Source organism: Chryseobacterium sp. BIGb0232, from assembly GCF_024810195.1.
Lineage (GTDB): Bacteria > Bacteroidota > Bacteroidia > Flavobacteriales > Weeksellaceae > Chryseobacterium > Chryseobacterium pennae.
Genome location: NZ_JANUEH010000017.1, coordinates 57,672 through 106,836, shown reverse-complemented (window position 1 = coordinate 106,836; position 49,165 = coordinate 57,672). Strand labels below are relative to the sequence as shown.

The following is a 49,165-nucleotide window of genomic DNA, read 5'->3' as shown; positions in this document are numbered from 1 at the left end:
ATAGGTTTTGGTCTGTATGTAATTCTCCGTATTAGGGAGCGGGGTAAGCTGGGCATGCACTGAATGGGTAATCAGCAGCATGCTTATGGGGATTAATATTTTTTTCATCAGTATTAGTTTTTATAGTTGTATTTCATTTCCTTTAGGATCTTTCCGTTGGTATCAACTACTTTTTCAAGTCTATTGGCAGAATCATAAAGGTAAGTTTCTCTTATTCCGGATGGTGGGGTAATGCTTCTTACTCCAATTAATGGATCATAGCTGTAAGTCGTCACCTGATGCCCGGGCAAATTGGCTCTGAAAGTTTGAAAGGCATTAAGTAGGTTATTCTCATCATTATTTGCTCCGGCTGCAGCATCCAGATCGGAGGCATTCACGATACTGTCTATAAAAGATTGCTGGATATCAGTTAACCGTATATTTTCAATCTTGGCAATAGGCTGAGTTTTATTATATCCCCAGATGATAACTGTTATACCTCCATCTCTAGTGGTATACTGCAAAAGATTTCCTTTAGAATCATACTTATCATAAGTAACATCAGTTGATGTAACATTTTGCAAATCAGTTGAAAGTACAGCATATGGCAATACTAAGCCTGATGTTTTGATATCCGCTTCCGATTGGTTAGATGGATATAATGTTTCTGTTTTGGCCAGCATTTTACTGTTAACTCCCATAGTCTTACTTGTTTTGACTTCTAAAGGAACTCTAATCATATTCTTTGAGATCATCAATTGATTCCCTTTTTCATGGGCATATTGATATTTGGATTGAATAACGCTACCATCAGGATCTGTGGTGGTACTTGAGAGAAGCAGATGTGGGAATTCTTTAGAATTTTGGAACTCTTTATTTTCTTTTGTAAGGACTGGTTTTCCGTTCAAAATTTTATAATTCCGGGATTCTGCAAGAAACTTTAGCCCCGAATCTAGACCATAGAAACTAAGGCTTTCAAGAAGAGCTTGATATCCTCTTATTGTTATAAAACCATTTCCAATCATTTCACTGGAATTAACGGAGGGAAAAACTCCTTTACTCATTGCATATCCTATATATTTTCCATATGCATCGGCAGACAATTCGTTTTTTGCTCTGTAAATTTTGTAAAAATATTCATTGTATTCTAAGAGTTGATTTTTCGAATCATATACTTGTGTCTTATAGGTGTGATTCTTCCAATCATCTACCAATCCATAAGAAAATGAATTTTTTAATGAACTAAAATTGAATTTACTATCAATATAATTAAAAGATTTAATTTTCCCGTTATTTTTATTTCCATCAGACAGAAACTCGTCTACCTGAGTATATGATACGGATGAATTAGAATTTAAAGAATGGTTGAAATCCGCATCTGAAGAGATCAGATATTGTAGTTTATATTCATATTCCGTCCCTACTTTCTGTTGTATCACCCGTTCGTTAATAAAATTGGGAAGTCCCATCATGATACTTGACGTATACCCAAGAGTATCTGATACATATCGATACTGTTTTTGTTTTGCCAATTTTGAATCATGATCAAAATAATTTAAGGTTTTCAATCTTAATCCTCCTGCGGGAAATACTCCCATTTCAGTCTTTTTCTGTAGATATTCTGCATTTATAAAACATTTTTTGTCTCCAAAATTGTTTAAAGTAAACCTATATTCACCATCTAAAGATAAAATTTTAGGAAAAGATCCGTTATCTGAAAAATTCCCTATCAATTTATAATTTCCTTGGTTCTCTTTCATCCAGACTTTTCCTATACAAATTCCATTTTCAAATCCACCAGGAGAATTATCATAATCTGTTGTAAAATAAACAACCCTTTTAATATCCTGCGGCCCTAATGTAAAAACAACTGATGGATTATCAGAATCTATTCCTATACTTTGATTTAAAAAAGTGTTTTTCTCTCCATAATAATCATTATTCTCATAAATAATTTCGAGTGTCCCTTTTGTTGGGTATTTGATCTTTTTAAGACTCATTATCCTTGTAAAAAATCCTGTTGGATCGGGTTCTCTATTGACTCCATCTGTATTTACCGATCCTTTAAAGTATATTATAGGAATTCTTGTTGCTCCTGCTGTTCCTCTGTGATATCCCCAATAATCCACTGAATTGACATTAATGGCTGGGATTGAAGAATCTTCATAATATTCAAATTCATGGATTTCATTATCCATCTTTAATGAAGTTAACTTTAATCGTTTGTTTAAATATGTATTACTATTACTTAAAAAAGATGAGCTTGTAAAATAATTATAAGAAAAGAGAACTCTCTTGATTATCCGGTTATTTTTATCATAAATGGTAATTTCATCAAGACTTTTAGAAGGAGTGTTAATCGGCTCCATATCGCTTCGAATAGTTTTGTATTGGAATTGTATTCTTCCCTGGTCAAATAAAATTTCAGTGATTAAGTTATGATGCTCCTCTCTGATTGGTTGGCAAGAAATTGAAAACGGTTGAGAGCTAAACTCTAACGAGGGGCCTTCTATTTTAAAATTTTTCATTTCATATAAACCCCGAATTACATAGTTCTCACTTTGATCATATTTAAAGAAAATATTGGTTTTATTCTTAGTGGTGATATTGGAAATCTTATAATTATTATATCCACTGAAATCCCCACCAGCATTAAAATTTGAGCAACGGTCTTTAGTCAGAAAATTAAGTGTTGAATTAAATTCGTATAGATTTCCTTCAAAATCATTAATTTTCATAGGAGAAACAGAACTTATCTGAATAGGCTGATAAGGAATAAGTTGAGGTTTTCTTTGGGTGTCTAGAAAAAACTTTCCGGAGTACGCCCCCAATTTATAATGATACATATCCGGTTGAATATCATAAATACTGTTTTCATCAAATATATCGATGAGCATAGCATTTGGAATTTCAATAGCAGCATAATTAAACGAAGGAAGCATCTCAGGATAGCTTGAGGGATGATAATATTTTTTATCGGGTAGTTTGAGTCTTCTATTGTCATCATCAAACCCATGAATTTGCTTAGTTATATCATATGGAATATTCAATGCCCAGCCTAAGCCAACAGAACCCGATCTTTCGTCTACTTTTATTCCCCCGGTATTGTAAGATAAACTAATAGGAATTGTTACTCCATCCTGAACAATTTCAAAAATGGGAATTGAAAAGTTGGCAGTTCCACTCATCTTATCAAGTTCCAAATCTCTGACTTTATACAAGCTGTAAGCATTGGGGGATGGAGGTAAAATATTGGATATATTTTGAGCTTCGATGATACTGCACAAAAATAATAAGGCTACTGAAAATATATTTTTTCTTTTCATTTTTTCTCGTGTTTATTTCTTAATCAGCTTTGCATTCGCTGTTTTATTAGTATCAGTTTTTATGGTAACCAGATAAGCTCCCTGCACCAAAGCCTGGGTATTAATCTTAGTCACTCTGTTCTTTGTTTTCAAATTTTGAAGCTGTCTTCCGCTCATATCATACAGCATAATATCAGCTTCTTTAAAGTCAAAGCCAATTTCTACATACGCATAATCGGATACCGGATTCGGATAGATCTTGATATCATATTTTTCAATCAGGTCATTCACCTGTTTATCGCCAAGCTTTACAATCTTCCAGTTTTCTTTCCCTAATTCTTTGGCACTGGTTCCTGCCAGAATAATAGAACCGTCTCTGTTGAGTTTCAAATCTGAAAGTCTTTCTTCTTTCTGTCTGGATTCTCCTGTTACATGTTTTCGCCACTGTTCATTTCCATTACCATCCAGGTAGATCATCCAGAAGGTCTCATCATCTTTTTCTATTCTTCCTTCTGCCTGGGTGTAACCGCCTAACAGAATTCCTTTCGAGGATTTGTCGTCTCCTGAATGGATTACGCTTGCTCCCATCAGAATATCACGGTTTTTGAAATTGTAGGATTTCTGCCACTGTTCATCACCTTTTTCATTTAAAGAAATCAGCCACAGATCGGTTCCTTCTTCAATTCCAACAGTCTTATTTCCTGATCTTTCGGATCTGGATTCCCCACCAATGATATAGCCATTTGAGGTTAAAGACAGGGTTCTGATATGGTCATCTCCTTTTCCACCATAGTTCTTTTCCCATTCTACTTTTCCATTTTTATCCAGCTTGATAATCCAGTAGTCGCCTTCACCGAAGTTGCTGCTGGCTTTTGGCGTCTGGCTAATGGCTGTTGAACTGACAGATCTTTCATCTGAAGATTTACTCTCAGGATTTCTTAATCCTGAACCTCGAACTTCGGAGCTTCTTGAATAAATTCCCAATAAGGCTCCACCATCTTTTGTAGGAATCATTTTCTCTACTTCATCCAAACCTTTTCCGCCTACTATCAATTGGGAAACTTCTTTTCCGTCTTTGTCGAGTCTGGTGATCCAGACATCTTTGGAGCCATACCCTTGGGAAGAGTTTTGTACATTCCCGGCTACAAAAAAGCCTAAATCTGTACTTTGAATGACTGCTTTGGCTTCTTCATCGGAAGAGGTTCCTAATGTTTTCTGCCAGATTTCATCGCCAAATTCATTGATCCGGATCAGCCAGATATCTGAGCCGCCTTTGGAATCTTCTTTCTTATCCAGTCCTTTTCCAGAGTATGAGGTTCCTGCTAAAAGAAATCCTCCCTCCTGAGTGCTGACTGTTGCAGATAGGTAATCGTGATTGTTTCCCGAGAAATACTTTTCCCAGGCTTCTTCTCCCTGTTGATTGAGTTTAACCAGATGGAAATCGTAGCCATTGTTCTGTTTACTTCCTGAAGTTTGCTGTTTGTCGCTTTGTATAGAGCTTCCTGTGATAAGATACTGCTGATCGATAGTGGTAGTGACCTGGCTAAGGAAATCCTGGGTAGAGGACTTGATATCTTTCTGCCAGAGAACATTCTGGGCAGATACGCCAAGAATTGTGCATACAGTACATGCACTGAGATAAATCTTTTTCATTAACATTTGTTTTGCTAAATATAATAATTAATAATACACTTAAACGCGATATAATATATTTTACTGTTACAACTTAATCTGTAACATTTGTACACATTAATTCTTTATTTATAGAGAAAGATTATTGATTATTAAAATAATGATGTAATCCTGAAATACAGGTACTGAGGTTATGAAAGTATAAAATTCCCCTAAAAGTGCTTTTCATTCCCTATTTTTGAATTTTATGGTCAGTTTTATTAAAGTAGTGCAAGTATTTCCGATCCAAAAGAGAGTTGACCTCACTTTTTATTTTCCATATCATTCTTATGCAAAGCTACTCTGCTAAAACGACAGAACTTGACGCATTAGAAATAAAAAAGGGCCAGCTCCGAAGAGCCAACCCTCAAAACATTAACTGTTTATTGATTGAATTATGATGTTTCTTTATTTCCAGCCTCCACCCAGACTTTTATAGATATCTACTACTGTGCTCAGCTGTTTTTCTTTTGCTTCTATAAGCTCCATTTTGGCATCAAGAGCATCTCTTTGGTTCAAAAGAACTTCAAGATAATCTGCTCTGGAATTTCTGAATAACTGGTTCGCAATATCAATCGATTGATCCAGGGCTTTTGTTTCCTGAGATTTCAACTGATAATACTGGTCTATATTTTTAACTTTCGACATCAGATTAGCCACATCCAGATAAGCATTCAAAATAGTTTTATCATATTCATATAATGCCTGTACCTGTCTAGCATCTGCGGTCTGAAAGTTCGCTTTGATTGCACTTTTATTAATGAGTGGCCCGGCCAGCTCGCCTACAAGATTATAAGCAATAGACTCTGGCATTTTTACCAGATAAGATGGCTTAAATGCTTCCAATCCTAAGGTTGCAGAAATCTCCAGTGATGGGTAGAATTCTTTTCTCGCTGCTTCTACATCCAGTTTAGAAGCCCTTAATTCTAATTCAGCCCGCTTGATATCAGGACGATTGGCCAGCAATTGTGACGGGATTCCCGTATAAACCGTTGGTGGAATGGTTGACATAAAGTTTTCCTTTGTTCTGACAATCGGCTGCGGATATCTTCCCAACAAAGCATTGATCTCATTCTCTTTCTCAGTAATTTGCTGACGGATGGTGTATTCTGAAGCTTTCGATTTTGCCAATTCTGCTTCAAATTTCTTCACCGCCAATTCTGTTGCAGCAGCAGCTTCTTTCTGAATCTTGGAAATTTCCAATGCTCTTTGCTGAAGCTTGATATACTGTTGAATAATATCCAATTGATTATCCAGAGCCAGCAACTCATAATAATTATCAGCAACTTCCTCTATAAGGTTAGACAGAACAAAGTTTTTCCCTTCCACTGTAGAAAGATAATGGGCCACTGCGGATTCCTTTTCTGTTCTCAGTTTCTTCCAGATATCAATTTCCCAATTGGCCATTAAACCCCCTTCAAAATTTCCAAGAGGATCCGGCATTTCTCTACCCGGTTCTATTTCTGTAGTGGCATCTCCGGCTCCTTCACTCGTATATCGGCCCGCTTTTTTCAATCCGGCTCCTATTCCTGCAGAAACAGTAGGACTTAGTTTCCCTTTTTTAGCTAAAACTCCACTCTTGGCAATTTCAATTTCCTGAAGGGTAATCATCAGCTCCTGATTGTTCTTTAAAGCAGTTTCAATAAGGCTTACCAGGTTTGGATCAGTAAAAAACTGTCTCCACGGAGTCGTTCCACTGTTATTATTCCCATCTTCCTGCTCTTCCTGATTGAAGTTTTGAGGAATATTTGTTTTTACCTCGTCTTTTATGACCGTCGCCATTGGCGCCTTACAACTTGCTAACACAAGAGATAAGGCAATGGCTGTTATAATATTTTTAGTCTTCGAATTTTCCATCGTGTTCATAAGGTTCTGTTTGTTCTGTTAAAGGATTCTCTTCCTCATATCTTGCCAGTCTTGATTTTTCAGCAATAGTTCCGAAAATGTAATACAACCCCGGAATAATCATTAATCCGAAAACAGTTCCTATCAACATTCCTCCTGCTGCTGCCGTTCCAATTGTACGGTTACCAATAGCTCCCGGACCCGTTGCAATTACCAATGGAATTAACCCTGCAATAAAGGCAAATGAGGTCATTAGAATCGGACGGAAACGAATGGCAGCACCTTCAATAGCAGCTTTTGCCACCGGAATGCCTTCTTCAGCTTTCTTCTGTACTGCAAATTCCACAATCAAAACGGCATTCTTACCTAAAAGCCCGATAAGCATTACCATAGCTACCTGAGCATAGATATTGTTCTCCAATCCTAATAATTTTAAACATAAAAATGCTCCAAAAATACCTGTAGGAAGGGATAAAATCACCGGTAACGGAAGAATAAAACTTTCATATTGTGCAGCAAGGATCAGGTATACAAATCCTAAACACACAAGAAATATAAATATCGCTTCATTCCCACGGCTTACTTCATCTTTCGAAATCCCCGCCCAGTCGATACCAAAACCTCTGGGAAGTGTCTTATCCGCAACTTCCTGAATCGCTTTAATGGCCTGCCCGCTACTGTATCCAGGTGCCGGAGTTCCGCTCACCTCTGCGGAATTGTACATATTATGTCTTGTAATCTCAGATAGTCCATATACTTTTTCAAGGTGCATAAAGTCTGAATAAGGTACCATCTGATCCTTATCATTCTTCACATACAGTTTTAAAAGATCCGTTGGAAGGGCACGATATTGAGGTCCTGCCTGAACAATAACTTTGTATGGCCTGTCAAAACGGATAAAGCTGGTCTCATAGTTTGAACCGATAAGCGTCGACAGGTTATCCATCGCTTTTGCAATGGTGACTCCTTTCTGTTCAGCAAGGTCATTATCCACGCGAAGCATATACTGAGGAAAACTCGCAGAATAGAATGTAAATGCAGATCCCAGTTCCGGGCGTTTCTTCAGTTCCTTAACAAAATCATTGCTTACCTGCTCCATTTTATGATAATCACCACTTCCCGCCTTATCCAGCAAACGAAGTTCAAAACCTCCTGCGGCACCATAACCTGGAATAGAAGGTGGCTGGAAGAATTCAATATTGGCTCCCGGAATATTTTTAGCTTTTTCTTCAAGCTTTTCGATGATTTCTGCAGCAGATTCTTTACGTTCTTCCCAACTTTTAAGATTGATAAGACAGGTTCCCGAGTTGGATCCTGTACCTTCCGTTAAAATCTCGTACCCTGCCAGTGAAGAAACAGATTTTACTCCGTCCACATCTTCAGATTCTTTCAGCAGCTCTCTGGCAATCTGATTGGTTCTTTCCAGGGTAGATCCCGGAGGCGTCTGGATAATCGCATAAATCATTCCCTGATCTTCAGCCGGAATAAATCCGGAAGGAAGAGAATTACTCAGGAAGAATGTACAGGCACAAAACGCCAATAGCAATGGCAATGTGATTCCTTTTTTGGTAACAGTCTTCTTAAGCATTCCTTCATATTTCCCAGCCCCTTTTGTAAACAGGTTATTGAATTTATCAAGGAAAACAGTAATCGGGGTCTTCTTTTTAGCTTTCCCGTGGTTATTTTTCAGAATTAAAGCACATAATGCCGGCGTCAAAGTCAAAGCCACTACTCCCGATAAAATAATGGACGATGCCATGGTAATTGAGAACTGACGGTAAAATACCCCAACCGGCCCAGACATAAATGCAATCGGAATAAATACAGACGCCATTACCAGAGTAATTGCGATAATTGCTCCGCTGATCTCATGCATGGCTTCTTCCGTAGCTTTTAAAGGGGAAAGGTTTTTCTCCTCCATCTTGGCATGCACTGCTTCAATTACAACAATAGCATCATCAACTACAACCCCGATTGCCATTACCAGGGCAAAGAGTGAGATCATATTCAGTGTGATACCAAATGCGGACATCACGGCAAAGGTTCCTACCAATGAAACCGGAACCGCCAATGCCGGAATTAAGGTTGAACGCCAGTCTCCAAGGAAAAGAAATACCACAATGGCAACCAGTATAAAAGCTTCAAATAAAGTATGGATTACTTTTTCCATGGAAGCATCCAGGAATCTTGAAACGTCATAGCTGATATCATAATGCATTCCCTTAGGAAAAGTATTTTTTTCCAGGTCTGCCATTAAAGTTTTTACATTTTTAATAACATCACTGGCATTGGATCCATAAGACTGCTTTACCGTAATGGCTGCAGAAGGTTTTCCATTCAAAGTGGAATAAATATCATACATCGAGCTTCCGAATTCAATATCGGCAACATCTTTTAGCCTGATGGATTCACCATCCGGTTTTGCTCTTAAGATGATATTTCCATAATCTTTTTCATTATTAAAACGACCAGGATATTTTAGTACATATTCAAATGACTGTGAACGTTTTCCTGAACTTTCTCCTGTTTTTCCCGGAGAGGCTTCCAGACTCTGTTCGTTCAGTGATTCCATCACTTCATCTGCTGAAATGTTATAGGCCGTTAACCTATCCGGCTTAAGCCAGATACGCATTGCATATTCACGGGTACCCAAAATGTCGGCAAAACCTACACCGCTTACCCTTCTCAATTCAGACATTACATTAATATCTGCATAGTTGAACAGGAATTTCTGATCGGCTTTAGGATCGTCACTGTACAGGTTAATATACATCAACATGTTCGGTTCTTCACGGGTAATTTTCACCCCTTCACGAACGACCAGAGGAGGTAATTTATTCACTACGGAAGATACACGGTTTTGAACGTTTACTGCTGCAACGTTGGGATCTGTTCCCAGATCAAATACGATCTGAATGGAAGCTTCCCCATCATTTCCGGCATCTGAGGTCATATATTTCATACCCGGTACCCCATTCAATCCTCTCTCTAATGGGATAACAACAGATTTAATCAATAATTCGTTGTTGGCTCCGGGATATTCTGCGGTAATATTTACTTTAGGGGGAGAAATGGAGGGAAACTGCGTCACCGGAAGCTTTACCAATGACAGTATTCCCATAAACACAATAATCAATGAGATTACAATAGACAGAACGGGTCTGCGGATGAATTTCTTAAACATACTACTTCACTTTAGAGACCACTACTCTGCTTTTAATTTCAATGACTGAAGAACTTTTTTAGGGTCCTGGAATTTTGTTTTTACTTTCTGATCATCCTTCACTTTCTGAACACCTTCCAAAAGAATCTGATCTCCTTTTGAAATTCCTGAACTTACTACATATAGATCCGGAAGTTCATAGGCAACTTTAATATTTCTGGATTTTGCTGTCCCGTTTTTATCAACAACAAATACATATTTCTGATCCTGGATTTCATAAGTAGCTTTCTGAGGAATAATAAGTGCATTATGAACCGGCATGGTCATCTGTACTTTTCCGGTTTCTCCGTTTCTCAGAAGTTTATCAGGGTTAGGAAACTTGGCCCGGAACGCAATATTTCCGGTTTCATTGTCAAATTCTCCTTCAATAGTCTGGATTTCGCCTTTTTGTGAATACGTTTCTCCATTTGCTGTAATCAGGGATACCTGGCTACTTCCTCTGTCTGCAGCGTGAGTCTGATAACTCAGATATTCCGGCTCAGAAACATTGAAATAAGTATAGATACTTGTATTATCTGATAATGAAGTCAACAAATCACCTTCATCCACAAGACTTCCCAGCTTTAAAGGAATTCTGTTGATGATCCCTGAGAACGGAGCTTTAATATCAGTAAAAGATAAATGAATCTGTGCCAGTTTCATTTCTGCATTGGCTGCATCCAGCTTTGCTTTAGCCATTGCTTTCTCGTTTTTAGAAACGATATTGTTTCCTGCTAATGTACTGGCGTTTTTCAGTTCAATAGAAGCCTGTTCTACTTCCGCCTTTGCTTTTAATAATTCTGCCTGATAAAGCTTAGGCATAATACGGAACAGGGTTTGCCCTGCCTGTACATACTGCCCTTCATCGACAAAAATCTTTTCAAGGAATCCTTTTTCCTGAGCCCGAACTTCAATGTTCTTTACAGACTGGATCTGAGCTACATATTCCTTATTAATTACAGTGTCCATCACTACCGGAGATGTTACCGGATAAGTGGTTACTTCTTCTTTCTCCTCTTTTTTCTTATTGCAGCTTACAGCCAGTAAAAGGACACTAAGTGCAATACCTGAGGCAACTCTTTTTATCATAATTCTAGAGTTTTATAAATCGTTAATGTTTTGAATAGAAATAAAATGGCAATAGAGGATGGTACGATGTGATGATTACCAGCATACACAACGCAAAGTATTCCTACCTGAAAACAGACAGAAATTCATTGGAAAAAAATGAAATTTTAAATTCTAATGGAACGGATCAGAATAAACTTTTTGGTGGTAAGCCCCCAAATGAAACCGTGAATATCCGGTTTAAACTGTTTATTGTTCTTTAATCCAAAAATATAGATTAAACTGAAAACCCCGGCGAAAATAACAATGGCCTGAAATACATCAGACAGCTGAAAATCATTTTCGGCAAGTTCTAAAGTTGAATTATCCAAAGTATCGGCCATCTGTTGCACTGACAGCTTTTCATACGTCTGATTCAGTCGGTTGGCTCTTTTAGGTAAATGATGAGAAACATGACCGGAATAGTCATTTCTGAGCGTTTTAACATTCAATCTGCTTTCTACTACAAAGAGTAGAAAAAGACCGGTTAAAAAATATACTATAAAATTTCTCATTTTGAAGTGGCAAATGTACATTTAGATTATCATATCTTCATATAGATTAACAAAATTTAACGCTCCTTTAAATAACCTGAATTTGAAATCCCATCGAATATTAAACACTGTGAAATACAGACTTTTATAAATTATTAAAATCCCTTATCAATAGGATAATATCTCGAGGTTCTTTCTTTTTCAATAGGCTTGTATCCTGATTTTCGATATTTTATTCTGAACAATGTTACTATCCGGAAAAAATATTCATCTGAAAAACTAAACTTTATCATGATTTCAAATTATTAACATAAGCGTATTGTTATTCTCTTATTTTTGAATTATTTTTGCCGGAAATTTAAACAACAAATGAACAACGAAAAAACTACCCTCTATCCTATTGAAAATAAATCGGTTAAAAAATCGCCTTCACCACTTTCAATCACAAATTTCTCACTCTAAATAATCAGTTCTGTTTCACTGAAAAAATATTTTGAAAAGAATGGGAAAAAACCATTCAATCAAAATATAATGTTATTTTATGTAAAATTAACATATAATTATCGAAAATATTTGTAATTTTATATAATACTAACACCATAATTCATGAAACACTTTAAAATCACTTATCACTATGAAAAAATTATTAACAGCACTTCTTTTTGGATTGGCAGTTCTTTCCCAAACAGCGTGTAAACATCCCGGAAAAGATGCTGAAACCATTACCGCTGCTACTCCTGAAAATACAGATGACATTTCAAAAGATGTATATGTTGACAGCTATGGAGAAAAAATAGAAGTAACGATAAACCGTACTAAAAATATAGCAACAGTACATTTAAACGGCAAAACTTATGACCTTAAAAAAAGTGAGGCTTTACCAGACTATACAGCTTCCAACGAGGAGTATCAATACTCTGAAATTAAGGGAAATATCACTTTTTTAAAGAAGAATGTAGATATGGTACTTTTCCATCTTAAACAGGCAAAAAAAGAATCTGGTCCTGCAAAAATGGCATCGTATTAGCTTATGTACAAACAGAAAAATTAAAATTTAAAATTTATGAAAAGCTTGTATTACTATTTATCTGCTCTTTTCCTGGCTGTATTTCTTGTTTCTTGTCAGACACAGACTGCACAGAAACCTACTACAGATATTACAGGAAAAAAATGGAAATTAACAGAGCTTAACGGTCAGCCGATTGCATTAAAGAATCCAAAGAACAATCCTTATTTCAAACTTGATATGAACGGAATGAAATATGAAGGTCATGCAGGATGCAACGGACTGGGAGGAACTTTTGAGATCAAACAGGATGCTATGAGAATCAAATTCAATCAGGGAATGTCTACAATGATGGCTTGTGAAGATCTTGATATCGAAAATCAGTTTACAAAGGCAATACTTGCTGCTGACAACTATTCTGTTAACGGAAACACGCTGACTTTAAACAAAGCGAGAATGGCTCCTTTAGCCAAATTCGTTCTCGAATAAGAAAAAATAATTAGATTTAATATAAAAAGACGTCCTTGTATTGGGACGTCTTTTTTACTTTTTGTTATATATCGTGTAGCAAATCAAAAGGCTTATATTTACCAGGACTGCAAAAGAATTTGATAAAATGATAGGAAGCTCATCCTTCATAAAACCATACCAAACCCATAAAGACAATCCGGAAATAAGCACCAAAAGCATCAGCAGAGAAATATCCTCCACATTTTTTTCCCTGATCACTTTTATAAGCTGTGGAATCATAGATATGGAAGTAAGTACTCCTGCGATAATTCCTAGTAGGTTTTCATTCATAGATTGTCTGATTTTAGATTATATCTGATAATTAGCTGAATCTCTCTGATGAAACTTCTTCATGCAATGGAATCCCTTCTTCCATAAAACGAAACAGATCTCTTGAGAAATAACAGCCATTTAAAATTCCTCTTGCTCCCAACCCATTGAATACATAAAGATTATGATGGATTTCGTGTCTTCCAATAATTGGTCTCCTGTCCTTAACTGTCGGCCTGAATCCAAAATTGACTTCTTTTACTTCAAAATCATAAGGGTAAAATTCAGACAGCCCGTTAATTAGCTGATTCACCGCTGATTCATCAATGTGATGATGAAGCTGCTCACGATCATAGGTCCCACCATAGAAATAAAGTCCGTTACCGGTTGGGAAAAGGAAGTGTTTCTTTTTAATGGTTATATTTTCAGGGATCGGCTGAGAAAGCTCAACTTTAATATGATGTCCTTTATTGGGAACCACAGCAATTTCTGAAAAGTAAGGGTTATCTTTCACTCCCATTCCTTCACAGAAAATTATATTTTTAAATTTAAAATCTTTGTAAGAGGATTCTGATGGGCTCAGTTTAGTATATTCAAATTTTTCGCCGATGAGAAAACCGTTTTTTTCAAAATAACCGAATAAACCTGTGAAAAATCCATTAACATTTAATCTGGCAGACTGATTCACCTTTCCTGTGAGAAAGTCGTTTTTTACCACATCTAAAGACTCAAATTTTTCATCCAAAAACTTAGATAATTCTTCATTTCCAAATTTTTTAAGCCAAAGCTTCTGCTCATTTTCATCATGAAAAATTCTGTGAATAGGTGCATTGATAAGATAGTTTTCTCCTGTATACGACTCTATTTCTTTCAGGCTACTCTTTAAAAAATCAATCTGTTCCTGAGCTTTCCAGAATGTGGTAAACTTTTTAAGAACGACCGGATTGATAATTCCTGCGGAAACCTGTGAAGCACTTTTTCTTCCCTCGGAAAAGATCACAAAGGATTTATTGTTTTTAATCAGCTGATGGGCTAAAAAGAGTCCGGCATATCCATCTCCTACAATAATATAATCTACATTTCTCATAATAAAAAAAACCTGAGTAAAAATACTCAGGTTTTGTATAAATATCAAGTGAAATTTAGTAATTCCACATATCATTTTCCATTTCTAGGATCTGCAACTTGATTCTGTCGCTTTCATCCAACTGATCATCAGCATCTTTAGGGATATAATCTTTAATAGTACCATCTCCTAAACCACTTGAAGATTTATAGATAATTGAAGAGAATCTTCTTGCATTGATGATATCATCGAAAGAAAGGTCAGCAGACGAATTTTTTCTGTTGAAAACATAATTGTTTGCTAAAATATCTCTTGCATTCGGATAGAAAATCCAGAACAAGTCAATAAGTTCGTCATTGCTTGCAATAGGCTTACCGTCTGGTCCTATAACTCCCTGTACTGCTGGATCTGGTCCCATAGCTGCAATACCAAGAGGTCTGTATTTCATCTGTCCGTCTCTCTTATCTACGAACCACATTCCCATAATTTTAAGAACTTTTACTTTATCGGTAGTCGTCTTAAATACATCGGTATATTCTTTTTTCTCCTGTTCAGTTAATTGTCTCCCTGAATTTAGAATATCGATGGCAGCATCGTTGATTCTAACGTTCTCCAATCTTTTCTGTATTCCTTCAGGTGAAAGTTTTACAGTAAAGTTTTCGTCATCATACACCTGCTCGATTTTACCAGTTAAAGCTGCATCTAACAGTAACTGATATAGGGATCTTGTAGGGGTAGAAAGAAGACCATCCGGGTTATCATAGTAAAATGGCTGATTGATTTTATCATTCATATCGATGATTTCCCAAACAAACATACTCTTAAGGATATCTTTATCTTCTACAAATCCATATTCAAGAGGCTTTACTGTTTTATCAATAATAGTATCACCAACTTTTTGTTTGTTCTCCGCTCTCATCTGTCTAAACTCTTCTGGAGAAGAAGCGTTCAGAATAGTCTGGGAAAATGCAAATCCCGAAACTAATACTAAAAGGGTGCTAATATATTTTTTCATAATAAATTACAATTTTAGTCCTATTGAACATTAATAATTATAGGAGTAATGTTTTTAATCTGTTGTCCTTCCAATCCTTGAGCTGTTGCTTTAATATCGAAGATCGATACAACGTCTCCCGTTCTCAGATTTTTTATCAATCCTGCTGCATCACTTAATGTATTTCCGTGGATCAATAGTGCAGCTCTACCAGGTACTCTTACCATGAATTGCGTTACGTTGAACGAAACCGGGAAGTCGAAGTCAGGAATAGCAGCCTGTACAGATTGGTTCGGAATAGAAGTTGCCGGCATCGACAATACATTCTGTCCTCTCATCTGACCTTGCGGTGGCGGAACATTCTTGATTCTATATTCAAATACCTGAGACACTGATTTTCCGTTAGGGTCTACTCCAGATAATGTCAATTTCACTGTAGTACCTGTTGAAGGTTTTACAATCCATTTACCAGGGCCTGTATTTCTTACAGTAGCTCCCGGAGCTGATAATGAAAGTTTAGAGTTATCTGCACCTAAGATAGATCCTGATACAGGATTCTCCAATCCTCTATACATTACATTCATTTTATCAGCAGAAAGTAATAATCCTTTTTCAAGTTTTACTTCTCTAGGTCCAGCAATTACGTTATAAGTATGCGTCCAAGGGAAAGTTTGCGCTTTACCTGTAGCATCTGTTAATGTAATTACTCCACCTAATTTATGTTCACCAATGCCATTACCAGAGATAGGAATAATACCTTTTCCATTCTCCAATTTACTTACATTAGAGATACTGATTTTGTTACTATTAGAATAATTTCCTAACATTACTTTTACTTCAGCTTGTTTACCTGCCTGGATATCAACCGGACCTGCAACAATTGCTTCATAGCTTGTAAACTTGATGCTAGCATCAACTTTTTCCTGAAGCAATAATGCTAATGCATCAGACTGAACGTTTCTGGCATCATTTTGGATGATCTCCAAATTAGATATAGCAGCAATTAGTGGCTGATGATAAAATTTATTTTGGAACCAAGTCTTTTCGTTTGGAGATTTTCCTTTAGGGTATTCTGCAATAAGAGACTTGTTTGCTCTCTCAACTAAATCATTTAATTGAGGGTTCTTTCCAAAAGTAACATTAATATAGTTTCTTACATCATCAATTTTTCCTTTTAAATCTGTAGCATTTTTTGATGGTGTATTTTCGTCACCTTCTTTAAAGAAGTAATCAGTTGTAGCTTCATTGTTATTAAGTGCAGCAAAGTTTTCACTTACATCAATTTCTTTTCCTGTTTTAGGATCTTTGTCATGAAAATCAGATTGTTTCTTTAACAAATCTTTGATATCTTGAGCCGATTTCACCAATACATCAATCTTAGTTTTCAATATTTTGTATTGTTCCCAAGGCTGAGCATAAGTATCCGGAACCTGCTGAGCTTTCGCTTCCAGCGTTCTTTCAAAAATCTTTTCGTTCTTCTTCTCTGTTAAAGTTCTTGTATCATTTAACGCTCTGGTGGAGTCATAATATGATCTGATGATTTCTGCATCAATGTTTAGGGCCATCATCGCGATGAACACCAGATACATTAGGTTGATCATCTTCTGACGAGGGGTCTGTTTTCCTTGTGCCATTCTCTTTTCTTTGTTTTTTGATTAAATAGTTTAAGTTCAGAAATGGTTAGGAATTAAGATTTCATAGCAGTTAACATACCACCATAAACTCTATTTAAATTATTAAGATTAGAAGTTAAACCTTGTAGCTCTTGGTTGAATTTTTCAGATTGCTCTGCAGACTTCTGCATATCTGCAACATATTTATTAGCAAATTCAGACTGCTTTTTACCGCTTTCCAATTGCATTGCATATAAAGCATTCATACTTTCCATATGTAAAGCTGCTTTGTTTAGCTGGTCATTATATTTATGAGTAGAAGCAGATACATCAACAGTTTGATTGATTTGATCCACAGAGTTTGAAAACTTATCAATTCCTGTTCTTAATCTATCAAATAATTGAACATCTAATTTAGCATCCTGAAGCATTTTATCCAATTTGGTTGAAAGAGAGTTTTCTAATTCAGCAAATTGAGCTGCAGCATTATTATTTCTAGAAGACACGTTAGAGTGTAAAGGGTTAGGATTAGCATGTTTATCTAATAATTCAGGATAAACATTTTCCCAAGCATAAGACTCTTCAGATTTTGGAGGGTCAAATGCAAAAATGATAAAAATAATAGCCTCTGTAATAAGCCCTACTGTAAGAGCGATATTACCGTTTATTGGTCCCAGGGTAATGTGAGTAATTTTAAGCCAAGCTCCAAGAATTACAATTGCAGCACCGAATGAATAGAAGAAATTCATCCAAGCATCTTTCGTCTTAAACATATTGCGTTAGTTTTTTTAATGTTAAATAAAATTGTATTGAAAAATAATTGTTTTGGTATGTTATCTGTTAACTCTTCTTGGCTTAACAGCTGCTTCAGGAATGTCCTGTACAGTTCTAAATCCGATATAACTTCTTGCTGAATCTTTTCTTTCCCAATCTCTTGCACCCGTCATTAAAGCATATCCTATATCTTTCCAAGATCCACCTCTTACAGATTTCTTAGTATCCTTTTTATCTTTAGTAGAAGGATTTAATGTAGAAGAGAATCCATATGAAGAGTTGTTATATGCAGATTCTGTCCATTCAGAAACATTTCCAGCCATATCAAATAACCCAAATCCATTTTTCTTAAATTTCTTAACTGGAGCTGTATATGTATAAGTACCTTTTTTCTCGTCTTCCATATAATTACCTCTCTTAGGTTTAAAGTTTGCTAAATAGCAACCTCTGTCGTCCATTAAATATGGACCTCCCCAAGGATAAGTGGCATTTTGCATACCTCCTCTTGCAGCATATTCCCATTCGATCTCTGTTGGAAGACGGAACTGCAATGGTCTTTGTTTTTTTCTTTTTAAACTTTCGTTGTAATCAGTTTTCAATTTAGATCTGAAGTTACAGTAAGCTCTTGCCTGATCCCAGGTAACCCCTACTACAGGGTAGTTTTTATAAGCTTTGTGCCAGAAATACTGTTCAAATAATGGCTCATTGTAAGCAAAGTGGAAATCTTTTACCCAAACCGTAGTATCGGGATAGATCGCGATACTTTGGCTTTTCAGGTAATTGGCTCCTCTTTCGTTATCTGCAAGTGCAGCATCCATATCTCCCCAACGGTAAGTATACTTCAGCTTACTAACATCTAAAATTCTTTCGTTTCCAATTCTTGAAGAAGCAGGCAGATACATAGACTCTAAAACTTCTGCGTATTCTACATCCGGGTATTTTGAAGTACTCCAGTGTAAAGGAATTTTCCAGTCTAATCTTTTGCTTGCATCATAGGTACCTTCTTCGCGGCCACCCTGCCCTTCCATATATTCTTGATAAGGTGTTAAATTTTCTTCTTTTTTAGCAAGGTATGCATAATCTCCTATGCTTGCCCCTCTACCTCCGCCTTCGTCACCACCTTCTCCGGCAGCTTCAGCGAGTAGAGTTCTTGCAATAGAATCTCTTACATAGTTGATAAATACCCTGTATTCTGCATTGGTAGTTTCTGCTTCATCCATGAAGAAAGAAGAAACAGTAACTGTCTTCAATGATGCTTTTTCAGGTGTATTTGTTGGATCCTGGTCTGCTAAACCAGCAACAAATGAACCTGCAGGAATTGCAACCATTCCGTATGGTCGTTCCGCAACAAATGATTTCGTTTTTTCTCTTGGTATCAATTCTCCTTTTGTTCCTGGCTTCCCTACAGAAGAGCTGCCACCACCTGAACAAGATACCGATGCTACCGACGCAGACAATAATAAAAGAAATATCCTTTTCATGTTAATTTTTATAATTAAGCCGTAAATATATAATTTTTTTAAGAAACTTTTAAGATTTTTTTTGAAATAACGGAAGAAATCTAAATTTATTTTATTTACAACTAATTTTTATTCCACAGTTACAGATTTTGCCAAATTTCTTGGCTGATCTACGTTTGCTCCTCTATATACTGCGATGTAATAAGCAAGCAACTGTAACGGTACTGATGCTACAATTGGAGAGAAACATTCTGAGGTTTCAGGAATTTCGATAACATAATCTGCCATCTCACTAACCTGACGGTCACCTTTGTTAACAACAGCTATAACTTTTCCTTTTCTGGCTTTGATTTCCTGAACATTGCTTACAATTTTATCATAATGCCCTTTCTTAGGAGCTATAATAACAATTGGCATATTCTCATCAATCAAAGCAATTGGACCATGCTTCATTTCTGCAGCCGGATAACCTTCTGCGTGGATATAAGAAATTTCCTTTAATTTCAAAGCTCCTTCCAAAGCAGCAGGATAGTTATATCCTCTTCCTAAATAAAGGAAGTTTGTTGCTTTCACAAAGTTTTTAGCAATATCCTGAGTCAGTTCATGAGTTGCACTTAATACTTCCTCAACTTTCTTAGGAATCGCTTCAAGCTCAGCAATTAAGCTCATAAATTCTGCATTGCCAAGATTTCCATTATGCTTTCCTAATTTGAAAGCAATTAGAGTAAGAATGGTAAGCTGAGCAGTAAATGCTTTTGTAGAAGCCACCCCAATTTCAGGACCTGCGTGAGTATATGAACCTGCATCTGTAATTCTTGCAATGGAAGAATCTACTACATTACAGATTCCATATATAAATGCACCTCTTTCTTTTGCCAGTTTTAAAGCAGCCATTGTATCAGCTGTTTCTCCTGACTGAGAAATGGCAATCACAACATCTTTATCCGTAATGATTGGGTTTCTGTATCTGAATTCTGAAGCATATTCTACTTCTACCGGAATTCTGGCATATTCTTCAATAAGGTATTCTCCGATAAGACCTGCATGCCATGAAGTTCCACAAGCAATGATAATAATCCTGTTTGCATTTTTGAACTTTTCTACATGATCCCAGATCCCTGCCATTTTGATAACTCCTTCTTCTACAATAAGTCTTCCTCTCATCGTATCATGAATAGACTTAGGCTGTTCAAAGATTTCTTTCAGCATGAAGTGCTCATATCCACCTTTCTCAATCTGTTCTAAACTTAATTTAAGTTCCTGAATTTCAGGTTCAATTTTAGAATTATCATTAATCGTTCTGATATCTACCCCATTTTCTAAGGAAATGGTAGCCATGTGACCTTCTTCAAGGTAGATAGCTTCTTTTGTAAATTCTACAAAAGGAGAAGCATCTGATGCAATAAAGTATTCTTTTTCACCGATTCCAATTGCTAACGGAGAACCTAATCTACCTACAACCAATACTCCAGGATGATCTTCATGCAGTACTGTGATTGCATATGCTCCATATACTTCATTCAAAGCATATCTCACCGCTGTAGGGAAATCAATTTCAGGATTAAGATCCATAAAGTACTGGATTAGATTAACCAATACTTCAGTATCCGTTTCTGATTGGAAAGTAAATCCTTTTTCAGAAAGCATTGTTTTAATGGTATCATAGTTTTCAATGATCCCGTTATGTACAAGTGCTATTTTTCCATTATTTGACAAATGCGGGTGAGAATTTCTATCGCTTGGAACACCATGGGTAGCCCAACGGGTATGTCCCATACCAACATTGGCTGTTCCTTTCAACTGCTTCGAAATATTCACCAAATCCTCTACTTTACCTTTTGTTTTTTCCACTTCAAGCTTATTGTCTGAACCTTCTAAAACAATTCCGGCACTATCATACCCTCTGTATTCCAGTCTTCTAAGACCGTTGATTACGATCTCATAAGCATCCTGAAATCCTGTATATCCTACTATTCCGCACATATGTATTTTGTCTTGTGTTTATTGTGTTTTATTTATTATTTGTTGAATAAGTAACTCTCAACCTTGCTCTAGTACTTTGCTTAGTCTTGTCTGTTCCTATAAATACCATTCTGTTCATGTCTGTAGCACGCGTTGTCACTAGCGGACCATATGCTGCTCCAGCTGGATTTTTCACAAATCCTCCTGCGTTGATAATTAGCGGAGCATTTTTAGCAACACTATAATCTTTAACTTCAACAATATCCTTAAGAGCTTGTGTTACTGTAAAATCATAATAATCAACTTCATTATTAGCATTCTTCTTATAGTAGTATATAGGGAACCCTTTTTGTGAATCTGATGTAAAAGCCCATTTTGAGTAGTCTATTGTTACTTTATCATCTTTAAAGGTGATTGGAGAAACGATAAACTTACGGTCAGCATCTGTAAAATTAGGTTGAGTCCACGTATTCTTTTTATCAACGAACAATCTGATCTTAGCCCCCACAATACCTGCTTTCTTATCAACAAACATCTGTCTAAGACTATCAATAGTTGAATCAGGAATTTTCAATCCTATCGAAGCACCTCCCATTCCCTGAAGGAAAAGAACTTTGTCTCCTTCTGTTTTGTTGGGACTCTGCAATGCAGCTTGATAAGTAGCAGACCTTTCATATTCATACTGACCGATATGAGTATTGATACTTCCCAAATTAAATTTAAGAGAAGTCTGTGGTCTGGTTACTACACCATTATCTGTTTTATCATATTTGTAGTACATGATAATGTCTGTATCATTAGGAGAGATCTGGAAAAGGTAACCGTCTTTATCTTCAACTGAAATTCTGATTCCTTTAAAGTATCTTGTAAAATTAGCTGCATCTTTCAGATCAGCAGATCCTTTTTTATCAATAATACGCTTCTGGAAAAAATCTTTATCCAACGGCATTCTGAATCCCAGTGCTCCGGTAAATACATTAGAATTATCTGATCTTTTGGTAACTGTTACAGTGCTTATATTTCCATCAAAAGAAGCAGATCCTAGCAAATCACCTATACCAACAGTTACATTGGAACGGCTGAAAACATCCGGCATGTTTGGATTCAAAAATGTAGTAATCTCATTTACGTTAATTTTCATTGATTTAACATAACGGCCATATTTACGAACCGGGTAAGATTTTTTCTCTATTGAAACAGGTACTTTTTCTGTACCAATCATGAAGTCATCTTTATCATAAGCACCCGGTGCTTTTAGTGAATCAGCAATATAGTAGGTGTTCTCTGCAGTATTTGCTGGAGTTTTTAAAACTAAAACTACAGAATCGACCTGTGGTTTTGGTCCGTCAAAATCGAAGTTATCCACCGGCATTCTCAACTGAGTAATATAAGAAGCTTTCTGCATTCCAAACTGACCTTCATTAAAGGCACCCAGAACTGCAGAGAAATTTGATCCTGCCTGGGTAGCTCCGGTTAAAAGTCTCGCAGCATCACTTCTGATGGAATCATTATTACTGATATTATAAGCTATAACCTCACGCAGGCTTTCATTACCTGTAGCCGCATCTTGATCAAAGAGTTGCTTACCAAGAGAATCCGGATCAGGTTCGCAGTTATAAAGTATTGCACTTCCGAAAACCGCCAATAGAAGCATGGCGAACGTTCTTTTAAGAGTATGAGTCATTAAAAATGTGTTTTTTAATAAAGTTGATTTATAGAATCTACGTCCAGATACTCAGACTTTTGAGTCGCTGTTTCATTAAAGGCCTGATCCAGGTCTTCATCAAGGAATTCATCTCCTTTCACAACAGTATCTACATAGTTCATGCTTTCGATAACAAAACTTTTGATTGTTGGGTTATCTAACGCTTTTAGACCTGAAATATTATCAAACTTCAGCTTTTCATCGATCTTTTTATCAAGATCCGCGTCTTTCTCATTGTATAGGGAAAGAACAATTTTAGCATCCTTGAAATAAGTATCTGATTCGTAGTAAGTTTTAAGATAAACTGGAACAAATGAAGACATCCATCCGTTCAAATGAATAACATCCGGAACCCAGTTGAGCTTCTTGATCGTTTCAATCACTCCTCTTGCGAAGAAAATAGCTCTTTCGTCGTTATCTTCGAAAGGAGTTCCTTCATCATCGAAATAATATTGTTTTCTTTTGAAGTATTCTTCATTGTCAATAAAGTAAACCTGAAGTCTTTCCCCCGGAAGAGACGCTACTTTAATGATAAGTGGTTGATCCAGATCATTGATAATAATATTCATCCCTGAAAGACGGATTACTTCATGAAGCTGGAATTTTCTCTCACTTATTTGTCCAAATCTTGGCATAAAAACTCTTACATCATTGCCTTCATTGTGCATCTTAAGCGCCATTTTGTTTACCACAGTGGCCATATTTGTATCTTCCTGGTACGGATACATCTCTGTAGTAATGTACAGTATTTTTTGATTCGGCATAAACTTTCTATCTAATTTTTGTAAAAATGCTTTAATGTGCAAAATTACAAAAAAACATCCAACATTATTTTAATTAACATTTTTTTACGAAAATTCCCTTTTCCAAATTGGTAAAAACACATTTTATTATATGATATTTTTAGTATTTTTGAATAAGTATTAAAATAAACTATGGAAGTTATAAAAAACAGGAAAACACTTCAGGATTTCATTGAAAGACAGAAGGAAATGGGAAAAAGAATTGGCTTTGCCCCTACGATGGGAGCTCTGCACAAGGGACATCTTTCCCTGTACGAAGAAGCAAAAAAGGAGAATGACCTTGTTATTTCTTCAATTTTTGTAAATCCAACCCAATTCAACAACCCTGAAGATCTTGAAAAATACCCTAGAGATATCAACAGAGACATCATGATTCTAGAAAGCTCAGGACTTGTAGATGCCGTTTATATTCCTGAAATCATAGATATTTATCCCGAAAAAGCAGAAAGTCAGCATTATGATTTTGATGGCCTGGAAAATGAAATGGAAGGTAAATCCAGACCAGGACATTTTGATGGAGTAGGAACCGTTGTAGAGGAGTTATTCAGACAGGTAAAGCCTGACAATGCTTATTTTGGAGAAAAAGATTTCCAACAGCTTGCCATCATCAGAAAGATGGTTGACAAAAAACAGCTTCCCGTTAAAATAAAAGGGGTTTCTATTTACAGAGCAGATAACGGACTGGCTTTAAGTTCAAGAAACCAAAGACTTCATGAAGACAGAAAAGATACTTCTAAAATTATTTACGAAACACTAAAGAAAGTAAATGACTGGTTCAGAACTGTTAGTATTCCTGAAATTAAAGAAAGGGTAACTGATATTTTTGACAATCAACAGGGAATGCAATTGGAATACTTCCTGATCGCAGACGAAAATACCTTACAGGAAACTGATTTCTTTTACAAAGACAGAAATTTCAGAGCCTTTATCGTTGTCGTTGTGGATGGAGTAAGATTAATAGATAATATGCATCTGGATTAACATTATTAAAGACCATCGTCTAATAAAAATACAGCTCTGATCATTTTATGACCAGGGCTTTTTATTTTAATCAGCTTAAAATCTCTTACTTGCTGTTAAGCCTTCATTAATAATACTGATATCATTCAGTAATATTACATCATTCATTTTATCCTTGGCTTTAACACAAAAAATCAAAGGCCTCCGGAAGGAAGCCTTTGAAACACCAAATCACAAAATATTAATATGAAAAAAATTTACTTTTCAGTAAACTTGTGACCCGGCTGGGATTCGAACCCAGGACCCATACATTAAAAGTGTATTGCTCTACCAGCTGAGCTACCGAGTCGGCCACAATCAGGAATAAATATAGAGAAATATTCCGGATTATAAAATTTTCTTTGCAGTGCCTGCGACTGGACTCGAACCAGCACATCCTTAGGAAACCACCCCCTCAAGATGGCGTGTCTACCAATTTCACCACGCAGGCAATAAAATCACCATAAAAGTAATTTTTATTGCTAGTGACCCGGCTGGGATTCGAACCCAGGACCCATACATTAAAAGTGTATTGCTCTACCAGCTGAGCTACCGAGTCGGCCACTTATTAAACAAGTTTTCATTTAAGTAATGTCCCTTGTTTTAAGTGGTGCAAAGATATAACTTTTTTCTTTATCTCAAAACTTTTTCGCAAATTTGTTTAAAAAAAATTCATGATAATTTCACTAATTGGATACATGGGCAGTGGCAAATCCCACATTTCCAAAATTTTAAGCGATAAAATCGATTTCAAACTCATTGATCTTGATAAAGAGATTTCCAGAAGGAACAAATTAAGCATTCCCGAAATATTTGAAAAAAAGGGAGAAATTTATTTTAGAAAACTGGAAAGAGAAGCACTTGAAGAAATATTGGCTTCTGAAGAAAATATTGTATTAAGCCTCGGAGGCGGAACTCCTGTTTATTATAACAATATGGAGATCATCAATCATAATTCTAAAAGTGTTTTTTTAAGAACTTCTGTAGGGACATTGGCAGAGAGAATCTCTAAACAGAAAGAAAAAAGACCTTTAATCGCCAATATTTCCGATGAAGACCTTCCAGAATTCATTGCCAAGCATTTATTTGAAAGAAATCAGTTTTACAGTAAAGCCCAGTTCACTGTTGGAACCGATGCCAGAGAACCTGAAGACATCGTTAAAGAAATAGTAGAAAAGCTCTATCTCTAGAGCTTTTTTATTTTAATTGTCCTCTCCAGATTCATCATTTGTTTCTCCGAAGAAATCATCCCAATCGGTAAAATCAGCATCAACATCGTTGCCTACATAATCATCCATATCTCTTCTGTCTTTTTTCGTAGGCCTTCCTTCTCCTTTGTTTCTGTAATAATCCTGGGTCATTTTACGAAGCTTTAATAGTTCGTACTGCTCTTTATCTGTCACATCCTGTATATGAAGCGGAACCAGTTTTGCTCCCATCCTGCTTTTAGGAATCTGAAGCACTTTTATTTTATAATCAATCTGATTCTTACGGATTTTAATAATATCCCCTTCTTTTACCTCCTTAGATGACTTTACGGCGGATGTTCCAATGGAAACTCTGTTCTTTTTAATCTCCTCTGTTGCAATACTTCTCGTCTTATAAAAACGAATGCTCCATAAAAATTTATCTATTCTCATATTTTTTTATACTTTTGCCGTTATATTATTTGTAAAGTAATTAAAGTTTTTTGAAATGAAAAAAATATTTTTATATATCCTTGTAGGATCTTTGTGTTTCTCTGCTTGTAAAAAAGATGATGAGATAGCATTTTATACAGAAACGCGAGACCTTACCAACCAAAACGGTGATGATGATCAGGCCATTAAAAAATTCATGGATGAGAATTATCTTGATGCAGCGGGAAATATAAAACCTTTTAGTGCTACGGACACTGCTGATGATCATGAAAAGAAATTATCACAACTTAATCCTGTGACTCTTCCATCGGGAACTATTTACATCATGAGAGATGGAGCACAACCTGCTGTAAGTAATCCTATTCAGGATAAGGATATCATCAGAATCATGGGAAGAGCATACACATTCCTATCCAGAAACAATAATGGAGTTGTTTCATTTATTGAACAGGTTGGTTTTTTTAATACCATAGAGGGAGGAAGTACTGTTCCAGTAATTGATCCAATGTATTACTATACTAAGAAAAAGGTCATGGACGACGCGACAGTGGCAACAGCAAAAAAAGCAAGTTACTATCAAATACCAGGATTCAGGGAAGCATTACAAAAGTTCAGTGCTTTTAATCTACCTGATGAGGCACCTTATAATCTACAGGGAGTAATTATTGTTCCATCAAGAGCAGCTTTTGCAAGAAACAGTTTTTATCCATATCTGGGTATAGATTACTCAAACAGATCTTTTGTTTTCAACTTTCAGATCTACGGAAGAGAAAACAGACCAGCTGATCAAATACAAACACCTGAACAGCAATAAAAAACAAACATAAAAAAACCGTCTTAGGACGGTTTTTTTTATGCCAAATCGGAAATTTAAGATATCTATCTCTTGTTGTAAAGATCAAAAACAATGAGTATTATATCTTTTCACTCGTCGTTTCATTATAACTCGAGATTAAACATATATTTATTTCATTCTTTTGAGTTCAATAATCAATAGGATCAGACTTCAAACTTATCTGATCTCAGGCATAAAAAAAAACAGATTAGTATATTTCTAATCTGTTTTTTCATAAAGCAACTTTTAGAGCTACTCAATATTTTTTAAGATCTTGCTTTCTGTTTTACATTTCCTAAAATATCAGGGAAATAAAGGTCTGCAAGGTGGTCGAATTCATCTCCCCTCATAAACATAGTAGCATCTACTTCTTCATATGAACTTCTTCCTGCTGCTGCAATCAATTCATTGCAGGTATGAAGGGTATTTTTATGGAAATGATATACTCTTTCTGCCTTATCTGTTACATCAAGCCCTTTAATAAGCATTTTATCTTGCGTAGCCACTCCAGTAGGACAGTTGTTGGAATTACATCTTAAAGCCTGAATACATCCCAATGAGAACATAAATCCTCTTGCATTATTACACATATCCGCACCCATTGCTACAGCTCTTAATATATCCAAACTTGTAAGTACTTTACCGCTGGCAATAACTCTTAATTTGTTTCTTAGGTTATAGTTATTAAGCGTTCTGTTGACAAAGATCAAAGCTGGCTCCAAAGGCATCCCTACTCCATCTGAAAATTCCGGTGGTGCCGCTCCGGTTCCTCCTTCTGCTCCATCAATGGTTATAAAGTCAGGGTAAATCTTCAGTACATTCATTTGTACACAGACATCTTCAAATTCTTTGGTATCACCAATACAAAGCTTAAACCCGACAGGCTTTCCTCCTGAGAGTTCTCTTAATTCCTGTACAAATTTCAGCAATCCGGCAGCATTTGAAAATGCAGTATGCGATGGCGGAGAAATAATGGTAATTCCTGGCTTTACATGACGAATGGCTGCAATCTCAGGTGTATTTTTCACCCCCGGAAGTACTCCTCCGTGTCCTGGTTTAGCTCCCTGTGATAATTTAATCTCAATCATTTTCACATTAGGAAGCGTTGAATATTTTTTAAATAATTCAGGGTTAAATTTTCCTTCTTCGTCACGGCATCCAAAATATCCTGTACCAATCTGCCAGCATAGGTCTCCTCCTTCCAAATGGTGGGGAGAGATCCCTCCTTCTCCTGTATTATGGAAGAAATTTCCTTTTTTAGCACCTCTGTTCAATGAAATCTGTGCTCTGTCACTTAATGCTCCAAAACTCATTGCTGAGATATTGAATAAAGAAGCATGATAAGGCTGTGTACATTGCTCCCCTCCTACCCAAACTCTTGGAAGCTCTTCTGATGGAGATTTAGCATAAATAGAATGCTTGATTCCTTCATATTTTCTGTGATTCACTTCCAACTGTGTTCCAAAAGCCACAGTATCACTAAGATTTTTAGCACGTCTGTATACTGCAGAGCGTTGATTTCTTGGGAACGGCTTCCCGTCTGTCTCCCTTTCAATGAAATACTGCTGCATTTCGGGTGATATACTTTCGAAAAAATACCTGAAGTACCCCAGTACCGGGAAGTTCCTCAAAATGGCATGTTTCGATTGGTAAGCATTGTAAACACCCAATGCATAAATAGCGGATAGCAGCGTCGGTATCCAATAATGCGCTTTTATCAGCAGCGCTACAATCCAGGTAGCAACTACTAATACAATTCCCCAAGATAAAAACTTATCTCTCATGAATGTAGTATTTAAAGTTTAAAAATAAATTTAGTGGAAATTTTGCAAAGAGCCTATGCTTTTGCTAAAAAATTTTGGTAGGAAGATTGCACAGAAACCGTGCCATCTGACAGGATTTTTTCTAAATTTAGAAATTCAATTTGATTTACGAATGCAGGATCAAAGTCTTTCTGGACTCTCACATAGTTTTCTGTGAAGCCAAACATTTTCCCGTCTTTATTTTCGTGCTCCCAAAGTACAGGAAGCGTTTTTCCAAGTTGAGTCTGATAAAATGCCATTTTCTTCTTTTCAGAAAGAATTCTCAGCATTTTATTACGTTTTTTTCTTTCCGCTACCGGAATTACTCCTTCCATTTCGGCTGCCTCTGTATTTTCTCTTTCAGAATAAGTAAATACATGAAGGTAGGTAATAGGAAGTTCATTAAGGAAATTATAAGTCTCCATAAACTTCTCTTCTGTTTCTCCAGGGAATCCAACAATAACGTCCACGCCAATAGCAGCGTCAGGCATTACCTCACGGATTTTGTTCACCCTGTCATTGTAAAGTTTAGTCAGATAACGACGTTTCATTTTTTTCAATAAATCATCGCATCCTGATTGTAACGGAATATGAAAATGCGGAACAAAGCTTCTGCTTTTAGAAACCAGTTCAATACTTTCATCCTTTAAAAGATTAGGTTCAATGGAAGAAATACGGATTCTTTCGATTCCTTCTACTCTATCCAATTCTGAAATAAGATCCAGAAAAGTGTGCTCATGTCTTTTATTTCCAAACTCACCTTTACCATAATCACCGATATTGACTCCGGTAAGAACGATTTCTTTGATGTCTCTTGCTGCAATTTCTGTCGCATTTCTAAGAACATTCTCGATGGTGTCTGAACGGGAAATCCCTCTTGCCAACGGAATGGTACAGTACGTACATTTGTAATCACATCCATCCTGAACTTTCAGAAAAGCTCTTGTTCTGTCTCCTATAGAATAACTTCCGATAAAGAAGTCGGTTTCTTCAATCTCACATGAATGAACAATTCCCTCATTATCTGATTTTTCCAGATCATCCAGGTAGCTTAAGATATTAAACTTCTCCTTAGCTCCCAATACAAGATCTACTCCTTCAATCTGGGAAATTTCTTCGGGCTTCAGCTGTGCATAACACCCAACAATAACCACCAATCCATCAGGATTCGCTTTCATTGCTCTTTTTACGTGAAGCTTACACTCACGGTCTGCATTTTCAGTAACTGAGCATGTATTGATGACATAAATGTTAGCCTTTTCATCAAAGCTCACCTTATCGTAACCTGCATCTGTTAATTGACGGGCAATAGTAGATGTTTCTGCAAAATTTAATTTGCAGCCAAGTGTGTGATACGCGGCAGTTCTTTGAAAAGTAGACATGTGTTACTCCTGAATTTTATGGGTGCAAAGATAGTAATTTTAATAATAATCCAATATTGATTCAGTCTATTGTTTATATTCATCCCTTACTTCCGGGCTGTTTTGAAAGCAGACTGGTGATGAATTGCTCTTTTGTTCTTCTCCAGGAAATTTGCTTTTCATTTCAGTATTAAATTCCTGAGATTTATTTCTGGCAATAGAAAGTGTACTCCAGTCATCATTTTTAATCATTTTAGCAATATAAACAATCTGTCCGATGTGATACGGATAATGGGCAAGCTGTCTGAAAACCGCATCAATAACAGAATGAGCCTCTCCTCTTATAGAGATTGTAGCATAAAGGTTTTCTTCGTTGATCTGATCTAAGGCTTCAAAAAAACATTTCCATCCTTTTTCCCAGAATTCAAGAACTTCATCTTTAGTTTTAAAGGTATTCACAAATTCTTCATCACGATTACGCCATGATTTCTCTCCGTCTTCACTAAGAAAATTAGTCCATCTCGACAGCATATTTCCTGCAATATGATGTACAATAACTGCTATAGAATTACTTTCTTCATTATACTGCCAGAAAATCTGTTCATCTGATAATTGTACAAATGACTTATCACCAAGGGATTTATAATATTCAAAGCGTTTTACAAACAGATCTTTCATTCTTTCTATTTTGATAACTAATGTAAAAAATTCAAAAAGAAAAACCACCTCTTCCGAAATGGTTTTATCTATGGATTTTATTTATAACATAATAGTTATTCCCGGTTTTTAACCAATACCCATCCTGTAAATTTAACAGGAGTATTCTTTTTATCATTCTCATTCCACAATACGGAATACCAGTAAGTACCTGTAGGAACTTTTCTTCCTCCTACAGCCCCGTCCCACTTATATCCATTCAACTTATCAGCCTGATGAATCTTGGTTCCATATCGGTCAAAAACATTAATTATCAGATTTTGTTTGCCTGCCAGCGCTGAATAATCAATCACATCATTTACGCCGTCAGCATTTGGAGTGATTACATTAATCAGATTTGGAATAACAACTTCTACCTTTACAGGCTCACAATTATAGGCGTCTTTTACAAGTATCTTATACTCTCCTCTTGGAAGACTGGTAAAAACATTAGAATCCTGCCATATAATATTATCCAGCGAATATTGATAAGGTGGCATACCTCCTATTACAGATACAGCCACTGTACTATTGGAAATCTCAATATTAGAAATAACAGGCACTTCAGATGGAATTACTTTTACTGTCTGTGTAGTGAAACAGTCCCCCGTTTGAAGTTTTACCCAATATACCCCAACTCCTACAGTAACAGTTTTAGTTGTTGCTCCGGTACTCCACAGGTAGCTTTTGAATCCAGGTCCGGCATCCAGGGTGGTTTTACTTTCTACACATATGATTTTATCCTGAAGCACATCAGAGTATTTCGGCGGAGTCACTTTTAAATTCACTTTAGCAATAGCATAACATCCCCGGGCATTGGTAACCCTTACATACACTACTCCATTAGGAGCAATATATGTCATTGCTGCTGTAATCTCATTGGTCTGATTGATTGCATCGGCTTCGGATGGATAATATTTTTTATCTGTATTATCAGGAGTTGTTACCGGAGCATTGTTAAGGTTAAAAGATCCGGTACTCGGATTGGATTCTATGAAACATGAAGTCAAAGTTGCTTCAAAAACAACAACTACAGGATGGAATTTCAAAGTAATTTTTGCGACTGAACTGCAGCCAAATTCTGACGTAACTTTTACATAAACAATTCCTTCTGCAGATACAAATGCTGTAGGATTTGTAATCTCATTAATTCCTGAATTAAGATCAAACATACTGTTATAGTACCTTTTTGTAACACCTGTAATTGCTATAACATCGGCGTTAGTCAGGTTAAAAAGAGCCGTTCCTGCATTATTATTGTTACATTCCGTTAATGTGGCATCTTTTGCTTTAATTGAACCGTCTTTGAATTTAAACTTTCCGGTCTGTTTACATTTATTGAGCGGGCTGATCGGATTCGTTGGGTCTGTATAACTTATACTATAATAAAAAACAGTATTTGTATTGACAGTTTGGGGAGTTGTAATAGGGTTATTTCCTGTTAATGCATCATTTGCACTGGTATGATAACTTACATTAAAATCTGGATTCCCATTAATAATGCCCGTTGATAAAGTACTGAAGTTAAATACAACAGTAGATCCACAAATAATAACCTCTCTCGGATCTGCAGGATTAGCACCGGGGATTCCCGGTGGAACAAAGGGATTAGGCTGAATATTAGGATCTGTAAAAGGAGATGCTAAGGTTGCCGTTCCACCCCATGTTAATGAGAAAGGAGCTGTTGTACTACTCGTACCGCTTACCCAGTTATCAATAAATAAGTAATAGGTTTCTCCGGGGAGCACATCCAAATATTTACAATAAGGCGTTGATGACCCCCCAATTCCATTCGTGATAGTGCTCGTCATATTTAATCCTGTTGCAGCTCCCACTCCCACCACTGTTGCAGCATTGCAACGTATGGCAGATCCGAGGCTTCCGCAATTCACATTCGGACCGAAGATAGCCCAGTCATAATCTGCATCCTGATTATTGGGAACGAGATCAAATGTAAGAGTGCCTCCTGTAGCAATAGTAATTTTATACCAGATCGAATTATGTTCTCCTGATATATCTATACAAGTTCCGGAATTTACCATTTCTTTGATAGTACCATACCCTGAAGGACTGTATGTAATATTCGAGTTTCCACAAACAGCCAGTGCCGTAGCACAATCTTGTTGAGAGTATAGAAAATGGGAAATGTATAGAAAAGTAAATAGTAAAATTTTTCTCATAGATATATTTGTTTTGATGGTTAAGTCATTTTGAGTCAGACTAATATCCGATTTATATCAAATATACCTATTATTTAATTACAAATATAAAAAATCAAATATTTTTTGCGAAGTTCAGAATAAATCCCATTATTAATTAAAAATTCAACACCAAAACAACTATTTTATACTTGTAATATTACCACAGAGATTTTCCAGGTGAAAAATTTTATGGAAAGGGCTTTTCACTTCTTTCAGATGTTCTTTATCCTGAATGAATGTATATCTTGAAGCAATGGAATTCATATCCGAAACAATCACCAGCCAGCATTCATCCACAGAACTGTCATAATAAGGAAATTTTTCATTTTTCTTTTCAATGAGTTCAAGAATTTTTTCTGAGCAGAGTTCATCAAAAAGATTCATACTGTATTCATGAGTAATGAAAACATTTCTTCTGTGAAAAGACTTTCTTACACTTTTCACACAGCCTATTCCTTTATTTTTTTTTATACTTTTATAAATATTGATAATATCTTCCTCCTGCTCTTCCAGATTATCCAGCTTTAGATTCGGGTGAAACTCTAAAAAATAAACACCACGATATTTCGTAGTGTCTTCCTGTTCTAATAGTATTTCTGCCTGACGGAACATTTTATTCAAAGTACTTTCCACCTTCTTCATTTCCAGATGATTGATCACTTCGGTCAATTCTATTCCGATTTTTTTGTCGTTCAGTTTTGCGATAAAGTCCGGACTTTCGCAGGTAAGGTTTTCAAATTTCACATCGGGAAAATGATGCATAAAAGAGTTGAGAAGAAGGATCTCCGACTTCTTTCTGTATTTTTCACGGTCATGAAGTGGGGACTCATCTATGGTACGGTGATACTTCTCTATGGGCTTTTTTTTCAAATGCCGGTTCAGGTAATATAAACTCAGATTCTTAATCAGATCTTCATCAGAAAACGTCTTTTTCATGTGTGATTTTTTTATTTAATTAAACACATGTGGCCATTGGCTTTCACCATTAAAAGTTTTTGATAATCAAAATTTTACACTCTTAAAGATAGGTAAAAAAACTATTCAACGCTTACTTTTAAAATTAATTTATTGATTAATTAATGTAAAGTTTATTTTCATTATTAATACCTTTGTCTTTTCAAACACAAACCAGCATTCTATGGATTTTAGGAATTTTAAAACACCCTACAGTATCAATCCCCAATATTCAAAAAAAACAGCCTATTTCTCAATGGAATTTGCCCTTGAGCAGGTGTTAAAAATATACTCCGGAGGACTTGGCTTTTTGGCCGGATCCCACATGCGAAGTGCCTATAATCTGAAACAGGACCTTATCGGAATCGGTATTCTTTGGAAGTTTGGATATTATGACCAGGCCAGAAACCACGATCAGACCTTACAGCCGGTATGGACAAAGAAAATGTACAGCTTTCTTGAGGATACCGGAATAAAATTTCAGATCGAAATTCACAGCGCTCCTGTTTGGGTAAAAGTATGGTATCTTGATCCTGAAATCTTCAATACAGCACCTATGTTTTTTCTCTCTACAGATGTTCCTGAAAACGATCACGTTTCAAAAACCATCTGCCACAAGCTGTATGATGCGAATGAATCTACTAAACTTGCTCAATATATCTTGCTTGGAAAAGGAGGTGCCAAATTATTGGATGAAATGAACATAGAAAGGGAGGTTTATCATTTAAATGAAGCACATGGACTTCCGGCAGCATTTTATCTGTTAAGAAAATACAACGGAGATCTTAACAAGGTTAAAGAAAAGCTGGTTTTCACAACCCATACTCCGGAAGAAGCCGGAAACGAGAAACATAATTTCAAATTATGTCATGATATGTCTTATTTCTCTGGCTATAGCATGGAAGAGGTAAAGGCTATTGAAGGAACAGATGACGAACGTTTCAATCATTCACTCTGTGCCTTGAAAATGGCAAGGATCGCCAATGGAGTGTCTCAGCTTCATGGAGTGGTTTCCCGTACTATGTGGAACAAATATCCTGGAATCTGTGAAATCACGTCTATTACCAATGCTCAGGAATTCAAATACTGGGCAGACAAGGCACTTTACAATGCAAAAGATGAAAATGATGATATCGTTTTCGATTTCCGTAAAAAGTCTTTAAAGAAAGAGCTGTTCAGTATTGTAGCAGATCAGACCGGAAACCTTTTCAATCCTAATGTTTTCACTATTGTATGGGCCAGGCGATTTGCAGGCTATAAACGAGCCGAATTACTTTTACATGATAAAGACAGATTCTATAGGCTTCTGAACAATCCGAAATATCCGGTACAGATCATCTGGGCAGGAAAACCTTATCCAATGGATTATTCGGCCATTTCTACGTTCAACACTTTGGTTGAAGAGAGTAAGAATCATAAAAATATGGCTGTTCTTACAGGATATGAACTTTCTTTAAGCAAATCCTTAAAGCAAGGTTCTGACCTATGGTTAAACAATCCAAGAGTTCCGAGAGAAGCCTCAGGAACTTCAGGAATGGCAGCCGCTATGAACGGTTCTGTCAACTTATCAACAGATGACGGCTGGATCCCGGAATTTGCAAAACACAGAGAAAATTCTTTTGTAGTTCCAAAAGCCGATTACCTGAATATGAGCATCTACGAACAGGATAATTATGATTTAAATACATTATACGAAATCCTTGAAAATGAAATCCTTCCCACTTATTATGATAACCCGGATCAGTGGAGAAAGATTCAGTATAATGCTATGAACGATGTAAAAGATCACTTCAATAGCGACAGAATGGCGGATGAATATTATAGAGTGCTTTATAATCAGACCAATAATTAATCTGATATTACTCCTTCATCATATAAATAAAAGACCTGGAAAAATTCCAGGTCTTTTATATTTAAAATTACTTACTTCTCTTTTTGGCCGGCACCTTCAACCCTTTTTCATTTGCTTCAGAAATACCGATAGCTACAGCCTGTTTTCTACTCGTTACTTTTTTTCCGGAAGAAGATTTCAATTTTCCTTCCTTGAATTCATGCATTACTTTTCCTATTTTGTCCTGAGCTTTGTCTGAATATTTGGTTTTGCTCATGATAAGAATTTTTAAGATTTTGGCAGGGATACCCCCAGTTCATAAACTCTGGCATGTTTCAAATACTTTGAACGCTCTCTTGATGTCACCGATTGAAACTGATCATTTTTGATCACAATAATCGGGTCTTCTATATTTTCAATTTCAAAGTTGGCAAAATATCTTTCATCCGGACTGGTTTTATCATTTTTTGCCTTAATCTTCTGCAGTTCATCTGCATATTTTCTAAATCCGGGATCAGATGAATGGATAAATTTATACTCATCGCCTGCATACACATAGTAATGAATTTTCTTCTCTATCAAACCGGCTTCATCTGTAATTTCTGGGTTATCGTTTCCGTCTTTAAACCCTACTTCCACTAATATTCCACCTTTTTTGCTGGCACATTCCTGTGCATCATTAAAACTGGAAAAACCTGTATAAACAATTCGGTCGTTCAATACATATCGGTTCAGTTTCTGGTTGTATGCATTCGTTTCCATAATTATCCTTTTTGATTGATTGGTAATTATATACTTCAATTTTTTTGCCAAATTGCCTTTTTTAAAAAAAATCACAACAATGTCTTAGATTTGTTTTATATGGTTATATAAGTAAGATTTATTAAATTTGGAATCATTAAAATTAGAAATGAAAAAACTACTCTTAACTTTGACTATAGCAGCGGCATTTCATAATGTGTCAGCCCAGGAAATAACTTTAGATAAAATTTATTCAGGATACTACCGTGGTAAAGGTATTGCCGGGATTACTTCCATGAAAAACGGTGAGAATTACCTTGTTATTGAGCCGTCAGGAATTGCAAAATATTCTTATAAAACATCTCAAAAAGAAGGAAATATCGTGGATGGAAGCTTTGAAAGCTATGTATTCTCTGATGATGAGTCTAAAATTCTTTTGCAGAAAGAAAGCCAGCCTATCTACAGACATTCATTCCTGGGAAAATTTGAAGTAAAAGATTTAAAATCAGGGAAAGTAATCAGTTTAAATGAGGGAAAGCCTGTTCAGGAACCTGGCTTTTCACCTGATGCCACAAAAGTAGCTTTCATTTCTGATAACAATTTATTCTATCAGGATCTAGTATCAGGAAAAATCACTCAAATTACTACTGACGGTAAGAAAAACTCTATTCTTAATGGGTTGGCAGACTGGGTATATGAAGAGGAATTCGGACATGCAAAGCTATATGAATGGACAAAAAACTCTGATGCCATTGTATTTGTAAAATCTGACGAGAGCCAGGTTCCTGAGATTTACATTCCTATCTACGGAAAAAATCTTTATCCCACAGAAATGCGTTACAAATATCCTAAAGCTGGAGAAAAAAATTCTGTAGTTTCAGCACAGCTGTACCGTCTTGATACAGGAAAAGCAATACAGCTGAACTTAGGTTCTTTCAAAAACTATTATATTCCTAATGTTTTACAGACTGCAAAAGCAGATGAAATGGTTTTAATAACATCTGAAAGAATTCAAAATGCTTCAGATGTTTTAAAAGTGAATACTAAAACAGGAGCTGTACAAAAATTGTTCACGGAAACAGATGATAAGTGGATTGAAACAGACAGTCCTACCATTGAATTCCTTGATGATGATTCTTTCCTTTGGGCTTCTGAAAGAGACGGAAACCGCCATTTATATTGGTATGATAAAGATGGGAAACTAAAAAAACAGGTTACAAAAGGAAATTGGGAAGTAACCGACTACTATGGTTTTAATCCAAAATCTAAAGAGATCTACGTTCAGACTACAGAAAAAGGGAGTATCAATAAAGTGGTTTCTAAAGTGAATATTGAAAACGGAAAGTCTCAGCTGATTTCTAATGCAGAAGGAAACAACTCTGCGAATTTCAGTAAAAACTACAATTATTTCATTGAAACTTCTTCTACTGCTGCAAAACCGTATACTTACGTCTTAAAAGATGGTAATGGAAAAACAGTAAAGGAGCTTCAGAATAATAATGATCAGCTTCAGAAACTGAAATCCGATAATTTTGTTGAGAAGGAATTCATCACCATTCCTAATGCTGTAGGTGATCAGATGAATGCCTGGGTAATGAAGCCTAAAAATTTCGATCCTAATAAAAAATATCCGTTATTCATGTTCCAATATTCCGGCCCGGGATCCCAGCAGGTTGCCAACTCATGGGACAATGGAAATGCCATGTGGTTCAATCACCTTGTACAGAAAGGATACATTGTGGCTTGTGTAGATGGACGTGGAACAGGTTATAAAGGAGCAAAATATAAAAAGGTGACTTATATGAACCTTGGAAAATATGAGATTGAAGACCAGATTACTGCCGCAAAATGGTTCGGAAACCAATCTTATGTTGACAAAAGTAGAATCGGTATGTTCGGATGGAGCTTTGGAGGTTATATGACCAGCTTAGCCATGACAAAAGGTGCGGATGTATTCAAAATGGGAATTGCTGTAGCACCGGTAACCAACTGGAGGTATTATGATTCAGTATATACAGAAAGATTCATGAGAACGCCTCAGGAAAATCCTGATGGATATGATAAGAATTCTCCTACTGAGTATGCGAACCTATTGAAAGGAAAATTCCTTTTAATCCACGGAACTGCCGATGACAATGTACATTTCCAAAATTCTATGGAATTATCTGAAGCTTTGATTCAAAATAAAAAACAATTTGATTTCATGGCTTACCCGGATAAAAACCACGGAATCTATGGTGGACAGACAAGGCCACAATTGTATCAGAAAATGACGGATTTTATTTTAGAGAATTTATAAAAATTATATATTTAAAAATAAATTAAGAACCCTTTCAGGATTTGAAAGGGTTCTTTTCATTATACATACACATACACTAAGGATATTAATTAATTTTCTAATAATATAGAACTATTGCTTTAATTATCTTTCAACAAATCAATCTCAATAATATTATTATCTTTTTTAATCCTTTCCTTTGCTAACTTATCCACTTCCCTTACAATTTCTGCTCCTTTATGAAAATTACCAGAACTATCTTTTTGATCCGGAATTTTACCAGCTAAATAAAGTTGTCTTGTTTCAGAGCCTGGATCTTTTCTATATTTTTTGAACAATTCTATAAATTTATCCTGTGTCAGATATAGTTCATTAGATCTTGAATCTAATTCTGGATATTGACTACTACCAATAACTTTTTTAATACCAACGAGTTCAAAAATATGACTGTTAGTCGAATCTTCAATCTTGACAATTAGCCCCGGAAGACCATTAAATTTATATGGCCCGTCTTGAATTGGAAGATCGGTAGCAAACCATGCTGTCCAATTTCGACCACCAAAATTACATTTTGCTCTTTGAGCTGTTAATTCTCCAACCTTTTCTTTATCAGGAAAAATTTGCCAATTTATTTTCCGGCTTTCTTCTACCTTTATTTTTCCAATACCATAATCATTAGTTTTAAAAAAAACTTTACCTGCTTTTTTTTCTATTCTATATAAAATATCGGCATTCGGAATATAAAATTTCCCTTTTTTTGATTCTGCAATAGATATTGAATCCTCGATATACTTATTTCGGCTATAAAATAATGATTCATTATTAATCACATCCAAAAACATTAAATCCTTAATTATATTCGATTTATTAGTTGAATCAGGTACATATTTATATTCATAAATAAATCTGCTATTCTGAGCTGACAATAGCTGGCAAAAGAAACAAAGAAAAAACAATATTTTTTCCATAGTATTAAATATAAAAGTACAGCCAATGCAATATCAGCTGTACTAAATTAAAAGTTAATAATATTATGCATTAACTAAATGTGATCCTGCTGCACAAGAAACGGTACCAGATTGTTCAACGGAAACTGTCACAGTAGCACTACATATCTGTGGGTTTCTGTCAGAGCAACATTTATAACTACAACCTTCATCAGCAGTTAATACATTTGGAGATTCTCCTCCGCCTTTTAAATCTTTTAAATTTTCTCTAGAAAGTCTTTTTAAATTTTTCATAACAATGTTTTTTTTGATTATTTGTCATTATTGACATTTTCAAAGCTAAAAATAAAATTCAAACAAAAGTGAAATATTTATGGTAATTTTCTTGCAAAATAGGTACATGTTTTGCATATTTGTACAAAACATTAGAAATGATGGTACAGGAAAACTCAGAAACCTACGTAAACAAAAAGGCATGTCACAAGAAAAGATGGCTAAAGCAATATCTACAGACCCTTCGAATTATTCCCGCAAAGAGCGTGGAGAAGTAAGAATTCATGATGATGAATGGCAAAAACTAGCAGAAGCTCTTGATGTTCCTGTTGAAGACATTAAAGAGTATGAAAGTAAATTTTCTATCAATAATGACAATTCTACTTTCCATGATAATTCCGGAAATTATAATCAATATTTCAGTATCTCTAACTCTATTGTGGAAAACCTTCAAGATTATATAAGTCTTTTAAAGAAGGAAATCCATGAATTAAAAGAAGAAATTAAGATTTTAAAATCTTAATTTCATTCAATAAAACCACAAAATTTGGTTAAAAGTAAGATTGAAAATCTTTTTACTTTATAAACATACTAAAAATCTTCTGATCGAGTCGGAAGATTTTCTATTTATTTCATTAATCATTTCGTCCACTATTATTTATTTTATCAATTGAAATTAAAAACTTATTTTTGGGGAAATTGAAATTTGAATATATGAAGACTAAACATCCTAAAGGGCTGCCTTATCTTTTCTTTACAGAAATGTGGGAGCGTTTCGGGTACTACCTGATTCTTGGAATCTTTGTTCTGTATGTCATCGAACCTACCGGTATGAAAGGAGGTCTGGGACTGCCAGATAAAACTGCTGATGATATTTTCGGAACTTATATTGCATTAACTTATCTTACTCCATTTATTGGAGGATTCTTAGCGGATAGAGTTTTAGGATATATAAAATCTATTTACCTTGGTGGTTTCTTAATGGCTGCCGGATATATAGGAATGGGTGTTTTCAAAGATTTGCCTTTATTCTACTCCTCTCTGGCATTAATTATCATTGGTAACGGTTTCTTTAAACCTACTATTTCTACCCTTTTAGGAAATCTTTATTCTGAAGAACCATATAAAGCAAACAAGGATTCGGGGTATAATATTTTCTATATGGGAATCAATATCGGGGCATTTATCTGTAACATTATTGCAGCATTTATGCGTAATAAGTTTGGTTGGGGTGAAGCTTTCATTACTGCCGGAGTCGGGATGCTTATCGGGATGGTAATTTTCACGATCGGAAGAAAGCACTATATCCATGCAGCACAGATGAAACCTGTACAGGAAGGTGATACAAAACTTTCTGAAATCATGCTTAAAGTATTTGTTCCTGCTATTGCTGCCGGAGCTATCGGTTGGTTTATTCCTAACAATATTTTTGGAAGTGACAGTACAGATGCATTTATTTTTGCTTGTGTTCCTGTTATTTACTTCTATGCTTCTCTTTACTTTAAAGCTAAACCTGATGAAAAAGCATCCATTGGAGCATTACTTTCTGTATTTCTTATCAGTATGTTCTTCTGGGCAGTTTTCAAGCAGAATGGTACTGCTTTAACGAGATGGGCTAATTATTATACAGACAGAAGCGTTCCTGTTTCTTTGGAAAAGCCTTTGGAAGGAATCTACATGGTTGATGGGAAAAGCTACGAAAACAAAGAAGTTCCTGTGTATGATAACCAATTCCGTTCTCAGAAAGATGACAACGGAAATACTAAAAAAGAAACAGGAAAAGATGTTTACTTTAAAAATATCACCCCGGAACAACGTGCTGCTTTAGAAAAAAATCCTGAAAGTAAAGTTTACTTATACAATACAGAGCTGTTCCAATCCATCAATCCATTCTGGGTGATTGCATTAACTCCGGTTGTGGTAGGGTTCTGGGCGCTGTTAAGAAGAAAAGGTAAAGAACCTTTAACACCTACCAAGATCGTTCTGGGATTATTTATTTCAGGGTTATCATGCCTTGTCATGGTTCTGGCAGTAATGGCTGGTGACAACGGAGCTGTAAAAGTTTCTCCTTTATGGCTGGTAGCCAGTTACGGAGTCATCACTATTGGAGAGTTATGTCTTTCACCAATGGGACTTTCATTCGTTTCCAAGCTTTCCCCTGCAAGGATTACAGCTTTAATGATGGGTGGGTTCTTCCTGGCTAACTCAGTAGGAAATAAACTTTCCGGCATTCTGGCGAGTACATGGTATAACTATGAAAACAAAACGAATTATTTCCTTGTGAATTTTGCTTTGTTAATATTTGCTACACTTTTAGGCCTTTCAATGCTAAAAAGATTAAATAAAATCATGAAGGAAAAAGGACATTAATCCTTGATATTATAAAGAATAGAAAGCTGCGGACTGAGTCTGCAGCTTTTTTATTTAAAAATAAAATTAAAACCTTGCCAAAAACCCAAAATAAACTATATTTGTCAGTCTTAACAAAAATTAACAATAGAATAAAAATGGATAATATTGAAGCAATAAGTCCGAAACCGGATGAATTGGTAGAGAATAAGAATTCCAGACATCCAAAAGGATTATGGGTTCTATTCGGAACGGAAATGTGGGAGCGTTTCAACTTTTATGGAATGAGAGCACTTTTGACGCTCTTTATGGTAAATTCCTTATTGATAAAAGAAGCAGATGCAGCCATTATCTATGGTGGATTTTTAGCTTTATGTTATTTAACTCCGCTTTTGGGAGGATTTATTGCAGATAAATACATTGGAAACAGATTTGCAATTATCGTAGGGGGATCACTTATGGCCATTGGTCAGTTTCTATTATTCATCAGTGCATCAACGTTCTCTACAGATATTGGAAGTGCTAAGCTTATTATGTGGCTGGCTTTATTTGTTATCATTTTTGGTAATGGTTTTTTCAAACCGAACATTTCATCAATGGTGGGAAGCCTTTATCCGAAACAGGAAAAATCCAAACTGGATTCTGCTTTCACCATTTTCTATATGGGGATCAATATCGGAGCCTTCTTAGGTCAGTTTATCTGTCCTTACGTAGGAGATGTGAAAGATGCTACCACTGGAGTAAGAGATATTTTTGCTTTCAAATGGGGATTCTTAGCAGCTTCAATTGCAATGGTAATCGGAACTGTAACATTCTTTATTCTTAAAAATAAATATGTAGTAACGCCTGAGGGAAGACCTATCGGAGGATTACCGAAGAACAATTCAACTGCAGATTTTGAAGAAGGAGAATCTCAGACAGCAAAATTCTCAGGGGGATTCTTAGGAGCAACTGTAGCTATATTTGTTGTTCTATTCTTTATATTCAGATATTTATTGGTAGGAGAATTCGGATTTAACTCAGTGGAAATGGGGCAAATGATTAAAGGAATCATATATCCATTTATCTATGCTGCTGGTATTTCCTTAGCATTTCTTATCATGTCTTCTGCTGAAAATAAAATTGAAAGACAGAGAATCTGGGTAATTTATATTGTTTCATTCTTCATTATCTTTTTCTGGGCTGCTTTTGAACAGGCAGGGTCTTCATTAACGTTTATTGCGGATAACCAGACAGACAGAAATATTTTTGGCTGGAATATGCCTCCTTCAATGGTTCAGATTTTTAATGGTATTTTCGTAGTTCTGTTAGCAGTTCCTTTCAGTTTATGTTGGGATAAACTGAGAGCAAAAGGGAAAGAGCCGGTATCTCCATTCAAACAAGCAATGGGATTAGCTTTAATTGCTCTTTCTTATTTTATCATCGCACATAACGTTAAAGATTTAGGAAATTCAGGTCTATTAGCCATCAAATGGTTAATGCTTTTATACTTCATTCAAACTTGTGGTGAACTTTGTTTATCTCCAATCGGACTTTCTTTGGTGGGTAAATTAGCTCCAAAAAGATTTGCTTCTTTATTATATGGTGTTTTCTTTATTTCCAATGCTGCCGGATATGCTTTGGCAGGTTCATTAGGAGCGCTTATTCCTGCAACAGGTGATAAGTTTAAGAAAGCTCAGGAAATTGGGGTAAACTTACAGGATGTTTTAGATAAAAAAGTAACTCTTACTACAGATCAGGTTGCAGCATTTGAAAAGGCTCAGCTACCATTACACAACCCTACTTTTGTAGGATTTGAGATTCATAACTTATTTGAATTCTTCATGGTATTCGTTGTACTTTGTGGTATTGCTTCTGTAATCTTAGGCTTACTTTCACCTATCTTAAAGAAAATGATGCACGGTGTAAACTAACTGCATTAACAAAATATGAATAAAACCTCTGCTAAGTCGGAGGTTTTTTTTATTTTCGTATGATGGAAATTTCCGAAGATTCTTTATTCCTATCCGTAAAGGATATCATTAGACAGTCGCGCGAAAAGGTTTTTCGAATAGCGAATTCTACACTACTGCTTACGTATTGGCAGATCGGAAAACTAATAGTTGAAGATGAACAACAGGGGAAAGAACGGGCAGAATATGGAAAATATACTCTAAAAAATCTTTCTCAGAAGCTTACTTTAGAGTTTGGAAAAGGCTTTGATTACACAAACCTTTCTAATATGCGTAAGTTTTACATTGCTTTTCCAATTGTTGACACACTGTCTCAACAATTGAGCTGGTCTCATTACCGACTGCTCTCAAGCCAGGATGATAAGAATAAGAGACAATATTATCTTAATGAAGCAGCACAAAATAACTGGAATGTAAGGGACTTAAAAAGACAAATCAGTTCCCTGGCCTACGAAAGAGTTCTAGAGCATAAAAAATCTCCAACTGAAAGCATCCACAGTGTTTTAAAAGATCCCTATATTTTTGAGTTTCTGGGTTTAAAAGCCGATGAACAGTTTTCAGAAAAAGAAATTGAAACCGCCATCATAGATCATATTCAGAAATTCTTACTGGAATTTGGAAAAGGATTCGCTTTTGTAGCAAGACAACAACATATTTCCACGGATACTTCAGACTTTTATATTGATCTTGTTTTCTACAATTATATCTTAAAATGTTTTGTCATTATCGACCTTAAAACAGGGGAACTTTCTCATCAGGACATCGGGCAGATTGATATGTATGTAAGAATGTATGATGATCTGAAACGAGGTGAAGGAGACAATCCAACAATCGGTATTTTACTTTGTTCTGAAAAGGATGAAACCATTGTAAAATATTCGGTACTTAATGATAAAAATAATTTATTTGCAAGCAAATATCTGCTGTACCTCCCAAAAGAAGAAGAATTAAAACAAATCATCGACCAGGACAGAATCCGTTTTGAACTGGATCAGGAAAATAAAAACCCTTAATTAAAAATTAATCATATATCGTTATGAGCTTAACTCTAGAAGAAATACAAAATTTTAAAGGAAAATATCCAAAGCAGCTTTGGACCTTATTCACCGTAGAAATGTGGGAACGTTTCTGCTTTTATGGTATGCGAGGAGTTCTTACCATTTTCATGGTAGATCAGTTAGGATTACTGGAAGACAAAGCTAATTTACAATATGGAGCCATACAGGCTTTTATTTATGCATTTACTTTTATCGGAGGTATTTTTGCGGACAAAATATTAGGTTTCAAAAAATCTTTGGTTTTTGGAGGAATCATTATGTCCATTGGAAATCTTATTATAGCCTTTTCTCCCCATGACTTCTTTTATTTCGGGATTACCTGTTCTATTATAGGTACCGGATTTTTTAAACCTAACATCTCATCTATGGTTGGAGAACTTTATAAAGAGGATGACCCAAGAAGAGATGCCGGATACGGCCTTTTCTATGCCGGAATCAATATTGGAGGTCTTCTAGGTGGAGCTCTATGTGTTTATCTTGGAAAATATCATTCCTGGTCTTGGTGCTTCCTGGCAGCTGCTGTAGTAATGCTCTTAGGTCTTATTACATTTTTTGCTACCAGAAAAACATTAGGCCCAATTGGTGATTCACCATTGCAGTTCATTCCTAAATCAAAGAGGACATTACGTGAGGTATTGGTATATATTGGAGCATTATTAAGCATGCCACTTATCTTCATCATGGTTAAAAATACAAGCTTTACAGATTATTTCATGTATCTTATTGGTATTGCAGCTGTAGGTTACTTCATCATGGAAACTTTAAAACAGACTTCAGCTTACCAAAAGAAACTGATTGCTGCATTTGTGTTTATATTCATGTATTTTGTTTTCAATTCTATTTATGAACAAAGTGGAGGGTCTTTATCTTTATTTGCAAAAGACAACCTTGTACACAGTCTACTGGGCTTTGGAATGGATCCTAATGTCATTAATAACAGTGCCAATTCTTTCTTTATCATTATTTTCAGCCCACTTATAGGCTTAGCTTGGGTAGGTTTGAATAAAAAGAAATTAGAACCGAATACTGTTAATAAATTTGGAATTGGATTTTTATTTTTAGCTGCAGGATTCTTCTTATTTTATAGTCTGAGATATTTTGCAGGTGCAGATGGAAAATCTTCACTTAACTTATTTACTTTTACATGGCTTGTTATCACTTTCGGAGAATTGTGTTTAGGTCCGATCGGGATGTCTATCATTACCAAATTATCTCCTAAAAAAATGTTTGGAATGATGATGGGGTTATGGTTCTTAGCAAGTGCATTCGGACAGTTTGCTGCTGGAAAAATTGGAGCAAGTTTATCCGAATCCAATACAGGAAATACTAATATGAGTAAACTACTGGCTTATACAGATGGATATAAAACACTGGGTATTTATGCATTAGTTGCCGGAGTGGTATTAATATTGCTATCTTCACTCGTGAAAAAATTAATGCAGGATGTAAAATAGAAAATAAGTAATTATGCTTATTTTTACGTAAATGCCAAATTATGAAGAAAATTTTAAGCATAGTTCTCTTATTATTATTAAATTTTAGTTTTGCACAAACTAAATGGATGACTATTGATGAGGCTCTGAAAGCACAGAAAGTAAATCCTAAAAAGATTCTTATTGATTTTTATGCAGACTGGTGCGGGCCATGTAAAATCATGGATAAAAAGACTTACGGACATCCAGTACTTGCTCAGATTTTAAATGAGAATTTTTATCCTGTAAAATTTAATGCAGAAGAAAAAAAGAGTATTGAAATTTTTGGAAGAACATTTTCCAATCCTAATACAGAACAGAAAAAAGGACGAAACTCTCTACATGAATTTACTCAATATATGAATGTAGGTGCTGTTCCAAGTACTGTATTTCTGGATGAACACGGTGATCCTATTACAATTCTTCAGGGAGAATTATCTGCCAAGGAACTGGAACCTTACCTGGAACTGATCTCAAAGGACCTCTTTAAAAAGATCCGTACCAGAGAGCAGTGGGAAGATTACCAAAAAAAGTTCAAATCTAAAATAAAAGATTAGTACGTAATTCAGATCTCAAACTTTGAATTATCTTCTTATACAACTTAAGACTTTCAATTTTTTTTGGAAGTCTTTTTTATTTTCCCGAAATTCGAGCCTTTGTTTTTCATACAATATTCGATTCCCGAAATTCGGGCCTCAGATTAAGAAATGACTTTAGAAACATCCATAGAATATGTAAAAGGAATAGGTCCGGAAAGAGCCAAACTCATTAAAAGCGTGTTGGGGTTATCCACTGTAGAAGACATGCTGAACTTCTACCCTATCCGCTATCTGGATAAGAGTAAACTCTACAAGGTTTCCCAACTCCATGAGGAAACCAGCCAGGAAATCCAGTTTAAAGGAAGAATTACCCAGGTTCAGGAGATTCAGACCGGAAAAACTAAAAGACTGACCGCTAAATTCAATGATGATACGGGAAGTATGGATCTTGTATGGTTTCAGTATTCCAAATGGCTGAAGGAACAGCTTCCTATTAACCGCGAAGTTTATATTTTCGGAAAAATTAATGTTTTCAACCGTCAATTTTCCATGCCACATCCTGAGATTGAGGTTGAGGAAAAAAAGGAAGGAGAAGTCAGGCTTAAGCCTATTTATCCAAGTTCTGAAAAACTGACCAAAAGAGGACTCAATCAAAGGTTCTTTCAGAATGCTCTAAGAAATATCTGCAGGGAAATTCCGAATCTTATTGAAGAAAACTTTCCTGAATATCTGATGAAAACATTCAAATTCATGTCCAGACAACATGCTTTTCTGAATGTACATTTCCCAAAGGATTTAGAACATTTTGACCAAGCAGATTTCAGACTGAAATTTGAAGAATCATTCTTTTTTCAGTTGGGATACGGTTTAAAAAAACTTCATCATAAAACCCAGTCACACGGCAACCCTTTTCCTATTATAGGAGACTATTTCAATGATTTCTATGAAAATTATCTTCCGTTCGAACTTACCGGTGCTCAAAAAAGAGTTTTAAAGGAGGTCAGGATGGATATGAAAAAGCCGATTCAGATGAACAGGCTTTTACAGGGTGATGTAGGCTCAGGGAAAACCATGGTAGCTTTACTAACGATGCTTATTGCGATGGATAATGGTTTTCAAAGCTGCATGATGGCTCCTACTGAAATTCTTGCCCAGCAACATTATAACGGAATAAAAGATTTACTTGAAAAAACAGGAATTAATGTCCGGTTACTGACTGGCTCTACCAAAGCAAAGGAAAGACGAATTATTCACGAAGAGCTTGAAAACGGTACGCTTTCTATTCTTGTGGGAACGCATGCTGTGTTAGAAGATAAGGTTAAATTTAAAAACCTTGGGTTGGCTATTATTGATGAACAGCATCGATTCGGGGTAGCACAACGGGCAAAACTTTGGGCAAAAAATAAGATTCCGCCTCATATTCTGGTGATGACGGCTACACCAATTCCAAGAACATTAGCAATGAGTTTTT

The 49,165-nt window shown here is 35.7% G+C and carries 39 protein-coding genes and 3 tRNA genes (1 of these 42 running past the window's edge); 14 read left to right on the top strand and 28 right to left on the bottom strand.

What is annotated here, in order from left to right:
* Positions 1-113: 113 nt before the first annotated feature.
* From M2372_RS24995 to M2372_RS24970, 6 genes are all read right to left on the bottom strand, one after another.
* Complete coding sequence (locus M2372_RS24995; RefSeq protein WP_123321706.1) at positions 114-3,305, bottom strand: RHS repeat domain-containing protein; 3,192 nt, start codon at positions 3,303-3,305, stop codon at positions 114-116.
* 12 nt (positions 3,306-3,317) lie between these two features.
* Complete coding sequence (locus tag M2372_RS24990) at positions 3,318-4,937, bottom strand: T9SS type A sorting domain-containing protein (protein ID WP_123321707.1); 1,620 nt, start codon at positions 4,935-4,937, stop codon at positions 3,318-3,320.
* Between the two features lie 426 nt (positions 4,938-5,363).
* Positions 5,364-6,821 (bottom strand): TolC family protein, encoded by a 1,458-nt coding sequence (locus M2372_RS24985; RefSeq protein ID WP_123321708.1) that lies wholly within the window; start codon positions 6,819-6,821, stop codon positions 5,364-5,366.
* A complete protein-coding gene (locus M2372_RS24980; protein ID WP_123321709.1) occupies positions 6,793-9,984 on the bottom strand; it encodes an efflux RND transporter permease subunit in 3,192 nt (1,063 codons plus the stop codon). The genes M2372_RS24985 and M2372_RS24980 overlap by 29 nt, the downstream gene beginning before the upstream one ends.
* 21 nt (positions 9,985-10,005) lie before the next feature.
* Positions 10,006-11,088: an efflux RND transporter periplasmic adaptor subunit gene (locus tag M2372_RS24975; protein ID WP_123321774.1), complete on the bottom strand. Its 1,083-nt coding sequence runs from the start codon at positions 11,086-11,088 to the stop codon at positions 10,006-10,008.
* 149 nt (positions 11,089-11,237) lie between these two features.
* On the bottom strand, positions 11,238-11,624 hold the full coding sequence (locus M2372_RS24970; RefSeq protein WP_123321710.1) for a hypothetical protein: 387 nt from the start codon (positions 11,622-11,624) through the stop codon (positions 11,238-11,240).
* Positions 11,625-12,237: 613 nt separating this feature from the next.
* Between M2372_RS24970 and M2372_RS24965 the strand changes: the two genes are divergently transcribed.
* Positions 12,238-12,630, top strand: coding sequence for a hypothetical protein (locus tag M2372_RS24965; protein WP_123321711.1), 393 nt, complete (start codon positions 12,238-12,240; stop codon positions 12,628-12,630).
* Positions 12,631-12,666: 36 nt separating this feature from the next.
* Positions 12,667-13,098 carry an META domain-containing protein gene (locus M2372_RS24960; RefSeq protein ID WP_123321712.1) on the top strand — a complete coding sequence of 144 codons (432 nt, stop codon included), beginning with the start codon at positions 12,667-12,669 and terminating at the stop codon, positions 13,096-13,098.
* A 54-nt stretch (positions 13,099-13,152) separates the two neighbouring features.
* Here the strand turns inward: M2372_RS24960 and M2372_RS24955 are convergent, their stop codons facing one another.
* The 9 genes from M2372_RS24955 to M2372_RS24915 all read right to left on the bottom strand — a co-directional run bounded on the left by M2372_RS24955 (position 13,153) and on the right by M2372_RS24915 (position 23,727).
* Entirely contained in the window at positions 13,153-13,410 is a 258-nt protein-coding gene (locus tag M2372_RS24955; RefSeq protein ID WP_123321713.1) for a SemiSWEET transporter, read from the bottom strand.
* Positions 13,411-13,441: 31 nt separating this feature from the next.
* A complete protein-coding gene (locus tag M2372_RS24950; RefSeq protein WP_123321775.1) occupies positions 13,442-14,476 on the bottom strand; it encodes an FAD-binding oxidoreductase in 1,035 nt (344 codons plus the stop codon).
* A 55-nt stretch (positions 14,477-14,531) separates the two neighbouring features.
* Positions 14,532-15,470: a gliding motility protein GldN gene (gene gldN, locus M2372_RS24945; protein WP_115973903.1), complete on the bottom strand. Its 939-nt coding sequence runs from the start codon at positions 15,468-15,470 to the stop codon at positions 14,532-14,534.
* A gap of 20 nt (positions 15,471-15,490) precedes the next feature.
* Positions 15,491-17,083 (bottom strand): GldM family protein, encoded by a 1,593-nt coding sequence (locus M2372_RS24940; RefSeq protein ID WP_123321714.1) that lies wholly within the window; start codon positions 17,081-17,083, stop codon positions 15,491-15,493.
* 53 nt (positions 17,084-17,136) lie between these two features.
* Positions 17,137-17,835 carry a gliding motility protein GldL gene (gene gldL / locus M2372_RS24935; RefSeq protein ID WP_123321715.1) on the bottom strand — a complete coding sequence of 233 codons (699 nt, stop codon included), beginning with the start codon at positions 17,833-17,835 and terminating at the stop codon, positions 17,137-17,139.
* Between the two features lie 60 nt (positions 17,836-17,895).
* Positions 17,896-19,317, bottom strand: a complete 1,422-nt coding sequence (gene gldK, locus M2372_RS24930; RefSeq protein ID WP_115973906.1) for a gliding motility lipoprotein GldK — start codon at positions 19,315-19,317, stop codon at positions 17,896-17,898.
* Positions 19,318-19,425: 108 nt separating this feature from the next.
* Positions 19,426-21,279 (bottom strand): glutamine--fructose-6-phosphate transaminase (isomerizing), encoded by a 1,854-nt coding sequence (gene glmS, locus M2372_RS24925; RefSeq protein ID WP_123321716.1) that lies wholly within the window; start codon positions 21,277-21,279, stop codon positions 19,426-19,428.
* 28 nt (positions 21,280-21,307) lie between these two features.
* Positions 21,308-22,942: a DUF4270 family protein gene (locus M2372_RS24920; RefSeq protein WP_123321717.1), complete on the bottom strand. Its 1,635-nt coding sequence runs from the start codon at positions 22,940-22,942 to the stop codon at positions 21,308-21,310.
* A 14-nt stretch (positions 22,943-22,956) separates the two neighbouring features.
* Entirely contained in the window at positions 22,957-23,727 is a 771-nt protein-coding gene (locus tag M2372_RS24915; RefSeq protein WP_115973909.1) for a glycogen/starch synthase, read from the bottom strand.
* Positions 23,728-23,898: 171 nt separating this feature from the next.
* Here M2372_RS24915 and panC point away from each other — a divergent pair, with 171 nt between their 5' ends.
* The gene (gene panC, locus M2372_RS24910; RefSeq protein WP_115973910.1) at positions 23,899-24,747 is read left to right on the top strand and encodes a pantoate--beta-alanine ligase; all 849 of its coding nucleotides are present in this window, start codon (positions 23,899-23,901) and stop codon (positions 24,745-24,747) included.
* Positions 24,748-25,002: 255 nt separating this feature from the next.
* Here the strand turns inward: panC and M2372_RS24905 are convergent.
* The 3 genes from M2372_RS24905 to M2372_RS24895 all read right to left on the bottom strand — a co-directional run bounded on the left by M2372_RS24905 (position 25,003) and on the right by M2372_RS24895 (position 25,324).
* Positions 25,003-25,075: transfer RNA gene (locus tag M2372_RS24905), tRNA-Lys, on the bottom strand.
* Positions 25,076-25,133: 58 nt separating this feature from the next.
* Positions 25,134-25,216, bottom strand: a tRNA-Leu gene (locus tag M2372_RS24900).
* Between the two features lie 35 nt (positions 25,217-25,251).
* Positions 25,252-25,324: transfer RNA gene (locus M2372_RS24895), tRNA-Lys, on the bottom strand.
* 115 nt (positions 25,325-25,439) lie between these two features.
* Between M2372_RS24895 and M2372_RS24890 the strand changes: the two genes are divergently transcribed.
* Positions 25,440-25,955, top strand: coding sequence for a shikimate kinase (locus tag M2372_RS24890; protein WP_115971900.1), 516 nt, complete (start codon positions 25,440-25,442; stop codon positions 25,953-25,955).
* Positions 25,956-25,967: 12 nt separating this feature from the next.
* On the opposite strand, the gene M2372_RS24885 is transcribed toward M2372_RS24890, so the two are convergent.
* The gene (locus M2372_RS24885) at positions 25,968-26,405 is read right to left on the bottom strand and encodes an RNA-binding S4 domain-containing protein (protein WP_123321718.1); all 438 of its coding nucleotides are present in this window, start codon (positions 26,403-26,405) and stop codon (positions 25,968-25,970) included.
* A gap of 55 nt (positions 26,406-26,460) precedes the next feature.
* Here M2372_RS24885 and M2372_RS24880 point away from each other — a divergent pair, with 55 nt between their 5' ends.
* Positions 26,461-27,219, top strand: a complete 759-nt coding sequence (locus tag M2372_RS24880) for a hypothetical protein (RefSeq protein ID WP_123321719.1) — start codon at positions 26,461-26,463, stop codon at positions 27,217-27,219.
* 287 nt (positions 27,220-27,506) lie between these two features.
* Here M2372_RS24880 and M2372_RS24875 read toward each other — a convergent pair whose 3' ends face one another.
* The 5 genes from M2372_RS24875 to M2372_RS24855 form a co-directional block, all read right to left on the bottom strand.
* Positions 27,507-29,024: an FMN-binding glutamate synthase family protein gene (locus M2372_RS24875; protein WP_123321720.1), complete on the bottom strand. Its 1,518-nt coding sequence runs from the start codon at positions 29,022-29,024 to the stop codon at positions 27,507-27,509.
* Positions 29,025-29,077: 53 nt separating this feature from the next.
* Positions 29,078-30,424, bottom strand: a complete 1,347-nt coding sequence (mtaB, locus tag M2372_RS24870; protein WP_123321721.1) for a tRNA (N(6)-L-threonylcarbamoyladenosine(37)-C(2))-methylthiotransferase MtaB — start codon at positions 30,422-30,424, stop codon at positions 29,078-29,080.
* 66 nt (positions 30,425-30,490) lie between these two features.
* Entirely contained in the window at positions 30,491-31,081 is a 591-nt protein-coding gene (locus tag M2372_RS24865; RefSeq protein WP_123321722.1) for a DUF1572 family protein, read from the bottom strand.
* Between the two features lie 95 nt (positions 31,082-31,176).
* On the bottom strand, positions 31,177-33,279 hold the full coding sequence (locus tag M2372_RS24860) for a T9SS type B sorting domain-containing protein (RefSeq protein WP_123321723.1): 2,103 nt from the start codon (positions 33,277-33,279) through the stop codon (positions 31,177-31,179).
* Positions 33,280-33,438: 159 nt separating this feature from the next.
* Positions 33,439-34,236, bottom strand: a complete 798-nt coding sequence (locus M2372_RS24855) for a hypothetical protein (RefSeq protein ID WP_123321724.1) — start codon at positions 34,234-34,236, stop codon at positions 33,439-33,441.
* Between the two features lie 202 nt (positions 34,237-34,438).
* Here M2372_RS24855 and glgP point away from each other — a divergent pair, with 202 nt between their 5' ends.
* The gene (gene glgP / locus M2372_RS24850; protein WP_123321725.1) at positions 34,439-36,106 is read left to right on the top strand and encodes an alpha-glucan family phosphorylase; all 1,668 of its coding nucleotides are present in this window, start codon (positions 34,439-34,441) and stop codon (positions 36,104-36,106) included.
* Between the two features lie 67 nt (positions 36,107-36,173).
* Here the strand turns inward: glgP and M2372_RS24845 are convergent, their stop codons facing one another.
* Both M2372_RS24845 and M2372_RS24840 read right to left on the bottom strand, forming a co-directional pair.
* On the bottom strand, positions 36,174-36,362 hold the full coding sequence (locus tag M2372_RS24845) for a DUF6496 domain-containing protein (RefSeq protein WP_123321726.1): 189 nt from the start codon (positions 36,360-36,362) through the stop codon (positions 36,174-36,176).
* Between the two features lie 11 nt (positions 36,363-36,373).
* A complete protein-coding gene (locus M2372_RS24840; RefSeq protein ID WP_115971910.1) occupies positions 36,374-36,847 on the bottom strand; it encodes a hypothetical protein in 474 nt (157 codons plus the stop codon).
* A 148-nt stretch (positions 36,848-36,995) separates the two neighbouring features.
* Here M2372_RS24840 and M2372_RS24835 point away from each other — a divergent pair, with 148 nt between their 5' ends.
* Positions 36,996-39,125 carry a S9 family peptidase gene (locus tag M2372_RS24835; RefSeq protein WP_123321727.1) on the top strand — a complete coding sequence of 710 codons (2,130 nt, stop codon included), beginning with the start codon at positions 36,996-36,998 and terminating at the stop codon, positions 39,123-39,125.
* A 119-nt stretch (positions 39,126-39,244) separates the two neighbouring features.
* On the opposite strand, the gene M2372_RS24830 is transcribed toward M2372_RS24835, so the two are convergent.
* Both M2372_RS24830 and M2372_RS24825 read right to left on the bottom strand, forming a co-directional pair.
* Complete coding sequence (locus M2372_RS24830) at positions 39,245-40,072, bottom strand: GLPGLI family protein (protein WP_123321728.1); 828 nt, start codon at positions 40,070-40,072, stop codon at positions 39,245-39,247.
* 63 nt (positions 40,073-40,135) lie between these two features.
* Positions 40,136-40,345 carry a bacteriocin-like protein gene (locus M2372_RS24825; RefSeq protein ID WP_123321729.1) on the bottom strand — a complete coding sequence of 70 codons (210 nt, stop codon included), beginning with the start codon at positions 40,343-40,345 and terminating at the stop codon, positions 40,136-40,138.
* 106 nt (positions 40,346-40,451) lie between these two features.
* On the opposite strand from M2372_RS24825, the gene M2372_RS24820 reads away from it, so the two are divergent.
* The 7 genes from M2372_RS24820 to recG form a co-directional block, all read left to right on the top strand.
* Entirely contained in the window at positions 40,452-40,847 is a 396-nt protein-coding gene (locus M2372_RS24820) for a helix-turn-helix domain-containing protein (protein ID WP_123321730.1), read from the top strand.
* Between the two features lie 191 nt (positions 40,848-41,038).
* Positions 41,039-42,694 carry a peptide MFS transporter gene (locus M2372_RS24815; protein WP_115972003.1) on the top strand — a complete coding sequence of 552 codons (1,656 nt, stop codon included), beginning with the start codon at positions 41,039-41,041 and terminating at the stop codon, positions 42,692-42,694.
* Between the two features lie 137 nt (positions 42,695-42,831).
* A complete protein-coding gene (locus M2372_RS24810) occupies positions 42,832-44,586 on the top strand; it encodes a peptide MFS transporter (protein WP_115971912.1) in 1,755 nt (584 codons plus the stop codon).
* A gap of 59 nt (positions 44,587-44,645) precedes the next feature.
* Positions 44,646-45,638, top strand: coding sequence for a YhcG family protein (locus M2372_RS24805; RefSeq protein WP_123321731.1), 993 nt, complete (start codon positions 44,646-44,648; stop codon positions 45,636-45,638).
* A gap of 23 nt (positions 45,639-45,661) precedes the next feature.
* The gene (locus M2372_RS24800; RefSeq protein WP_115971914.1) at positions 45,662-47,137 is read left to right on the top strand and encodes a peptide MFS transporter; all 1,476 of its coding nucleotides are present in this window, start codon (positions 45,662-45,664) and stop codon (positions 47,135-47,137) included.
* A 41-nt stretch (positions 47,138-47,178) separates the two neighbouring features.
* The gene (locus tag M2372_RS24795; protein ID WP_123321732.1) at positions 47,179-47,712 is read left to right on the top strand and encodes a thioredoxin fold domain-containing protein; all 534 of its coding nucleotides are present in this window, start codon (positions 47,179-47,181) and stop codon (positions 47,710-47,712) included.
* 150 nt (positions 47,713-47,862) lie between these two features.
* On the top strand, positions 47,863-49,165 hold the 5' portion of the coding sequence (recG, locus tag M2372_RS24790; RefSeq protein WP_115971916.1) for an ATP-dependent DNA helicase RecG. The gene runs 785 nt beyond the window's last position; 1,303 of the gene's 2,088 nt are visible here — the first part of the coding sequence; it begins with the start codon at positions 47,863-47,865; its stop codon lies beyond the right edge, outside the window.

Coding starts and splice junctions, on each gene's coding strand:
- M2372_RS24960 (WP_123321712.1), top strand. CDS start 12,667: ATGAAAAGCTTGTATTACTATTTATCTGCTCTTTTCCTGGCTGTATTT.
- M2372_RS24915 (WP_115973909.1), bottom strand. CDS start 23,727: ATGCCGAATCAAAAAATACTGTACATTACTACAGAGATGTATCCGTAC.
- M2372_RS24840 (WP_115971910.1), bottom strand. CDS start 36,847: ATGGAAACGAATGCATACAACCAGAAACTGAACCGATATGTATTGAAC.
- M2372_RS24835 (WP_123321727.1), top strand. CDS start 36,996: ATGAAAAAACTACTCTTAACTTTGACTATAGCAGCGGCATTTCATAAT.
- M2372_RS24940 (WP_123321714.1), bottom strand. CDS start 17,083: ATGGCACAAGGAAAACAGACCCCTCGTCAGAAGATGATCAACCTAATG.
- M2372_RS24875 (WP_123321720.1), bottom strand. CDS start 29,024: ATGAGAGATAAGTTTTTATCTTGGGGAATTGTATTAGTAGTTGCTACC.
- M2372_RS24980 (WP_123321709.1), bottom strand. CDS start 9,984: ATGTTTAAGAAATTCATCCGCAGACCCGTTCTGTCTATTGTAATCTCA.
- M2372_RS24880 (WP_123321719.1), top strand. CDS start 26,461: ATGAAAAAAATATTTTTATATATCCTTGTAGGATCTTTGTGTTTCTCT.
- M2372_RS24990 (WP_123321707.1), bottom strand. CDS start 4,937: ATGAAAAAGATTTATCTCAGTGCATGTACTGTATGCACAATTCTTGGC.
- M2372_RS24805 (WP_123321731.1), top strand. CDS start 44,646: ATGATGGAAATTTCCGAAGATTCTTTATTCCTATCCGTAAAGGATATC.
- mtaB (WP_123321721.1), bottom strand. CDS start 30,424: ATGTCTACTTTTCAAAGAACTGCCGCGTATCACACACTTGGCTGCAAA.
- M2372_RS24890 (WP_115971900.1), top strand. CDS start 25,440: ATGATAATTTCACTAATTGGATACATGGGCAGTGGCAAATCCCACATT.
- M2372_RS24795 (WP_123321732.1), top strand. CDS start 47,179: ATGAAGAAAATTTTAAGCATAGTTCTCTTATTATTATTAAATTTTAGT.
- M2372_RS24985 (WP_123321708.1), bottom strand. CDS start 6,821: ATGAACACGATGGAAAATTCGAAGACTAAAAATATTATAACAGCCATT.
- M2372_RS24920 (WP_123321717.1), bottom strand. CDS start 22,942: ATGACTCATACTCTTAAAAGAACGTTCGCCATGCTTCTATTGGCGGTT.
- M2372_RS24820 (WP_123321730.1), top strand. CDS start 40,452: ATGTTTTGCATATTTGTACAAAACATTAGAAATGATGGTACAGGAAAA.
- M2372_RS24830 (WP_123321728.1), bottom strand. CDS start 40,072: ATGGAAAAAATATTGTTTTTTCTTTGTTTCTTTTGCCAGCTATTGTCA.
- glmS (WP_123321716.1), bottom strand. CDS start 21,279: ATGTGCGGAATAGTAGGATATACAGGATTTCAGGATGCTTATGAGATC.
- M2372_RS24855 (WP_123321724.1), bottom strand. CDS start 34,236: ATGAAAAAGACGTTTTCTGATGAAGATCTGATTAAGAATCTGAGTTTA.
- M2372_RS24825 (WP_123321729.1), bottom strand. CDS start 40,345: ATGAAAAATTTAAAAAGACTTTCTAGAGAAAATTTAAAAGATTTAAAA.
- gldL (WP_123321715.1), bottom strand. CDS start 17,835: ATGTTTAAGACGAAAGATGCTTGGATGAATTTCTTCTATTCATTCGGT.
- M2372_RS24970 (WP_123321710.1), bottom strand. CDS start 11,624: ATGAGAAATTTTATAGTATATTTTTTAACCGGTCTTTTTCTACTCTTT.
- panC (WP_115973910.1), top strand. CDS start 23,899: ATGGAAGTTATAAAAAACAGGAAAACACTTCAGGATTTCATTGAAAGA.
- M2372_RS24800 (WP_115971914.1), top strand. CDS start 45,662: ATGAGCTTAACTCTAGAAGAAATACAAAATTTTAAAGGAAAATATCCA.
- gldN (WP_115973903.1), bottom strand. CDS start 15,470: ATGAAAAAATATATTAGCACCCTTTTAGTATTAGTTTCGGGATTTGCA.
- M2372_RS24885 (WP_123321718.1), bottom strand. CDS start 26,405: ATGAGAATAGATAAATTTTTATGGAGCATTCGTTTTTATAAGACGAGA.
- M2372_RS24995 (WP_123321706.1), bottom strand. CDS start 3,305: ATGAAAAGAAAAAATATATTTTCAGTAGCCTTATTATTTTTGTGCAGT.
- gldK (WP_115973906.1), bottom strand. CDS start 19,317: ATGAAAAGGATATTTCTTTTATTATTGTCTGCGTCGGTAGCATCGGTA.
- M2372_RS24810 (WP_115971912.1), top strand. CDS start 42,832: ATGGATAATATTGAAGCAATAAGTCCGAAACCGGATGAATTGGTAGAG.
- M2372_RS24865 (WP_123321722.1), bottom strand. CDS start 31,081: ATGAAAGATCTGTTTGTAAAACGCTTTGAATATTATAAATCCCTTGGT.
- M2372_RS24950 (WP_123321775.1), bottom strand. CDS start 14,476: ATGAGAAATGTAGATTATATTATTGTAGGAGATGGATATGCCGGACTC.
- M2372_RS24845 (WP_123321726.1), bottom strand. CDS start 36,362: ATGAGCAAAACCAAATATTCAGACAAAGCTCAGGACAAAATAGGAAAA.
- M2372_RS24815 (WP_115972003.1), top strand. CDS start 41,039: ATGAAGACTAAACATCCTAAAGGGCTGCCTTATCTTTTCTTTACAGAA.
- M2372_RS24965 (WP_123321711.1), top strand. CDS start 12,238: ATGAAAAAATTATTAACAGCACTTCTTTTTGGATTGGCAGTTCTTTCC.
- glgP (WP_123321725.1), top strand. CDS start 34,439: ATGGATTTTAGGAATTTTAAAACACCCTACAGTATCAATCCCCAATAT.
- M2372_RS24860 (WP_123321723.1), bottom strand. CDS start 33,279: ATGAGAAAAATTTTACTATTTACTTTTCTATACATTTCCCATTTTCTA.
- M2372_RS24955 (WP_123321713.1), bottom strand. CDS start 13,410: ATGAATGAAAACCTACTAGGAATTATCGCAGGAGTACTTACTTCCATA.